Origin of the sequence: Methylobacterium nonmethylotrophicum (assembly GCF_004745635.1) — a bacterium.
Classification (GTDB): Bacteria; Pseudomonadota; Alphaproteobacteria; order Rhizobiales; family Beijerinckiaceae; genus Methylobacterium; species Methylobacterium nonmethylotrophicum.
The window spans coordinates 57,672-114,537 of sequence record NZ_SRLB01000012.1 but is presented as its reverse complement, the minus strand read 5'-3'; the positions used below and the strand labels follow the sequence as shown (position 1 = coordinate 114,537).

The window sequence follows — 56,866 nt, the reverse complement described above, 5'->3', positions numbered from 1 at the left end:
TCGACCGCAACCGCGACGGCCGACCCGATGCGGTCACGCTCGACGCGAAGGCGGTTCTCGTCGATCGGCCACCTGGAGCGGGCCGCTTCCAGATCCTCACCCCCCACGCCGTCGCCTCCGTCAGGGGCACGATCTGGGCCGTCGATGTCTCCGCCGACCAGACGTCCGTCTTCGTCGAGCAGGGCCGCGTCGCGGTGAGCCGGCCTCGCGGCCGTCCGGTGGTGCTCGGGGCGGGGGACGGCGTCGACGTCAGGCCAGGAACCGATCCGCTCACGGTCACCCGCTGGGGCGCGGCCCGCGTGGCGGCGCTTCTCGGCCGCCTCGGCCGCTGAGATGAAGGCGCGGTGGCCCATCACGAGGGTCGTCCATGCCGTCCTCCTCCTGGTCCTCGCAACGCTCTGGTCCGGCCTGCTCGCCGCCTGGCACCTGGAGGGGCGCGAGACGCTGCTCGACCGCCTCGAGTTCCAGCTGCTCGACCTGCGCCATCTCGCGATCGGACCACGGCCCGCACCCGACGCCGTGGTCATCGTCGCCATCGACGAGGCGGCGATCCGTGAGGCCGGCGCCTATCCGCTGCCCCGTGCCGCGCTCGCCCGGCTCGTGCACGGCATCGCGGACCGGCAGGCGCGCGCGATCGGCCTCGACATGCTCCTGCTCGACCGGACTCAGGAGGATGCGGATGCCAGCCTGGAGGCCGCCCTCGGCCGGGCGCGGGCCGTTCTGGCCGGTGCGGCCGTGTTCGCGCCGTCGCACGGCGCGCAGATCCACGATGGGGCGGGTCTTCCTGTCGCGGAGCACGTGCTGCGGCCGCTCCAACGCTTCCGCGCCGGAACCGGCCTCGGCCTCGTCAACGTGTCGAGCGACCGCAACGGGACGCCCCGCCACCTGCCGCTGCTGATCGCCGAGGCGTCCGGTGTCCTGCCCGCCTTCTCGCTGCGCGTGGCGGCCGCCGCGGCGGCCGCGGACCCTGTGCTCGACGCCGACAGCCTGACCCTGGGACCGGTGTCATCCCGGCTCGATCTCGGCTTCAGCCTTCCCCTGCGCTTCTACGGGCCGAAAGGGACGGTGCGGACGCTCAGCGCCGCCGCGGTCCTGCGCAACGAGGGCGTCGCCGCCCTGCTGCGCGACCGCATCGTCCTGATCGGTGCCGCAGCCCTCGGCATCGCCGACACGTTCGCCACGCCCTACGATCCGGTGCTGCCCGGCGTCGAGGTGCTCGCGACCGGCGTGGCGCATCTCGTCGCCGGCGACGCCCTGGTACGGGACCGGACCGTGCGGCGCCTCGATGCGGGTGCCGCGGTCGGCCTCGCCGTGCTGGCTGCGGGGCTCCTCGTGGTCGCGCCGTCCGGTCTCGCGGCCGGGCTGATCGTGCTGGCGGTCCTCGGATGGCTGGCCGCCACGACGCTCGGCTTTGCGAGCCAGGTCTGGCTCAACGCCGTCCTGCCGCTCGCCGCGCTGGCGCCGGTGGTCGCCTTCGGCCTCGGCGGGCGCCTCGTCCTCGACCGGAGCGATGCACGGCGCGTCGCCGCCGCCGAGCAGGCCCTGCGCGCCTTCCACCCCCCGCGGCTTGCCGCGCGCATCGCGCAGGACCCGGGCTTCCTGGCCGAACCCTCGGCGCAGGCCGCGGCGATCCTGTTCCTCGACCTGTCCGGGTTCACCGGGGTCAGCGAGCGGCTCGGCCCACAGGCGACGCGAGGGTTGCTCAAGGGCTTCCACACCCTCGTCGAGGAGCATGTGAGCCGCCATGGCGGGATCGTCGTCAGCTTCATGGGCGACGGCGCGATGTGCGTGTTCGGCCTGGCGGAGCCCGACCCGGGCGACGCCCGCCGGGCGCTCGGCGCCGCGCTCGAACTCGTCCCGGCCATCCGCGCCTGGCTCGCCGGCACCGGCGCGTTCGACGGAGCAGGCGATGTGCGCATCGGCATCCATCACGGCGAGGTCGTCGTCTCGCGGCTCGGCTCGGCGGAGCATCAGCACATCGCGGCGACCGGCGACAGCGTCAACCTCACCAGCCGCCTGATGGAGGTCGGCAAGACCCTCGGCTTTGCCCTGGTGGCGAGCGAGAGCCTCCTGACCGCCGCCGGTGAAGCGGCCGCGGCGCAGGCCGCCTTCGAGGGCCGATGCACCGTGGCGATCCGCGGCCGCGCGCAGCCGCTCGCGGTCGCGTATCGCTGGGCGCGCGAGGAGGTGGCCGACGGTTAGCAGGCGGGGACGCGGCGGAAGCCGATGCGGTTGCCGTCCTCGTCGAAGACCGGGCTGTTGCGGAAGCCGCACCCGCCCTCGTCGCTGCGGACCTGGCGGAAGCCGGGCTCGTCGCCGCCGCGGGAGCGCTCGGCGTTCTCCTGAGCCCGGGCGCTGGCCGCCCCGGCGATGGCGCCGACCGCCGTGCCGAGGATGCCGATCGCGATGACCTTGCCGAGGCCGCCGGCCTGGGCCTGCGAGGTCGGAGCGAGGGTGGCGCTCGAGAGGGTGAGGGCGGCGACGGCGATGGTGAGGGTCTTCTTGAGCATGGCACGATCTCCTGTCGGGGTCTGAGGAGGCGGTGCTTTCGCGCGCCACGCCGTCCGGTTGGCCGGCCCGCTCTCTCGCCGGCCGATGACCAAGGCGTATCGCCACCTGATCAGGAGAACTGTGAAGTGGATCACACGCGCCTGGACGGCAAGCCGCGCATGGCTCGTGCCGCACACACACCGAAGATCACACCGAATGACGGCAGCCGTGCGGGCGATCAGGGCGGGACTCGCTCGGGACCACGGGCCGCGCTGTCGGGCAGAGCCTGCTTGACTGCGGAGACCTGTCCTTGTGTCGCTGGCAGGCCTGCATGAGCCCGTGGCACTTGGCGATGCGGATGGGTTCCGGCCCCCTCCGCGGCACGATCGAGCAGCCCGCCCGCCGCTTGCGTGTCGTGAACATGGGGTGGGGACCGCATCAAGAGCCGTACTGCCTCGGCCGCGCGTGGTTCCCCGTTGGCGCATGCCGCCGGAGACCGGCTGCGCCGCAGCTTCAAGGCCGCGGCTCGTCGCAGGTGCGCTGCGACGACAGCCGTGACGCCGCGCGCACGCGACGATGACGGGTTGCCTACCGTGGGAGATCCGGGAGTCGATGCGGGGTGCGCCACCGCGGCGCTGACCGCCCTCCCCGTTATCAGCCGTCGACGCGCCCCGGGCTCCGGGTCGGGGCGCTGTTCCGGATCTGCCCTCGCCCTCTGGCCACGGCACATCCTGCTCCACGACCAAGCCCAGGCTTCCGGGTCCCGCCTCGGCCAAGGCTCGGGCTCCCTCTTCCACCCTTCCTCAGCGGTGAGGCGGGCGCAGCGCGGCCTCACCCTCGGCCCGGGCGTCGCCCATGGTCGGCGGCGCGATCTCCCGGCCTCTTCCGTGACGGCGATCGGGCTCGCGCTGCGAGACCATGCACCCGGACGTCGCTGCGCGGGAAAATGTGGGTGCTTCGGTGAACCCCGGCGCGCCGATTCGCGCTTCGTTCCCGCTGCCCGCACCCTGACCGTCGCTGGGACCAGGGTAAAAAGTCTTTGTTTTCAAAGGCTTTAATGGTCGGAGCGAGAGGATTCGAACCTCCGACCCCTAGTCCCCCAGACTAGTGCGCTAACCGGGCTGCGCTACGCTCCGACGCCCCTCGAGGCCCGTGCGATCTAGCTTTTCGGCCCCGGCCACGCAACCCCCTTTTTCGCGCCCGGCGCAACGGGTGGCGAACAGGCGCGGCCTTCCGAGCGGCGACTCCCAGGGACGTCCCGATGGGCCCGGTCCCTGTCGTTCCCCGCGGTTGGCGCCGATCAGATGGTGCGGATCATGCGGCGCGCGCAGGTGGCTCGAAGCTTGCCGGAGCGCCCCTGGGTCCCTCCCCCGCCCGAGCCGGGTTCCGGACGATGGGCGAGACGGGAACGCGTGCGGGCGTCCTGCCGGCCCTGCGCGACGTCGGGTGCGCGCGTCCGGTCAGCCCGCCACCTCCGCCACGAGGCCGGGATCGAAGGTGCGGCCCTCGACGGGGTTGGCCAGGCAGCGGGTGGCGTGGAGCACGAGGTCGTGGCCGGCGTGGAAGTGGCCCGAGATCCAGAGGTGCGGCCGGTGGGCGGCCGGCAGGTCGGCGAGCAGCGTGGTGGCGTAGAAGGCCGGCACCCACCAGGGCACGCCGGGGGCGTCGCGATAGCGGTCGGCGGTCTCCGGGATCGGCGGGTGGTGGGTGACCGCGACGGTCGGGCCCGGATGCGGGCGGGCGAGCGCGGCCATCATGCTCGCCCGGTCGGCGGCGTGGGCCGCCATGGCGGCCTGCGGCGTCCAGGGCGTGCCGTCGCCGAGGCGGATCGCCCGGTACTCCCGCGAGCCGGTCGCCGGGTCGGTCATGCGGGCGGCGGCATGGGCGACCGGGTCCGCGGGCCGGTCCGGCGCATCGGCGGAGAGCCAGCGCCCGGCGAGCCGCCAGTCGCTCCAGAGGGTGGCGCCGACGAAGCGCACGCCGCCGATCACGCAGGCTCCGCCCCCTTCGAGCAGCACCACCCGCTGGCGGCCGGCCGCGCGGTTGACCGCCGCCACCCCGGCCGCCAGCGCCGCCAGCAGCGCCGGGGCGGTGCGGGGATCGCCCGCCGGCGCGTAGCGCTCGTGGTTGCCCGGCACCAGCACCACCGGCCGGTCGCCGGCGAGCTGCAGGAGTGCGGCGAGGCCCCGCTCCGGCTCGCCCTCCCAGACGTCGCCGGCGCAGACCAGGAGGTCGAAGGCGCGCGTCGGCACCGGCAAAGCCGCCAGCGGCCGGCGCTCGAGGTGCAGGTCGGAGAGGGGGAAGATCCGCATGAAGGCTCAGGCGCCGAACAGCGACAGCACCACCGGCCGCCGGTCGAGGTTGTAGACCTGCGCCTCCCGGGCGGCCCGGGCGGCGCGCTCGGCGGCGTCCGCCAGGGCGGCGAGGCGGGCCGGCGGCTCGCCCTGGCGGCGCTCGATCTCGGCGGCCAGCCGCCGCTGCACCGTGTCGAGGGCGGCGGCGTAGAGCCCGTCGGCGTCGCGGCCGGCGAGGCGCTCGGCGAGCCGCAGGGCCCGGCGCCAGTCCGGCCGGTCGCCCTGCGCCAGCAGCGCCTCGACCTCGTCGACCACCCCGAGGGTGTCGGGATCGAGGAGGTCGAGGGCGCGGGCGACCGAGCCCTCGCTCAGGGCCGCCGCCCGCGCGATCAGATCCGGCGGGTGCGGAGCCTCGAGGCCGCGCAGCACGCGGGCCACCTCCCCGGCCGGGAGCGGCTTGAGGGCAAGGCGCCGGCAGCGCGAGCGGATCGTCGGCAGGAGGCGGCCGGGGGCGTGGCTGACGATCAGGAACAGCGAGCGCGGCGGCGGCTCCTCGATCACCTTCAGGAGCGCGTTGGCGCTGGCGAGGTTGAGCTCGTCGGCGCAGTCGACGATGCAGATCCGGTAGCCCGCATCGGCCGCGGTCGACCCGAACAGGTGCATCGCGCGCCGGGCGGCGTCGACGCCGATCTGGGTCGGCACCGTCTTGGCGCCGGGCGCCTTCTGGCGGCGCAGCAGGACCAGGTTGGGATGGGCGAGGCCCGCGACCTGGCGCGCCACCGGGTGGCCGGGGGGCAGCGCCAGGCTGTCGGGCACGCCATGCCCATCGCCGCGGGCCAGCAGGTGGCGGGCGACCCGGAAGGCGAGGGTCGCCTTGCCGATGCCCTTCGGCCCGCCGAGGAGCCAGGCATGGTGCAGCCGCCCGGCGCCGATCGCCTCGCGGAACGCCCGCTCGGCCGCCTCCTGGCCGAACAGGTCCGGCCGCTCCCGCGGGCGCGGCACCCCCGGGATCTCGCCGGGCTCGACCTCGTCCTCGCCCCGCTCAGGCGGCATCGGGTTTCCCCTCGGCGAGATGCGGCAGGCGGGCCGCCACGGCGGCGCGGATCGCCTGCGCGACGGCCTCCGGCGCCCCTTGCGCGTCGATGACGGCGCAGCGCGCCGGCTCGGCCTCGGCGATCGCCCGGTAGGCCGCCCGCAGGCGCTCGTGGAACCCCAAGGCCTCGGCCTCGAACCGGTCGGGGCCGCGGGCGGCGGCGCGGTCGCGCTGGCGGGCGCGGGCAAGCCCGATCTCCGGCGGCAGGTCGAGGATCAGGGTCAGGTCCGGCCGGGTCGGGCCGACCACCACCCGCTCGAGGGCCGCGAGCGTCCCGGGCTCCACCCCGCCGGCCGCACCCTGATAGGCCCGCGTCGAATCGCTGAAGCGGTCGCACAGCACGACGGCGCCGCGGGCGAGGCTCGGGCGGATCAGGGTCGCGAGGTGGTCGAGGCGGGCGGCGGCGAAGAGCAGGGCCTCGGCGAAGGGGCCGTAGGGCTTGGCGACGCCCGCCAGCACCGCGGCGCGGATCCGCTCGGCCCGGGGCGAGCCGCCGGGCTCGCGGGTGGTCACCACCTCGCGGGGGGCGGGCACACCCTCGGTGCCGGCGCGCAGCCAGGCGGCCAGGCGGGCGATCTGCGTCGACTTGCCGGCGCCCTCGCCGCCCTCGAAGGTGATGAAGCAGCCGGGAGGCCGGGACCCGGCCGCCTCCGCTGGCGATGCGCCGGTCACGACTTGCTGGTGATCCGGCTGAGGGCCTGGCGGAACCAGCCGGTGCCGACCTCGAGCGCCGCGTCGAGGGCGCGCTGGGTCATGCTGCCGGCGGGCACGGCCTCGGCGGTGTAGAGCGGCATGTCGAGCACCACCTGCTCGCCGCGGGTGACCTTGAGCCGGCCGACCTCGCGCCCGCTCTGCACCGGCGCGGTCAGCGGGCCCTGGTAGGTGGCGCGCGCCACCAGGCGGTCGCTGTTGCCCCGCGGCAGCAGCAGCCGCACCGGCTTCTTCGTCACCAGCGGCACCCGGCCCTTCTCGCCCCCGAAGGTCTCGGCCTCCGCCACGGTCTCGCCGGCGTTGAAGACCTGGCGCGCCTCGAAGGCGCGAAAGCCCCAGTCGAGGAGCTTGCGCGCTTCCGCGGCGCGGTCGCGGGCGGTCTTGAGGCCGCTCACCACCAGGACCAGGCGCTGGCCGTTCTGCACCGCCGAGCCGGTCAGGCCGTAGCCGGATTCCTCGAGGTAGCCGGTCTTCAGCCCGTCGGCGCCGACCTCGAGGGTCAGCAGCGGGTTGCGGTTCTGCTGGCGGATCTTGTTCCAGGTGAACTCGCGCTCGGCGAACAGCTTGTATTGTTCCGGATAGGCCTCGATCAGGTGAATGGCGAGCTTGGCGAGATCGCGGGCCGTCACCTTCTGGTCCGGCGCCGAGTAGCCGGTGGCGTTGCGGAAGGTCGAGCGCTCGAGCCCGATCTCACGCGCGTGCCGGTTCATGATCTGGGAAAAATTGTCCTCGGTGCCGGCGACGCCCTCGGCCGCCGCGATCGCCGCGTCGTTGCCGGACTGCACGATGATGCCGCGCAGGAGGTCGGGCAGCTTCACCTTGCTGTTGAGCTGGGCGAACATCGAGGAGCCGCCGCCCCCGGCGCCGCCGCGGCGCCAGGCATTCTCGCTGATCGTGAACTCGGTGTCGGGGGTGAGCTTGCCCTTGCGCATCTCGTCGAAGAGCACCTCGACGGTCATCAGCTTGGCCATGCTGGCGGGCGAGAACGGCTCGTCGGCGCCCTTCTCGAACAGGACCGCGCCGGTATCGGCGTCGATCAGGATCGCGTGCGGCGCGAGCGTCTGGAAGGCTTGCGCGCGCACCTCCTGGATGCCGAGGAAGGCCGCCAGGGCCAGGCCGAGGCCCACGCCCGGGGCCACGCCCCGGCCAAACCGCGCGGCGCGGCGCGCGAGCGCCCTGCCGGCTCCGGTGGTCGCTCTCACACGCATACCCCTGCCACTCGAATCCCCGGTCGTCCGGAGAACTGCCGCACTCTGCCGCCACACTCCGGCCCGCGCAACCGCGCCTGTGCCGCAGTGCGGGATGAGGAACCTTTGCCGGGGCGGACGATCCGCCGGCGACCACGGTTTATCCCGCCCGCCGCTCGGGATCAGGCCGCGGGCGGGCGAGCGCGACGCCCGCGATCCCGGCCGAGGCGCCGGGCGGCCCTCAATACATCCCTGCCACCTTGGATCGCGGCGGCTGGCCGGGCCTGTGGCCCTGCTCCTTCGCGTCGTCCCTGGCCCTCTGGGCGCTGGCGAGGCGCAGCGGCGGGGCGATCGGCAGCGGACCGCTCCTCGTTCCGTCCTTGGCCCCGCCCCTGGCGCCGGCGGGCTGCGCGGCGGCCTGCATCACCTGGGCCAGGGAGGCGCGGTCCGGCGCCTGCGGGCGATGGGCCGCGAAGGCGAGGGCCTGGCTCGGCGGGGCCGGCCGGTGGGCCGCGGCGGGGGCCGGCGCGGGCCTGGCGGCGCGCGGCGCGGCGAGCGCCGGGTTGAGGCCCTCGATTGCGGCCATGCGGGTCGGGGCCTGAGCCTGCAGGCGGGCCGGCGCGCGGGGCGCCTCGGCCAGGCGGGCTTGCATGCGTGCCGGCGCGGGAGCGACGTCCCGGCGCAGGACCTCCGGCTCGACCTCGGCGATCCGCACCGGGGCGGCCACCCGCGGCCGCTCGACGATCGGGCGGACCGGCTCCGGCTCGGGCCGGCGGAACGCGAAGGCCCTGGGCTCCTCCCTCGCCTCCTCGCTGGCCTCCGCCACCATGATGTTGGCGCCGGCGGGCGAGCCCGCCGGGGTGCCGTCGGTGCGTAAGGTGGCCATCAGCTTGCGGTCGTCGCTGCCGCCGACCGAGGCCTTGCCGACATATTCGACGCGGACCCGGGTGGTGCCGCGGCGGCGGAAATCCAGCGCCTCGGCCACCGCCTGCGACACGTCCATCAGCCGGTCGGCATGGTACGGGCCGCGGTCGTTGACGCGCACCACCATCGAGTGGCCGTTCGCCAGGTTGGTGACCCGGGCGTAGCTCGGCAGCGGCAGGGTCGGGTGCGCGGCTGCGACCGAGAAGCGGTCGAACACCTCGCCGTTGGCGGTCTGGCGGCCGTGGAAGGCGGTGCCGTACCAGGAGGCCAGGCCCTCGCGCACGTACCCCCGGGCGTCCTGGCGCGGCACGTAGGTGCGGCCTGCGACCACGTAGGGCTTGCCGGTCATCTGCCGGCCGCCGCCCTTCGGGATCTTGTCGTTCTCGCCGTAGAGCCGCGGGCTCGCGGCGACGCCGTATTTCGGGTCGATCTCGCGGACGGTGCTCCGCACCGCCAGCTGCTTCGGCGTCGGTCCGGCGCAATTGGCCGCCGCCAGCGCGATCCCCGCCACCGCCGCCCACCGTACGACCGGCATCGGCCGGAGGGCCCCCCGCTCCGTCTCCGGACGCGAGGAACCGCTCTTCCAAGATCCCGCCATCGACCCCTCGGATCCCGCGCCGCCCGCGGCCGCCGTCTCCCCGCCCGTGGGCTCGAGGAGGGTCGGAAAGCCGGGGCCGCCCAGGGTTACGCTGCCTATGGGAGGACCCTGCCGGCCCGGCGTAAATGAAAGCTCAACGGGAGTACCGGCGCGAGTCCCCTCCACCGCCGTCCACAGGCCGGAGCGGCGCCCTACTCCGCCGGCTGCGGCGCGGGCTCCGGCTCCTGCGCGCCCTTGCGCCCGGGCCGCGCCGCCAGGCGCTCGGCCGCGACGTAGAAGACCGGGGTGACGAACAGGGTGAGCAAAGTCGCGACGAGGAGGCCCCCGATCACCACCGTCCCCATCGAGATCCGGGCATTGGCGCTGGCCCCCGTGGCGACGGCGAGCGGCACCGAGCCGAGGATGAAGGCGAAGGAGGTCATCAGGATCGGCCGCAGGCGCAGCCGCACCGCGCCTTTCGCAGCTGTCACGGCGTCCTCGCCTTTCTCCCGCAGGTCGCGCGCGAAGGAGACGAGCAGGATCGCGTTCTTGGCGGCGAGGCCCACGAGGAGGAGCAGGCCGATCTGCCCGAAGATGTCGAGGGGCAGGTCGCGCAGGGCGAGCGCCCCGACGGCGCCGAAGAGCGCGAGCGGGGTCACCAGGATCACCACGAAGGGCAGCCTCAGGCTCTCGTACTGGCCGGCGAGCAGCAGCACGATCGTCACCACGCCCAGCCCGAAGATCAGCGGCGCCCAGCCGCCGGCGATCTTCTCCTGGTAGGCGACCTCGGTCCATTCCACCGCGTAGTCGCCCGGCAAAGCCGTGCCGGCCAGGCGCTCGACGGCGGCGATCGCCGCGCCCGAGCTCGCGCTCTCGGCGGTGTCGAGGGAGATCTCGATCGCCGGGTAGGTGTTGTAGGACAGGACCGCGGTCGGACCGCTGACGAAGCGGGGCGTGACGAGCGCGCCGATCTGCACCGGCTCGCCGCGGTTGTTCGGCACCGTGAGGCGCGACAGGTCCTCGAACGTGCGCCGCCCCTGCGACTCGCTCTGGACGTAGACCTGGTAGACGAAGCCGAACTTGTTGAACAGGTTGACGAAGGACGAGCCGACATAGGTGCCGAGCGCGTCGAACAGCGATGGCAGGCTCACCCCGAGCTGCTCGGCCTTGGCCCGGTCGATGTCGAGGCGCAGTTGCGGCACGCCGTAGCTCGTGGTGGCGGTGGCGCCGCCGATCTCGGGCAGCGTCTTGAGTTCCGCGATGAAGCTCTCGGCGGTCCGGGCGAGCGTGAGCCCGCCCTCGCCGCTGCGGTCCTGCAATTCCAGCGTCAGGCCGCCGCGGGAGCCGAGGCCCGGCAGCGGCGAGGGATCGACGATGCGCAGGACCCCGTCCGGGTGGTTCCTGAACTGCCGGCGCAATTTTCCGATCACGTCGTTGACCGTCTCGGTGCGCTGGTCCCAGGGCTTGAGGGTCGGGATCTGGAAGCCGTAGAACGGCGCCGTGACGTCGGCCAGGATGCCGCGCCCGGCGACCCCGATCGTGCCGGCGGCCGAAGGCTCCGCCAGGACGGCTCGGCCTACCTCCGCCACCATCGCGGCGGTGCGGCTGACCGCGGCGCCCTTCGGCATCGCGATGTCGGCGAAGAAGTAGCCCTGGTCCTCCTGCGGCACGAAGGCGCTCGGGCGGCTCATGACCATCCAGGCGGTGAGCCCCCCGAAGGCGAGGAAGACGAGCCCCGTGGCGACGAGGTGGCGCGAGAGGCGGCCCGCCGAGCCGACCGCGAACCCGGTCGCCCGGTCGAGGGCGGCGTTGAACCAGCGCAGGGGGGCCCGCCAGCGGCTCGTCTGCGCCGCCTCGCCGTGGGGCTTGAGCAGCAGGGCGCAGAGCGCCGGCGTGAGGGTGAGCGACACGACCGCCGAGATCAGCACCGAGATCGCGATGGTCAGCGCGAACTGGTTGTAGAGCTGGCCGGTGAGCCCCGGGATGAAGGCGACCGGCACGAACAGGGCGGCGAGCACCAGGGTGGTGGCGATGACCGGGCCCGCCACCTCGTTCACCGCCGCGCGGGCGGCCTCGCGGGGGTCCTGCCCCTCCTCCATCAGCCGCTCGGTGTTCTCGACCACGATGATCGCGTCGTCGACGACCAGCCCCACCGCCAGCACCAGGCCGAGCAGGCTCAGGGTGTTGAACGAGAAGCCGAGCAGCGCCATCGGCCCGAAGGTGCCGATCAGCGCCACCGGCACGGCAATGGCCGGGATCAGGGTCGCGCGCCAGGATTGCAGGAACAGGTAGGTGATGACGACGACCAGGACGATCGCCTCGATCAGGGTCTTGATCACCTCGTGGATCGAGGCGTTGACGAACTCGGTGCGGTCGAGGGCGATCCTGTACTGCAGGCCCGGCGGGAAGCGCTTGGCCAGATCCTTCATCGTGGCGCGGACGCCCTTCATCACCTCGACGGCGTTGGCCTCCGGGTTCTGGTACAGGCCGAGCGAGGCGGCGGGCTTGTTGTCGTAGGTCGAGCGGCTGCCGTACTGCTCCGAGCCCAGCTCGACCCGGCCGACGTCGCGGATGCGCACCACCGAGCCGTCGGGATTGGCCCGGATCACGATGTCGGCGAATTCCCTGACTTCCGTCAGGCGGCCCTTGGTGACGATCTGCAGCTCGAAGGCGGGCGCGTCGCGCACCGGCTCCTTGCCCAGCGAGCCGACGGTGATCTGGGCGTTCTGCTGCTCGACCGCCTGGACGATCTGGCTCGGACCGATTCCGAGCGACTCCATCCGGGCCGGGTCGAGCCAGACCCGCATCGCGTAGCGCTGGTTGGAGAAGTTGACGATGCGGCCCATGCCGGCGACCCGGCGCAGGGGCTTGATCACCTGGGTCTCGGCCCAGTTCGACAGGAAGAGCTCGTCGTAGCGGTTGTCGTCGCTGTAGAGCACGACGTTGCCGAGGCGCTGGCGCGACGACTTGACGATCTCGAGGCCCTGGTCGCGCACCGCCTGCGGCAGGCGCGACTCGGCGCGCTGGGCCCGGGTCAGCACGTCGGCGGCGGCGGCGTTGAGGTCGGAGCCGACCTCGAAGGTCGCGTCCATGGTGACGCTGCCGTCGGCGTTGCTGGTCGAGCTGATGTAGATCAGGTTCTGCGCGCCGTTGACCTCCTGCTCGAGGGGGATCGCGATCGCCTCGTAGGCCTGCTGCGCGGTGGCGCCCGGATAGGTCGCCTGGATGTTGATGATCGGCGGCGCGATCTCGGGGAACTGGGCGATCGGCAGGGAGACGCCCGCCACGGCCCCGATCAGGGTGATGAGCACCGAGATCACGCCCGCCAGGACGGGCCGGTCGACGAAGGTGGCGAACATCCCGCGTCCCGATGGGCCGCCGGACGGCACTGCCGGGACGTCCGCCGCGAGCCGAAGGCCCGGGTGCGGGCCGCGGGGCCTGCGACGGTAGGGTGAAAGCTCCTGTGCAACGCAATCGCGCCCGAGAGAGTTCCCCCTGGGAGTTCCCCCGCGGGAGGCCGGTGCCTCCGCTCAAGCCGGACCCCGCCCGCCGCGGGTCTTCCGGGACGAGCCGCGGGTCCGTCCCCGATCTTGCGTCATCGTCGAGGAGATCATCATCGTGCGCGCAGGGTTTCGCTACGGCCTCATCGGCCTCGCCGCCGTCGCGGCCGGGACCGGCCTGTGGTGGGGTCTCGGCCACCCGCTCCCCGAAGGCGCCGCCGGCGCCCTGCCCGGCCCGGTGGCGCAGCTCCTGGCGCCGCAAGCACCGCCGAAGACCCGCGCGAAGACCCGCGCGCCCGAGGCGCCCGACTTCGACGTCGCGGTGGCGCGGGCCGCCCCCGAGACCGTGCCGGTCGCCTTCGCGTATACCGGCACGGTGATCTCGCCGAAGGACGCCGCGCTCCAGCCCCGGGTCACCGGGGTCGTGGTGGAGCGCCCGTTCGAGCCGGGCGGCCACGTCAAGCAGGGCCAGGTGCTGTTCCGCATCGACCCGCGGCCGTTCGAGGTGGCCCTGCGGACCGCCGAGGCGCAGCGCGAGCAGGCAGTGGCGCAACTGGCCTTCGCGGATGCCGAGGTCGATCGCACCCAGCCGCTGGCCGACAAGGGCTACGCCTCCGAGCAGCGCTTCCAGCAGCTCGAGAGCAACCGCCAGGTCGCCCGCAGCCGGGTGCAGGAGGCCGAGGCCGCGATCGCGCGCCAGAGGCTCAACCTCGACTACGCGGTGATCCGCGCGCCCTTCGACGGGCGCTCCAGCCTCTCCGACGTCAATGTCGGCGACCACGTCAACGAGAACGCGACCCAGCTCGTCAGCGTGGTCCAGGTCGACCCGATCGAGATCCAGGTCGCGCTCTCGGCCGAGGATTCGGAGGCCGTGCGCGCGGCGCTGAAGGAGAACCGCGCCTTCCTCCAGGCGCTCGACGTCCAGGGCAAGCCGGAGCGCAAGGCGACGATCTATAAGCTCGACAATCGCTTCGACCCCCGCACCGCCCGCCGCCTGGTCCGGGCCTGGCTGCCCAACGCCGACGAGCGCTACCTGCCGGGCGAGTTCGTGCGCACGCAGGTGCAGGTAGGGACCGAGGAGCGCCTGCTGGTGCCGACGGTCGCCCTCTCGGCCCAGCTCGACCAGCGCATCGTCTGGCGCGTGGGCGAGGACGGCACGGTGGCGATGGCCCCGGTCGAGACCGGCGAGGAGTTCGGCGACCGCACGGCGATCCTCAAGGGCCTGAAGGCCGGCGACCGGATCGCCACCGACCACCTCCAGCTCCTGCGCCAGGGCCAGAGGGTCGGGATCAGGCAGGACGGCAAGGACGCCCGGCAGGCCGCGAACGAGCCCGGCGAGGCCGTGCGCTGAGACCGGGATCGGGCCGCCGCCTAAGCGGACGACGTGTCGGCGTGCCGAGCTTCATCCGCTCAGGCTGTTGTTTCGTCGCTGATTTTCGCCGCGAAACCGGCAACCGCTCTCGCGGGATCCGCTCAGGGCGCATCGGCCCCTGCATGCCGGGCCAGATCCAGGGCGAGGCCCCGCGGCAGGGTGTCGAGGAGCGGCGTGACCGGGAGGCCCGCGGCGTTCAGGAGCCCGGCGCTCCAGTGGTTGCAGACGGTGAGCAGGCTGAACCGCCCCTCCGCCGCGTAGAACAGGCTCGGGCCGTAGAGGCCGGGGCCCGCCTCGACCGGGTGGCCGTCCCGCAGGGCGAAGGAGCGCCCGAGCGCGGCGGCGAGGCGCCGGAACCCCTCGGGCGACAGCCTGAGCCTCACGATCCTGGCCCCCGGAAACGCGGCCTCCGGCTCGGCCGCGACCCCGACGACGTGCAGCACCGCCGGGCGGCCGCCGGGGGTGAACAGGGCCCGGAGGGCCAGGCGCCAGTCGAGGGCATCCAGGGTGGGTACGGAGCGGTAGAAGCCGGCATCGCCCCAGCCGATCTCGAGGGCCGGATAGGCGCCGAAGCGCTCGGTCACCGCGATGAGCGCCCCGGCCCCGGCCTCGGCTGCCGCCCGGGCGAGATCGTCCCGGGGCAGGAGCAGGCCGGAATGCCAGGCATTCGCCACGAGCCGCACCGTGACCGTCGCGGTGCCGGGAGCCGGCGGGTAGAGGGCCGGGTCGCCCGGCCGGGCGGTGAGCCAGCCCGCCAGAAGAATGCTGGCGGCCAGTGAGAGGAGGAGCGCCGCGGCAAGCCGGGCGAGGCGCAGGCCGCGGCGCAAGGGTTCAGGCTACCCCGGCGAGCCGCCGCAGGTCCTGGTCGGCGGCCAGGTTCTCCGAGGAAGCCCCGAGGATCTCCATCGCCGCGACGGCGCCGGCGGCATCGTACGCGACGACGATCCCGGGCCGGATCGCCCGGCTCTCCACCACCTCGGCGTCGGTGAAGCGGACCGACAGCACGTCGGTCTCGGTGTCGTATCGGCCCTGAACGGGCCGAGGCAGCGCGGGACGAGGCTTCGGGCTCATGCCTGTTCGGGTATCCGGGCAACGGTTGATGAATCGCCCCTCGCATGCGGGCCGCCCGATTACCCCGAATCGGACGGCGCACGGGCGCCTCTCTCCCCGAAATGCTTGGTCTTGGTCCCGCGGTCCGGTGCGGGCGGCATCGCCCGCACCGGATCCGGCCTCAGCCCTGCAGCCGCGCCAGCGCCTCGCGCACCTTCTCGCGCCGCGCGACCGCCGCCTCGCGGCGCTCGCGCTGCTCCTCCACCACCTCCTCGGGGGCGCGGGCCAGGAAGTCGGCATTGCCGAGCTTGGCGTCGATCTTGGCCACCTCGCCGCCGAGCTTGCCGTCCTCCTTGGTCAGCCGCGCCACCTCGGCGGCAAGGTCGACCACGCCCTCGAGCGGCAGCGCCGCGACCTCGCCGCGCACGATCAGCTGCACGGCGTTGCGCGGGCTGCCTTCCGCGATCTCGATCGCGGCGATGCGGCCGAGCCGCCGCACGGTGTCGCCCCAGCGCGCGACGCGCGCGCGCACCGCCTCGCTGGGAGAGACCAGCACAAGCGGGATCTGGGCGCCGGCCGGCACGTTCGTCTCCGAGCGGGCCGAGCGGATCTCCGAGACGAGGTCGACGACCCAGCCGATCTCGGCCTCGGCCTCGGGATCCGCGAGCGTCCCGAGATCCGGCCAGGACGCGAGCGCCAGGAGCCCGCGGGTGATCCCGGCCTCGCGCGCCGTCGTGGCCCACAATTCCTCGGTGAGGAACGGCATGAACGGGTGCAGCAGCACGCAGATCTGGTCGATCAGGGTGGCGATCGTCCGGCGGGTCTCCTCCTTGGCCGGGCCGTCCTCGCCCTGGAGCACGGGCTTGGCCAGCTCCAGGTACCAGTCGCAGAAGACGTTCCAGACGAAGCGGTAGGCGGCGCTGGCGGCGTCGTTGAAGCGGTAGGCCTCGATCGCCCCCGTCACCTCGGCGACCGCGCGGGCGGCTTCCCCGAGCGCCCACGCGTTGAGGGTTTGGGTCACGCTCTCGGGCGCGAAGGCCGGATCGAGCCGGCAGCCATTCATCTCGGCGAAGCGGGCGGCGTTCCAGAGCTTCGTGGCGAAGTTCCTATAGCCTTCAACGCGTTGCACCGAGAGCTTGATGTCGCGTCCCTGCGCCGCCATGGCCGCGAGGGTGAAGCGCAGGGCGTCGGCGCCGTAGCGGTCGACGAGGTCGAGGGGGTCGACCACGTTGCCCTTCGACTTCGACATCTTCGCCCCCTTCTCGTCGCGGACGAGAGCGTGGATGTAGACGGTCCGGAACGGCACCTCGTCCAACGCGTGAAGGCCCAGCATCATCATCCTGGCAACCCAGAAGAAAATGATGTCGAAGCCCGTCACCAGGGCGCTGGTCGGGTAGTAGCGGGCGAGCTCCGGCGTGGCTTCCGGCCAGCCGAGGGTCGAGAACGGCCACAGGCCCGAGGAGAACCAGGTGTCGAGCACGTCCTCGTCGCGCCGCAGGGTCACGGGGCGGCCGTGCTGCGCGGCCGCCTTCGCCAGGGCCTCCTCCTCGCTCTGGGCGACGAAGCAGGTGCCGTCCGGGTCGTACCAGGCCGGGATCTGGTGGCCCCACCACAGCTGGCGCGAGATGCACCACGGCTCGATGTTCTCGAGCCACTGGAAGTAGGTCTTCTCGTAGGTCTCGGGCACGAAGCGGGTGCGGCCGTCGCGCACCGCCTGCAGGGCCCGCTCGGCCAGGGGCTTGACGTTCACGTACCACTGGTCGGTGAGGTAGGGCTCGATCACCACGCCCGAGCGGTCGCCATGCGGCACCGCGTGGGTGTTGGGCTCGATCGCGACGAGCCGGCCGCGCTCCTCCATCAGGGCGACGACCCTGGCGCGGGCCTCGAACCGGTCGAGGCCGTGCAGCGCGAGCGCCTCGGGCTCCGGGTTTGCCCCTTCGAGGAAATCGGCGTTGCCGTCGAGGCTTATGCGGGCTTCCTCATCCAAGATATTGATCTGGGCAAGCCCGTGCCGGCGCCCGACCTCGAAGTCGTTGAAGTCGTGCGCCGGGGTGATCTTGACCGCGCCGGTGCCCTTCTCGGGATCGGAATATTCGTCTGCCACGACCGGGATCAGGCGGCCGACGAGGGGCAGGCGCAGGCGCTGGCCGACCAGCGCCCGGTAGCGCCCGTCCTCCGGGTGCACCGCGACCGCGGTGTCGCCCAGCATGGTCTCGGGCCGGGTCGTCGCGACCGTGATCGTCTCGCCCGTCTCGGTCCCGGCCTCGTCGACGACCGGGTAGGCGAAGTGCCAGAGATGGCCCTTCACCTCGACCTGCTGCACCTCGAGGTCGGAGATCGCGGTCTGGAACTTCGGGTCCCAGTTCACCAGGCGCTTGTCGCGGTAGATCAGGCCCTGCGCGTGGAGGTCGACGAAGACCTTCAGGACGGCCTTCGACAGGCCCTCGTCCATGGTGAAGCGCTCCCGCGACCAGTCGCAGGAGGCGCCCAGGCGCTTGAGCTGGTTGACGATGGTGCCGCCCGATTCCGCCTTCCACTCCCAGACCCGGCGGACGAACTCGGCCCGGCCGAGGCTGCGCCGGTCGGGCTGCTGCTGCTCGGCGAGGCGGCGCTCCACCACCATCTGGGTGGCGATGCCGGCATGGTCGGTGCCGGGCTGCCACAGCACGTCCTTGCCGCGCAGGCGCTCGAAGCGGGCGAGCACGTCCTGCAGCGTGTTGTTGAGGGCGTGGCCCATATGCAGCGAGCCCGTCACGTTCGGCGGCGGGATCATGATGCTGTAGGGCTCGGCCCCGGCCCGGTCCGGGCGCCCGGCCCGGAAGGCCTGCGCCTCCTCCCACTCGGCGGCGATGCGCGCCTCGACGGCGGCGGGGTCGAAGGTCTTGTCCATCATCGCGGAAAACAGCCACTCGCACGGCGCCGCCCGGGGCGCGTCCCGCCGGCGGATCGGGCTCCCGGGGCGCCGGAACCGGAAACGAAAAAGGCCGGCCGCGCGAGCGGCCGGCCCCCGAGACCGCTTTCAAGCGGACCCGCGCCGTTCCGTCAACTGCAAGGAGCCCGGATCCCGGCTCCCTGCGCCGTCAGCGTCCTCGGGCGACGCGCTCGATCTCGGCCCGGACCAGCCGCTCGACCAGGACCGGGAGGTTGTCGTCGAGCCAAGCCTTCAGCATCGGGCGCAGCATGTCCTGCACCAGGTCCTCGATGGTGCGGGCGTTGCGGGTCAGCACCGTGCTGGCGAGCAGGTCGAAGGCCTGGCTGACGCTGGCATCGGTGGTCTGCGACAGGAGCCGGTCGTCGGCCGCCGGGCGGGGCTCCGGAGGCGGCGCCGCGGCCTTCGGGGGCTCCGGCGGGGGCGGCGGCGGGGCGGGCTCCGGCTCGATCTCGATCGCGTCGAAATCCATCGGCTCGTCCCGGAACGCGATCTCCGACATCGGGTCGAACGGCGTGTCGAACACGGGCTCGGGCGCCGGGGGCTTCGGCGGGGGCGCCTTGGCCGCCGGCTCGGGCTTCGGGGCGGGGGCCGGCTTGGGGGCGGGGGACGGCTTGGGGGCGGGTGCCGCCACCATCGCGAGGTCGAGGACGTCGTCCTCCTCCGGCTCGGGATCCGGCACCGCGACGGGGCGCGAGCCCGCGGCGGGCGGCTCGGCCGGCTTCTGGTCGTCGGCGATGATGCGCCGGATGGAGGCCAGGATCTCCTCCATCGAGGGTTCCTGCGTCTTGTCCTGCGTCTTGGGGCTCGCGGCGCTCATCCGGCTCAACGCTTGAGTGCAGAGATGGAAGGATCAGGTGACGGATACGCAGTATTCCACAGTGACGGCGCCGCACAAGCACGGCGTCCCGCGACCACAGGACGATGCGGGCAAAAAAGGTCCGGAGCGGGCGCGGCCGCCACGGTCAGCGGCCGTCCGGCGTGCGCACGCCGTACCAGAGGTCCTTGACCTGGTCGTAGTGCTGCTTGGCGCTGTACTGCGCCACCGGCACCGCGATGAAGCGGGTGGTGAGGCGGCCGATGGTCTGCACCACCTGGTAGGAGCTGACCACCCGGTCGCGCTGGGCCGAGATCAGGTTGACGCGGGCGCTCAGGAGCTCCTGCTGGGCGTTCAGCACGTCGAGGGTGGTGCGCTGGCCGACCCGGGCCTCCTCGCGCACGCCGTTGAGCGCCACCTCGTTGGCCTGGACCTGGGCCTGCGAGGCGATCACCCGGGCCTTGGACGCCTCGAGGCCGCCCCAAGCGGTGACGATGGCGGCGCGGACCTGGTCGCGGGTGAGCTCGGCCTGGAGCCGGGCCTGGCCGACCTGCTCCTTGGACTGGCGGATCTGGGCGTACTCGGCGCCGCCCTGGTAGAGCGGGACGTTGATCTGGCCGATGATCGAGCCCTGGAAGTACCGGGTGCCGGCGACCTGCTGGTCCAGGGTCTGTGCGGCGCTGCCGCTCACGCTGACCGTCGGGTAGAGGGCGCCCTCGTTGATCTTCACCTGCGCTTCCGCGGCGTCGACGGCGTGGAGGGCGGAGAGGATCGCCGGGTGCTCGGCAAGGCCGATATCGACCGCCGCCGTCAGGGTGGCGGGCACGTAGCGGTCGATCGGCCGGCCGGGGGCGAGCTGGCGCGGCTCGACGCCGATCACCTGCCGGAAGGTCGCGATGCTGGTACGCAGGTTCGACTCGGCCACGCTGACCTGCGCCCGGGCGCCGGCGAGGCGCGCCTCCGCCTGGGCGACGTCGGTGCGGGTGACCTCGCCGACGTTGAAGCGGTCGCGGGTCTGGCGGAGCTGCTCCTCCAGCACCTCGACGTTGTTGCGGTTGAGCTCGAGCGTGGCGGTATCCGCCAGCACGTTCATGTAGGCCTGCGCCGCCGAGAACAGCGTCTGCATCTCGATGTTGCGCAGGGATTCGCGGCCGCCGAGCACCTGCGATTCGGCCTGGCGGGTGCGGTTGTCGGTCCGGAAGCCGTTGAACAGGGTCTGGGTGACGCTGAGGCCGGCGGAGCGCGGATACAGCGTCTCCTCTCCGCCGCCGCCGCCCGCGGCCGCCGCGGAGCTGCCGAGCTTGCCCGAGAGGTAGGTGACGCCCGCGCTCAGGGAGCCGCTGACCTGCGGGCGGTAGCCCGCCAGCGCCTGCGGCACGCTCTCGTCGGTGGCGCGCTGGCCGGCCCGCTGCGCGTTGAGCGTCGGGTTGCCGGCATAGGCCCGCGCGAGGGCGCTCTCCAGGGATTCCGCGGCCGCGGCCTGGGCCGCCATGGCGAGCGCCACGGCGGCGAACCCGCCCAGCCGAAGCCCGCGGAACGCCCGAGTTCCTGTGTCAGTCACGCCTGTCTACCCTGTGCGGCTAGCCCACAATCGACCGGCTCTGCGCCGCGGGCGGCGGAACCGGTTCGTCATATCGCTGTGCCCACCTCGAGCGTGACCTTAGCCGAGGGCGCGTCCCGGGGCACGGCCCCTGCGCGGTGGATGACGGTGTTTGGCCATCAGTGCCGCAAAAAAGCGACAGGTCCCTGGCGGGCGGCGAGGAGGTGCGATCCGGCCTGCGGGCGCGATTCGCGCCCGCCCCGGCGTCCGGCCGCGGTGGAGTGCCGGGACCCTGCAACGTCCTGGTAAACGAAGTCTTTCCGGGGGTGTGGCGCGGCCCGGGCCCGCGGCCGCCGCGCTGGTCGGTCCCGGACCGAAGCCGGCGCCGGCCCGGCCGCCGGGGACGGCCGGCCAAGCGAATTCCGCCCGCCGGCCGCGGGCCGGGTGCGCTGCCGCACCCGGCCGGTCAGAACGCGAAGCCGGCCTCGACCGCGAAGGCGCGCAGGGGCGGCAGGGTGGCGTCGAAGAGCGGGCGCGACCCGAAGGCGTCGCCGGAGCGCACCCAGAGGGTCGCCTTGGCGGGGCGGCCCTGCCCCTGGACGCAGGCCAGCCGCCCGCCATCCGCGAGCTGCGCGAGGAGGGCTTGCGGGCGCTGCTCGACCTGGCCGTTGACCAGGATCGCGTCGTAGGGGCCGTGGCCGGCCGCGCCCTTCTCCAGCGGGCCGGCCTCGACGGTGACGCCGGCACCCAGCCGTGCGCGCGCGGCGGCCGCGAGGCCGGGAAGCGATTCGAGGGCGACGACCTCGACGCCGAGGCGGCGCAGGATCGCGGCGCCGTAGCCGAGGCCGGCGGCCACCTCGAGGACGCGGTTGCCGGGCTTGAGCGCCAGGGCCTGGATCAGGCGCGCCAGCACCATCGGGGCCGGCATGTACCGGGTCTCGCCGTCCTCGCTCCCGACCGCCTGGGACTGGTCGATATAGGCGAAGGCCTGCCGGTCCTCCGGGAGGAACCGCTCGCGCGGGACGGCGTCGAACGCGTCGAGGAGCGCGATGTCGGTCACGTCGAAGGTCCGGAGCTGGCAATCGACCATGAGGCGGCGCGCTTGCGCGTAGTCGAGCATGAACGTCTCTGGAGAGCTTGAGCGACGGCCAAGCCGCGACGGCCAAGCCGCCGGGCGACGCGGTTGTGGTGGATCGCCGGCCAAAAGGCAAGGATCCGGGCAGGACCGGGTTGCGGCCCGAACGCCGGGCTGCTGCGCGGTCGCGACGTCGACGAGCCGAGCGACCTCGCCTGTTCTTGTCGATCGCGCCCGATCAACCGCGCACGCGGCGGAAAAACCTGCCCGGCCGGTGCCCGAACGGCCTCCGGGACGGTCGCGCCGGCCGGCCCCGGCGATCCCGCCCGCCGGAAAGCCGGCGCGCGCTCCCCCGAAGGCCCGGCCGCGCCGGCGGCGCCTCCGGTGACCGCCCAGGCGAACGCCCTCTCCCGGCGCGAGACGCCGCGCGGGGCTGCGGTGCCTCGCCCCGGCGGCGCTTGCGCGAGGGCTCACGTATCCATACGAACCGGTTGGCAGAGACGAGCCTGTCTTGTGTTCGTGCCGGAGTGCGTGCAGTGGATCGCGACGATTTCATCCCTGAATTGCACACCGGCAAGGACTACAAAGACGTCCTGGGCGAACTCTCGCGACTGGTCAGTTGCAGAAGATATCTTGAGATCGGAGTGTCGGGAGGAGACAATTTCCAGGCCATCACCTGCCTGGAAGGCATAGGGGTTGACCCCTATTTTGCCCTATCGTGCAATGTCGCTGCCGGCAAGCGCAGGATTTATCTGTATCAGACGTCGAGCGATAAGTTTTTCGCGAAAAATAAATTCAAGTTGATGTTTTCAAGGATCGATCTCGCGTTTCTCGACGGCATGCATCTGTACGAATTTCTACTTCGCGATTTCATGAATACGGAAGCCGTTTGCCGGAAGGACTCGATCATCGCGATGCATGATTGCCTCCCGCTGAACGACATCATGATCTCTCGCGACATGCAGCAGGCCGCCGTCGAGAGCGAGGCGCTTCCATTCCGCCATTGGTGGACCGGCGATGTCTGGAAGCTGATCCCCATCCTGAAGAAGTATCGCCCGGATCTGGAGCTGGACTTCCTGAACTGCTACCCCACGGGCCTCGTCGTCGTGCGCGGATTGAATCCGCGGTCGAGGATCCTCAGGCGGAACTACACATCCATCATCAGCGAGTTCGATGCCGTTCCGAACGATCTGGACAGCATACGCACGCTATACCGGGATATGAAGCTCGGCGACGCGGCCGATTTCCTGGAGGCGATCCGCGGAGCGAGGCCGAACCGTCGCTGACGGGGCGCAGTCCTGCGCCGCCGGGCTGCTCGCGACGACCGGCCGCGCCACGGATCGACGGGATGGCGGGCCGGATCGGCGCCACCGCCCGGCCCTGACCGGGCACGGACACGGCTCTGAGGCGGATCCGCTCGGTCGCTCGGAGAAGGAGATGGAGGCCTCGCCCGGAATCGAACCGGGGTGCAAGGATTTGCAGTCCTCTGCGTAACCACTCCGCCACGAGGCCATCCGGGCCGGCCATGCGGGCCGACGATCGGGCGGGCCGGGCTCGAAGGGCCGGCCGCGCCGTCTCCCCGGCATCGGGCGGACAACCCGGGGACGACGGCTCATTAGCAGAGCCCGCCCCGGCTCCGCAACAGGGATCCGGCCGCAAAAGCGGGCGACGTGCGACGCTGATGAGCCGGCTCGCGAAAAACCCGGGCGTGCCCAAAAACCCCTTGCGCCCCCTGCCTGCCTTGGGTAGAGGTCCCGCCGCGATCCCCGATAGCTCAGTTGGTAGAGCAGGCGACTGTTAATCGCCTTGTCGCAGGTTCGAGTCCTGCTCGGGGAGCCAACCCTCCCGCCCATCGCCGCCCGCTGCCGCCGCTCGCCACGGCCGCGTTGCCCTGTGCGCCGCCCGGCCGCCATGCAGCACGGATGGTTGCCGCGTTTCATCCGAAAAAATCGTCGGAACCTGTCGGCCTGTCCGGCTGTTTCTCGTTCAACTTGCTGCAACGCTTCTCTGCACGTCGCCGCGAAGCAATCCAGCAGCCTTCGATACGGGAGTCTCCAATGATCGGCTGGGCTATCACCTTCCTCGTCGTCGCCCTCGTCGCTGCTCTGCTGGGTTTCGGCGGCATCGCCGGCACCGCCATGGAGGCGGCCAAGATCGTGTTCTTCGTGGCGATCGTGCTGTTCGCCGTCTCGGCGATCTTCGGCCTGATGCGCGGCCGCTCGCCCCGGATCTGACGCGCGCCGTTCGGCGGGCCCGGCCCGCCCCGGTGCAGGGCGGCCCAATCAGGGCCGCCCTTTTCGTATGGGACGCCCTCAGGCCTCGGCCGCGCGCCGCATCCCGTCGGCCGGCGCGAAGGCGGGCCTCGGCCGTGCCCGGCGCGGCACCAGCCGGTGCACGGTCGCCGATCGCGGAGCGTCCTGTGCCGCGCGGGCGGCCCGCAGGTCGGCGCAGAGGATCGCCGCGGCGAGGTAGCCGATGGACGAGACCTCGATCCTGTCGGGACGGATCGGCCACTCGAAGCGAGCCGTGGGCTTCATCGCAATCCTCCCTGTCACGCGCGTGGGGCCGAGGCGGCAGCGGGGCGACGTCCGGAGGCGCGCGACGGTATCGCCGCGCGGATCCTCGCTTCGGTGCATCGCCGGGGACGGGCGGGCCAGGCAGCCCTCGGAGTCTTACTGCCTGGCCCGTCGACCACGCCCGGCCGTGCAAGGGAGAGTGGACACGGCGGGTGCAGTGCGGCGAGCCTCGCAAGGGGTGTGCCAGATGCGGCGCGGGGTCGGCGCGGGTCGTGGAATACGCGGCGGAGCATCTGTCCGGCCTCTCGCGGGGTGGCGACGCTCCTTTCTAGGCGGGCGCAGCCGCCCCCTCGTTATCATGCGTTAGGATGGCCGGTCCCGGCCGGGCCGGCGACGATGGTCGCTGCCTGCGGGACGCTGCTTTCGCGCCCGGCAGGGTGGCGGCGGCGCCCGGAAATCGGGCAGAATGCACCGGATGGGCCCCGGATCCCCTTTCCCGACGGCCCCTTCCTCGGAGACAGACAGGCATGTCGATCGGCCCCTTCGTCACGGCGGACTGGCTCGCAGAGCGGCTCGCGGCCCCCGACATCGTCGTGCTCGACGGCTCCTGGTACCTGCCGGCCATGGGCCGCGATGCCGAGGCCGAGTTCCTGGCCGGCCACATCCCGGGGGCCGTCCGCTTCGACATCGACGCGGTGCGCGACGAGGGAAGCGCCCTGCCCCACATGCTGCCCTCAGCCCAAGCCTTCGCCTCGCGGATGCGCCAGATGGGCATCGGCGACGGCATGACGGTGGTGGTCTATGACGGGATGGGCCTCTTCTCCGCCCCCCGCGTGCGCTGGACACTGAAGGCGTTCGGCGCCCGCGACGTCGCGGTGCTCGAGGGCGGCTTCCCGGCCTGGGTCGCGGGCGGGCACCCGGTCGAGGAGGGCGAGGCGCGCCCGCGCGACCGGCGCCACTTCACCGCCCGGCTCGACCACTCGGCGGTCGCCAACCTGGGCGACGTGCAGCGGGCGCTCTCCGGCCAGGCCCAGGTGGTCGATGCCCGCTCGCCCGCCCGCTTCGCCGGCGAGGAGCCCGAGCCCCGGCCCGGCGTGCGCCCCGGCCACATGCCGGGGGCCCTGAACCTGCACTATGCGGCGCTCCAGGAGAACGGCCGGCTGAAGGACGAGGCGGCCTTGCGGGAGGCGGTGGCCCGGGCCGGCATCGACCTCGACCGGCCGGTGGTCACCACCTGCGGCTCCGGCGTCACCGCGGCGATCGTCGGCATCGCCCTCGAGACCCTCGGCCGCCCGCCGCGGGCCCTCTACGACGGCTCATGGTCGGAATGGGGCGCGCGGGAGGATTTGCCGGTCGCGACCGGGCGGTCGTAGCGCCGTCTTCACCCCCCTCCCACCTGGGAGAGGGGATCCCGCATCCTATTCTGACGAGTGCGGGGAATCGCCGACCCCAACGCCAGCGCCCCGCCCTCACCCTCAATGCAGGATCTGGCTCAGGAACAGCCGCGTCCGCTCGTGCTGGGGCGAGCGGAAGAACGTCTCGGGGGTGTTCGACTCGACGATCTGGCCCTCGTCCATGAAGATCACCCGGTCGGCGACCTGGCGGGCGAAGCCCATCTCGTGGGTGACGCAGAGCATGGTCATGCCCTCGTCGGCCAGCCCCACCATCGTGTCGAGCACCTCCTTGACCATCTCGGGGTCGAGGGCCGAGGTCGGCTCGTCGAACAGCATGATCTTGGGCGCCATGCACAGCGAGCGGGCGATCGCCACGCGCTGCTGCTGGCCGCCGGAGAGCTGGCCCGGATACTTGTGCGCCTGGTTCGGGATCTTCACCCGGGTCAGGTACTGCATGGCGATCGCCTCGGCCTCGGCCTTCGGCATCTTCTTCACCCAGATCGGCGCCAGCGTGCAGTTCTCGAGCACGGTCAGGTGCGGAAACAGGTTGAAGTGCTGGAACACCATGCCGACCTCGCGGCGGATCTCGTCGATCCGCTTGAGGTCGTTGGTGAGTTCGATCCCGTCGACGACGATGCGGCCGGCCTGGTGCTCCTCCAGGCGGTTGATGCAGCGGATCAGCGTCGACTTGCCGGAGCCCGAGGGGCCGCAGATCACGATCCGCTCGCCCTTGCGCACGCTGAGGTCGACGTCGCGCAGGACGTGGAAGGCGCCGTACCACTTGTTGACCCGCTCCAGCGACACGGCGGTCGGCGCGCTGGCGAGCCGGGCCGCCGAGGTGTTGCGGGGCGCGAGGTCCGGATCGGCCTCCGGCAGCGGCGAGGGGGAGGCGGTCATGGGAGAGGCGGTCATGGGGATCACCGTGTCTGGCCCGCCGCGAGCCGGTGCTCGACGAAGCGGGCATAGCGCGACATGCCGAAGCAGAAGACGAAGTAGAACAGGGCCGCGAAGGCGTAGCCGGTCATCACCACGGTCGGCGCCGCCCAGGCGGGATCGACCCGGGCCGACTCGATCGTGCGGATGAAGTCGAAGATGCCGACGATCGACACGAGGCTCGTGTCCTTGAACAGCGCGATGAAGCTGTTGACGATGCCCGGGATCACGATGCGCAGGGCCTGCGGCAGGATGATCAGGCGCATCCGGTGCCAGGGGCTGAGGCCCAGCGACATCGCCCCTTCCGTCTGGCCGCGGGGGATCGCCTGCAGGCCGCCGCGCACCGTCTCGGCCATGTAGGCGGCGGAGAACAGCGCGATGCCGACGAGCGGCCGCACCAGCCGGTCGACCGTGACGTCGCCGGGCAGGAACAGCGGCAGCATCACGTTGGCCATGAACAGCACGGTGATGAGCGGCACCCCGCGCCAGAACTCGATGAAGATGACGCAGAACAGCCGCACGATCGGCAGCCGCGAGCGCCGCCCGAGCGCCAGCAGGATGCCGAGCGGCAGCGACGCCACGATGCCGACCAGCGACACGATCAGGGTCACCAGCATCCCGCCCCAGAGCGCGGTCGGCACGTAGGGCAGGCCGAGCGCCGGCACCCCGGAGAGCAGCAGGTAGGAGGCGACCGGGAAGACCACGAAGAAGTAGAGCGCGCCGAGTGCGCGCTTGGGCGCGTCGAGCCACAGCATCCACCCGACCCCGATCGCCATCAGGGCGAAGACGACGTTCGGCCGCCAGCGCTCCTCGATCGGGTACGAGCCGTAGATGAAGTAGTTGATCTTAGCTCCCACGAAGGCCCAGCAGGCACCGACCGGGCGGCCGACCACCTCGGGCCGGCAGGCATCGCGGTTCTCGCCGGTGAACACCGCGTCGAGCACCAGGAAGCGCAGGAGCGGCGGCACCACCAGCGCGATGACCGCGAGCGCCGCCAGCGTCATCACGGCGTTGGCGGGGCTGGAGAAGAGGTTCTGGCGCAGCCAGGCGAGCGGCCCGCTGACCAGGGCCGGGGCCGGGGCGGCGGGCACCGCCTCGCGGCGGACGAAGGAGAGCGGCAGGGGCTGGGAGCCGGCAGTCATCTCGGGCCTCACCGCTCGATCAGCGCGACGCGCCGGTTGTAGAGGTTCATCGCGAAGGCCGTGACGAGGCTGATGGTCAGGTAGACCGCCATGGTGATCGCCACCACCTCGACCGCCTGGCCGGTCTGGTTCAGCACCGTGCCCATGAAGACCTGGACCAGGTCCGGGTAGCCGATGGCCACGGCGAGCGACGAGTTCTTGGTCAGGTTGAGGTACTGGCTGGTCAGCGGCGGCACGATCACCCGCATCGCCTGCGGGATCACCACCAGCCGCATCGTCGGGCCGGGCTGCAGGCCGAGCGCCCGGGCCGCCTCGGTCTGGCCCTTGTTGACCGCCTGGATGCCGGCCCGCACCACCTCGGCGATGAAGGCGGCGGTGTAGACGGTGAGCCCGACCACCAGCGCGACGAATTCCGGATAGAGCTGCATCCCGCCGCGCAGGTTGAACGTGCCCTTGACGGGGAAGTCGAGCGCGACCGGGGCGATGCCGATGAGCGCCAGCACCCCGTAGGCGAGGAGCGGCAGGCCGAGGATGAGGGCGAGACCGACGGCGAGAACCGGCAGGCGCCGGCCGGTCCTGGCCTGCTCGCGCCTGGCGTGGGCGCGGAACGCGAGGGTCCCGACGATGCCGATGACGAGGGCGAGCGGCAGCGCCCAGGCATCCGCCGCGAGGAGGGGCTTCGGCAGGTACAGGCCGCGCTGGTTGAGGAAGACGGAGGTGCCGAGCGCGTAGGAATCGCGCGCCGCCGGCAGGCTCGCCAGCACCGCCACGTACCAGAACAGCAATTGCAGCAGCAGCGGGATGTTGCGCAGCACCTCGACGTAGACGGTGGCGAGGGTGCGCACGATCCAGTTCGGCGACAGCCGCGCCACGCCGACCGTGAAGCCCAGGATCGTCGCCAGCACGATGCCGATCACCGCGACCATCAGGGTGTTGGTGAGCCCGACCAGAAAGGCGGTGCCGTAGGTCGAGGTCGCGGCGGCGAAGGGGATCACCGTCTGGTTGACGTCGAAGCCTGCGGTGTTGCCGAGGAAGCCGAAGCCCGAGGCGACGCGGGCGTTGCGCAGGTTCTCGGCGGCGTTGCCGATCGCGATCCAGGCCACCACCCCCACCGCCAGCAGCAGCAGGATCTGGTAGGCCGCCCCGCGGATGCGGGGATCGTAGAGGGGCGAGACCCGGGGCGGGCCGGAGGGCGCGTCGGCCGGAAGCTGCGTCGGCAAGGGGGGCTGCTCGCGTCTGTGGTGGAGGGACGGCGCCCGGGGCATCCCCGGGCGCCGCGTCGTCAGGAGATCAGCGGATCGGTGGGCCGTATTGCAGGCCGCCCTTCGACCACAGGGCGTTGACGCCGCGCTGGATCTTCAGCGGCGAGCCCTGGCCGACGTTCCTCTCGAACACCTCGGCGTAGTTGCCCACGAGCTTGATGATCCGGTACGCCCAGTCGTTGGTCAGGCCGAGATCGGCGCCGTACTTGCCCTCGGTGCCGAGGATGCGCTTGACGTCAGGGTTGTCGGACGACTTCACCATCTGGTCGACATTGGCCTGCGTGATGCCGGCCTCCTCGGCGTTGAGCATCGCGTAGTGGGTCCAGCGGACGATGTCCGCCCATTGGGCGTCGCCCTGGCGGACCGCCGGGCCGAGCGGCTCCTTCGAGATGATCTCGGGGAGCACGATGTTGTCGTCCGGCGCCGAGGCGCGCAGGCGCTCGGCATAGAGGCCTGAGGCATCGGTGGTGAAGGCGTCGCAGCGGCCGGAATCGTAGGCCTTGAAGGTCTCGTCGGCGCTGGCGAAGGCCACGACCTCGTACTTGAGCTTGTTGGCCCGGAAGTAGTCGGCCAGGTTCAGCTCGGTCGTGGTGCCCTGCTGGGTGCAGACCGAGGCGCCGTCGAGCTGCTTGGCCGAGGTGACGCCGAGCTTCTTCTTCACCATGAAGCCCTGGCCGTCGTAGAAGTTGACGGCCGGGAAGTCGAGGCCGAGCGTGGTGTCGCGCGACATCGACCAGGTGGTGTTGCGCGACAGGATGTCGACCTCGCCCGACTGGAGCGCCGTGAAGCGGTCCTTGGCCGAAAGCGGGATGAAGCGGACCTTGGTGACGTCGTTGAAGATCGCCGCGGCCAGCGCCCGGCAGAAATCGACGTCGAGACCGGTCCAGCGTCCCTGCGCGTCCGGCACGCCGAAGCCGGCCAGGCCCGGATTCGAGCCGCAGGAGAGGTAGCCCTTCTGCTTGATGCTGTTCAGCGTCCCTTGCGCCTGGGCGGCGCCCGCCAGCAGGGTGGCACCGAGCCCGAAGGCCAGGGCCGCGACGATCGTCTTCATGCGGTATGCGTCTCCCGTTCCGGTTGCGGCCCTCGGCCGCTGCCCGTTTGTCCAAGCACAGATGCTGCCTAAGCAAGAGGCATTCCAAGCGAAGCGGATTGCCCGGTCAAGGGGTTGGCTCTGTAGACGAACAGCGTAGGCGGGGCAGCGCCGGGGTTGTGGCCGATGCAACGGTGTCGCGGCTTGAGGCTTGACGGCGCCGGGCGGGCCGGGATGTGGTCGCCCCGGCATCCTTCACGATCCTGGCACGCCAGAGGCCCGATGAGCATCACCCCGCCCCGCGACAAGAGCCGCCTCGGCACCCGCACCCGCCTGGTCCATGCCGGCCGCGACCCGTCGCAGCAGCACGGCTTCGTCAACACCCCGATCTATCGCGGCTCGACCGTGCTGTTCGAGAGCTACGACGCGCTCCAGAACCGGCGGGCGGAATACACCTACGGCACCGCCGGCACGCCGACGATCCGCGCCCTCGAGAGCGCCTGGACCGAGCTGGCGGGGGCTGCCGGCACGGTGCTGACCCCGTCCGGCCTCGCCGCCGTCACGGTCGGGCTGCTCTCCTGCCTCAAGGCCGGTGACCACCTGCTGGTGACCGATTCCGCCTACCGCCCGACCCGGGTCTTCTGCGACGGATTCCTCAAGCGCTTCGGGGTCGAGACCACCTATTACGAGCCCACCATCGGCGCCGGCATCGCGGAGCTGATGCGCGACAACACGACCGCGGTGCTCACCGAGGCGCCGGGCTCGCAGAGCTTCGAGATGCAGGACATCCCGGCCATCGCCGAGGTCGCCCACGCCCGCGGCGCCTGCGTGCTGATGGACAATACCTGGGCGACGCCGCTCCTCTTCCCGCCCCACGCGCGCGGCGTCGACATCGCCATCGAGGCCGGCACCAAGTACCTGTCGGGCGGCTCCGACCTGCTGCTCGGCCTGACCTCGGCCAATGCCAAATACTGGCCGGCCCTGCGGCGGACCTTCGACCAGTTCGCGATGTGTGCCGGCGCCGAGGACGTCTTCCTGGCGCTGCGCGGCCTGCGCACCCTGCCCTTGCGCCTGCGCGAGCACGGCGAGCAGGCGCTCACGCTCGCCCGCTGGTTCCAGGGCCGGCCGGAGGTCGCCCGGGTGCTCCACCCGGCCCTGCCGGAGGATCCCGGCCACGCGATCTGGGCCCGCGACTTCCTGGGATCCTCGGGCCTGTTCTCGATCATCCTCAAGCCCTGCCCCGAACCCGCGGTGGCGGCGATGCTCGACGGGCTGGAGCTGTTCGGGATGGGCTTCTCCTGGGGCGGCTTCGAGAGCCTGGTGATCCCGTTCAACTGCGCGCCCTACCGCACCGCCACCCCCTGGGCCCCGGGCGGGCCGGGCCTGCGGTTCCAGGTCGGGCTGGAGGATCTCGACGACCTGACGCGGGACCTCGAGGCGGGGTTCGCGCGGCTGCGGGCGGCGAGCTGAGGTATCTTGATTGATCCGTGAACAGTAAAGCGCGCCTCCCCTCTCCCATATGGGAGAGGGGTCGTGGCGATCGAAGATCCCGCACGGGCCTGCGGCCCGCGTGAGGGTGACACGCTTCAGTCTAAAGCGTTGAGCTTGGTGCTGGCAGCGGAACGGTCTGAGCTCCATCCGGCACCGTCTCCGGCACAGGCGCAGATGCAGACCCTGCCGATCCAGGAAAGCTCCTGGAGCTGAAGATCCGCGAGATGGACGCGCAGAGCCGCCAGACCCTGGCCGCGCGCTGGAACGGCTCGGCCGCCAACGTGCTGCCGGCGTTGCCGAACTGGCTCGTCGTGCCGGAGCGCCGGCCGGCGTTGAGGCCGCGACGCGTGGCGGGCGAGCGCGTCAAGGGGCCAGCCACGTCGCTGAGGCCCCCGCCCCGTCCCAGGTGAACGAGGCCCGCCGGTGACCCTGGCGGGCGAGATACAGGAACTCGAGCCGGGCCGCCGTCAGGACGACGACGCGAAACTCCGAGAAGCCCGCCTCCGCCGCCGCCTCGTCCTGCGGCAGCGCGTAGGCGCCGCCGGCCGGCAGGGGCGTGCCGGGACCGGGGATGGTGCCGTAGCAGATCCGGCTCATCGGCCGCGACGCGGTCCAGGCGGCGCGGGCCACCGCGTCCTGGCCGTGCAGGCGGGCCGCGCCCTCGATCCGGACCTGGAGCTTGGCCTTCGCGTCGTAGGCGTGGAGCGCCACCCGGGGATCGGCGGCGATCTCGGCCGCCTTGTCGGAGCGGGCGTCGCAATGGACCCGCAGGGTGCGGGCGGCCCGGTCGACCCCGCGCAGCACCACCGTGCGCAGGCGCGGGGCGCCGTCGCGGCCGATCGTGGCCAGCGCCGGGGCGTGGAAGCCGCTCTGGTGGGCGGCGCCCTCCTCCAGCCGGCGCCAGGCCTCGGCGAGGCAGCCCTCGAGGTCGTCGTAGAACGCAGGCAGCTCGGTCATGGGCGGTCCGCCGGTCCGGAGGCCGCGCGGCCTCCGGTTCGTTCACCAATCTAGGTCAGGATGCGGGGAACCGGGATGCCCCGGCAAAGCTTGTCAGTGTGACGATCCGCCCCGAGGTTCTGCCCCCATGACGCTCCGCCTCCTGCCGGCCTGGCTGCCCGTGCTGGCTGCCCTCGCCGCCGCGCCGGCCGTGGCCGCCGACATGCCGCCAGGCATCGCGGTGCGCGGCGGGGCCGGCGTCTCGGCCGGCTGGGCACCGCCGCCTCCCCCGCCGCCGGCCGTCGCGCTCGAGGCGGAGGTGATCCTGGCCGGGCCCCCGCCCCGCCCGCTCCTCGGCTTCGGCTACGCGCCGGTGCTGCCCTATTACGGCGTCTCGACCGGCCCCTACGGCTACCCGCCGCGGCGCGAGCCCGGGATCGGCGCCGGGCTGTTCTGACCGATTTGCCGGCCTACTTGCCGGCCGCGCGCCGCTCGCGGAACACGAGGGCGAGGTTGCGCAGGTAGATCACCGTGCCGAGGCTCTGGCCGAGGATGAAGACCGGGTCGCGCCGGTAGAGCGCGTAGCCGAGCAGCACCGCCGAGCCGCCGAGGGACAGGAACCAGAACGAGAGCGGGATCACGCTGCGCCCCGCCTTCTCGCTGGCGATCCACTGCACGAGGAAGCGGGCGGTGAACAGCCCCTGGCCGACGAGGCCGACCAGCAGCACGAGGTCGAGCGGGCCGGTGAACAGCGACCAGAAATAGGCGCCGAGCCCGTGCATGATGTCCGCGACCATCGGGCTACTCCGTCTCCGCCGTCACGACCTCCGGGACCCGGCGCCGGCGGCGGATCAGCCACCACACCCCGGCGAGGTCGAGGATGCCGACCCAGAGCCGGTCGAACAGGCCGTAATTCGACCGGCCGGTGAGCCGCGGCCGGTCGATCACGTCGGCGTGGACGACGGAAAAGCCCTCGCGGGCGACGAGGGCCGGCATGAAGCGGTGGAGCGCGTCGAAATAGGGCAGGCGCAGGTACACCGCCCGGCGAAACACCTTGAGGCCGCAGCCGGTGTCCCGGGTGGCGTCCTTGAGGATGCGCCCGCGCACCCCGTTGGCGATGCGCGACTGGATCATCTTCCGCCGCCCGTCCTTGCGGCCGACCCGCTGGCCCTGCGCCAGCCCCGCCCCCGGCCCCGCCGCCGCGAGGGCCGCCGCCAGCGCCGGGATGAAGGCCGGGTCGTTCTGGCCGTCGCCGTCGAGGGTGGCGACCAGCTCGCCGCGCGCCGCCAGAACGCCGGTGCGCACCGCCGCGCTCTGGCCGCAGCTCTGGCGGTGGCGCAGCACCCGCAATTCCGGGTGCCGGGCCCGCGCGGCCGCGAGCGCCGCCGGGGTGGCGTCGGTCGAGCCGTCGTCGACGTAGAGAATCTCGAACGGGCGCAGGGGCGCGCAGGCCGCCGCGATCTCGGCGACGAGGGGGGCGATGTTGCCGGCCTCGTTCTTCACCGGCACCACGACGCTGAGGCGGACCGCCCCGGATTCCGCCCTGGTCTCGTCCGGCATGGCGTGGGCGTTCTCGTGCGGATCTCGAATCACGGCGTCACCGCGTAAGCCGACAGGCCGACCGGCTTGCCGCCGTTGATGTTGAAGCCCGTCACCCGGCCGGCGGGCCGTGGCGCCGCGCCGGCGGCCGTCGCGCCGGCGGCCGTCGCCGCCGCGAAGGCCGGGGCGTAGCGGTCCTCGACATAGACGAGGCGGCAGCCGCCCCGGCCGAGGAAGGAGGCGGCCTCCTCGGCGGAATCGAGCATCGCGAGGTCGGTGCCGATCAGGAAGACCAGGCTCGGCTCGCGGTAGCCGAGGGTCGCGACCTTCGGCCCCGGGCAGGGCAGCGCGTCGCGCAAGGCCGCAAGCCGCGGCGAGACCTTGAGGGCGGCGAGCGCCGGCTGGGTGAGCCCGAACACCGCGGGCCCCAGCAGCGCGCCGGAGAGCACCGCGACCGCGAGCGCCCGCTCCGGCAAGCCGTCCACGAAGGCGCGCCAGGCCAGGACCGCCACCGCGGTGGCGGCGAGGAGCAGCGGCAGCCCCGCCCACGGGATCACCCCGTCGAGCCGCCAGGCGGCGACGCAGAGGCCGACGGTGAGGCCGGCCGGGATGAACGGCACCAGGAGCGCCACGAGCCGCGCCCCCGGCCGGTCGCGGTGGACCGCCCCGCGGGCGACCGCCGTGACGGCGAGGATCGCCAGGGCCGGGCAGAGCGGCAGCACGTAATGCGGCAGCTTGGTCGGCACCGCCTCGAAGACCAGCCAGGACGGCAGCACCCAGGCGATCAGGAAGGCGATCCCGTCCTCCCGGCGCCGGGCCCAGGCGAATGGGACCGCCATCGCCGCGAAGGCCGCCGCGGGCCAGAAGGTGGCGAAGATCACCAGCAGGTAGGTGCCGGGCGGCGCCCAGTGCTGGGTCTGGGCGGTGCCGACCTTGCCGAGCATGTCGTGGCCGACCGCCTCGCCGTAGAAGGCGCCGCCGCTCTTGAGGGTGATGGCGACGAACCAGGGCGCCACCAGCATCAGCACCAGGACGAGGCCGAGGCCCGGCCGCAGGGCCTTCAGCCAGGCGCCGGAGCGCGCGAGGACCGAGAGGCAGAGGGCCGCGAGCCCGGCGAAGAGCGGGACCATCGGCCCCTTGACCAGGATGCCGGCCGCGACCGCGAGCCAGAAGGTCAGGACCGTGGCATTCGGCAGCCGGGCCGCGCCCGCCCGCCCCAGCCACGCGCGGGCGAGCGCCCCCATGGCGGCGACCGCGCAGGCGGTGAGCAGCGCGTCGGTCTTGGCGAGCCGCGCCTCGGCCGACAGCATGACGGAGGCGCCGACGAGGGCGGCGGCGAGGAAAGCCTGGCGCCGCGGCAGGAAGGCGAGCGCCGCCCAGTAGCCGAGCAGCACCGTGGCGACCGCGCCGGCGAGGGACGGAAGCCGGTAGAGCCAGATCGCCGTGCGGGCGCCCGGAACGCCCAGCGCCTCGCCGGCGGCGACGACCGCGCTCTGGGCCCAGTAGATCCCGACCGGCTTCTTGTGCCGGGCCTCGCCCTGGAAGCGGATGTCGACGAGGTCGCCGGTCTCGAGCATCTGCTTCGAGGCCTGGGCGAAGCGCGGCTCGTCCCGGTCCATCGGCTGGAGCGAGGAAAAGCCCGGCAGGAAGCAGACGAGAGCGAGGACGACGAGCAGCGCGCAGGCCGCCCCGTGGCTGCGCGCCCCGAGATCGAGGAGGCGCTCCGCGAGACGACCCACTCGGGCGCCCATGGAGGCGGCGCGGCCGGGGCGGCGCCCGGCGGCAAGGCTCGTCAATGCACTGCTCCGAACCGGGGATTCCGACGCCCGCGGCGCCGGCCCACCCGACCGGCACCGGTCGCGGCGGGCGCCCGTGTCGGTGATCCGGGTCGGAAAGTCAATTTTCGCGGGGGGCGTGGAGGCGTGCGCGGCCAGATCTCGGTGCCGGTCCCGGCAAGGTGCACCGGCGGTCCCGCGAGCAGCCGGCTTCCGGTTGCGTTGGAGAATTCCCTCGGAGGGGGCGGCGGGCTTGCCGGGCACCTCGGACGCGGTTCACCCCGCCTCCCGGCGGAGTCAACGGTCTTTGCGGCATCCCGGGTTCCGCTCCGCGGCCCCGCGACGACACACAGGGTGTCGGATCCGGCGCGCGGGCCCGGCCATTGGCGTTAACCCTGATCAGACTCACGCCATCTCGAACAGGAACCCGTCCACCGCCGGGATCGGCACCGAGAGGCTGACCCCGCGCGAGGCCCGCGACAGGCGCCAGGGGCGCTCGCGGCCGGCGCGGACCGCCTCGGAGGGGCGCAGGCGGCGGGTGGCGCCGTCCTCGCCGACCTCGTCGATGGTGAGGAAGCCGTAGACGAGCAGGCGCGAGGCGATGAGCTTGGTCTCGCGGTCGCCCGCCGCCACCGGCAGGGTGCCGGCCTCGTAGACCGTGTCCATCAGGCTGCGCTGGTCGCGCCGCGCGGCGGCGACCCGCGGGCTCGGCGCGAGCTCGTGCTCCACCGGCGCGGGCCGCTCCCGGCGCCGGAACGCCACCACGGTCCCGCCCGCGGCGGTTCTCCCCTTGGTGGCGCCTGCTTGGTTGATGGCGTCCTCTTGGCCCGACAGGTTACGCATACGCCACACATCCCCGCGACACGCCGCCGGCGGCCGATTGAGGCCGCGGCGATGCGCGAGGATTCGACGAATCCGCTTAACGCCCGATTGACCGTCCGGCGAGGCGCGCCGTGCCGGATCGGCGCAAGGCCCTGCGGGCCGGCCCTCGCCCGGCGTGGCCGGCCCGTGTATGAGCGCGACGCTCCGACCCGCGAGGATCCCCGCATGACCGATCCGGCCCCGTCCCGCCCGGCCCCCGCGCTCGCGGTGGAGGACGTGGCCTGCCGCTTCGGCCGGGTGCAGGCCCTCGACGGGGTCTCGCTCAGCGTCCGCCCCGGCGAGGTGATGGCGCTGCTGGGCGATTCCGGCTGCGGCAAGAGCACGCTCCTGCGGGTGGTGGCCGGGCTCGAGACGCCGGATGCCGGCACCGTGCGGCTCGACGGGCGCCTCGTCGCCGGCGCCGGTGCGGACGTGCCGCCCGAGGCCCGCGGCGTCGGCCTGATGTTCCAGGACTACGCCCTCTTTCCCCACCTCACGGTGGCGGAGAACATCCGCTTCGGCCTGAAGGGCCAGCCGCCCGCGGCCCGCGAGGCGGCCTCCGAGCTCCTCGCGCAGGTCGGCCTCTCGGCCCATGCCGCGAGCTACCCCCAGACCCTGTCGGGCGGCGAGCAGCAGCGCGTGGCGCTGGTGCGGGCGCTCGCGCCGGGGCCGCGGCTCCTGCTCCTCGACGAGCCGTTCTCCAACCTCGACCGGCGCATGCGCGACCGGGTGCGGGAGGACACGGTGGCGCTCCTGCGCCGCACCGGCACCACCGCCCTGATGGTGACCCACGACCCCGAGGAGGCGCTGGCGGTCGCGACCCGCATCGCCCTGATGCACCGCGGCCGCATCGTCCAGGTCGCCACCGGCGAGGCGCTCTACCGCCGCCCCGGGAGCCTGTTCGCCGCCCGCTTCCTGGCGGATGCGGCCGAGATCCCGGCCCGCGTCGCGGGGGGCCGGGCCGGGACGCCCCTCGGGCCGGTCCCCGCCCCTCACCTGCCCGAGGGCGCGGCGGTGCGGGTCTGCCTGCGGCCCGAGGCCCTGCGGGTCGGCGAGCCGGGCGACGGTACGGCCGCGCAGGTGACGCGCCGCACCTTCCTGGGCGCGGCGAGCCTGCTCCACCTCGCGGTGCCGGGCGTCTCCGTGCCGCTGCGGGCCCGCCTCCCCGGGCCGGGCCCTTACGGGCCGGGGGACGCCGTCGGTCTGACGCTGGTGCCGGACGCGGTCCTGGTCCTGCCCGACGAGGAGGCGGCGTAGTCGGCAGACTTGCGCCGTCTTACATTGAAACAACTAAAATCTAACGCGCTTGCTTTTGTTTCAGGTTTGCTTCTCAAGGGGGCGCCACAATCGGGAGGCGCCCTCTTGTCCCTGTCACGCACCGTGCTCAGCGTCATCGCCCTGACCGCCCTCGCGGCCCCCGCCCGGGCTCAAGGCGCTCTTGCACAAGGGGCTCTTGCACAAGGCGCCCCGGAGGGCGCCCGCGAGGTGAATCTCTACACCACCCGCGAGCCCGGCCTGATCCGCCCGCTCCTCGACGCCTTCACCACCGCGAGCGGCGTCAAGGTCAACACGGTGTTCGTCGACAAGGGCCTGGCCGAGCGCGTCGCCGCCGAGGGCGCCCGCTCCGCCGCCGACGTCGTGATGACGGTCGATATCGGCAACCTGATCGAGCTCGTCGACCGCGACCTCGCCCAGCCTGTGCGCTCGGAGACGCTCGAGGCGGCGATCCCCGCGAACTTGCGCGACCCGGAGGGCCGCTGGTTCGCCCTCTCGACCCGCGCCCGGGTGGCCTATGCCGATCCGGACCTGCGCGACGTGAGCGGGCTGACCTACGAGGACCTCGCCGACCCGAAATGGAAGGGCAAGGTCTGCCTGCGGGCCGGCCAGCACCCCTACAACACCGCCCTGATCGCGGCCTTCCTGGTCAAGCACGGCGAGGCGAAGACCGAGGCCTGGCTGCGCGGGCTCAAGGACAACCTCGCCCGCAAGGCCGCCGGCGGCGACCGCGACGTCGCCCGCGACATCGTCGCCGACCTCTGCGACCTCGGCCTCGGCAATTCCTACTATGTCGGCCTGATGCGCAGCGGCCGCGGCGGGCCCGAGCAGAAGAAGTGGGGCGACGGCATCCAGGTGGTGCTGCCGACCTTCCAGGGTGGCGGCACCCACGTCAACGTCTCGGGCGCGGTGGTGGCCAAGTCGGCGCCCAACCGCGACAACGCCGTCAAGCTGCTCGAATACCTCGCCTCCGACGACGCGCAGGCGCTCTACGCCAAGGCCGATTACGAGTACCCGGTGAAGCCCGGCGTTACGGTCGACCCGCTCCTCGCCGCCCTCGGGCCGCTGAAGGTCGACGGCACCGCGCTGGTCGAGATCGCCCGCAACCGCAAGGCGGCAAGCCTGCTCGTCGACAAGGTCGGGTTCGACCGGTAGGGCTTCCGGCCCCCGCGGGGGCCGTCGTCGCGTGGCGTCACGACCGGAGCAGGCGAGCACCGTGGAGGGAGGAGCATTCGTGCCGGCGGGGCCGGCGACCCGGTCGCGGGGTCCTTGGCTGCGCGGTCCTTGGCTGCCGGCTTGGCGCCGGACCTCCCGGCCCGGTCCGGCCGCCCGGTCGCGGGGCCCGTGGCTGCGGGCCTGGAGCCTCGCCGCCGGCCTGACCGCCCTCCTGGTCCTGGCCCCGGTCGCGGCGCTCGGGCTCGAGGCGCTGCAGGGCTCCGGCGGGCTGTGGCCCCACCTCCTCGCCCATGTCCTGCCCCCGGCGCTCCGGGAGACCGGCCTGCTCCTCGCCGGGGTCGGGCTCGTCGTGGTGCTCGTCGGCACCGGGGCGGCCTGGCTCGTCGCGGCCTACGAGTTCCCGGGACGGCGCCTGCTCGACTGGGCGCTGCTGCTGCCGCTGGCCGTGCCGACCTACATCGCGGCCTACGCCTATCTCGACCTGCTGCACCCGGTCGGCCCGGTGCAGAGCGCGCTGCGCGCCGCCCTCGGCTATGCCCGCCCGCGCGACCTGATGCTGCCGGACCTGCGCTCGCTGCCGGGCTGCATCCTGCTCCTCGGCTTCGTGCTCTATCCCTACGTCTACCTGCCGACCCGGGCGCTGTTCCTGATGCAGTCGGCGACCCTGGTCGAGGCCGGGCGCAGCCTCGGGGCGGGGCCTTCGGCGGTGTTTTTTCGGGTAGCCCTGCCGCTCGCCCGCCCCGCCATCGCGCTGGGCGCCAGCCTGGCGCTGCTGGAAGCCCTCAACGACATCGGGGCGGCGGAATTCCTGGGGGTCCGCACCCTCACGGTCTCGATCTACGACACCTGGGTCAACCGCTCGGACCTGCCGGGGGCCGCCGGCCTGGCGCTCGTCATGCTCGGGGCCTGCCTCGGGCTGATCGCGGTCGAGCGCGCCGCCCGGCGCGGGCGCGGCTACGCGGCGGCGGCGCAGCGCCCGCGGCGGATGAGCCGTACGGTCCTCGCCGGACCGGCGGCGCTGGCCGCGCCCGCCCTCGGCCTCGTGCCGGTCGCGCTGGGCTTCCTGGCGCCGGCGAGCTACCTCGCGGTCGAGGCGGGGCGGCGCCTGCACTTCGCCGGCCTGTCCGGGGCGATCCTGGCGGAGGGGCTCAACACCCTCCTGTATGCCGGCCTCGCGACCCTCGTGGCGACCGCCCTCGGCCTCGTGGTGGCGGCCGGCCCGCGGCTGCTCGGCGGGCGCTGGCGCGGGTTCCTGCTGCGCTGCGCCACCTTCGGCTACGCGGTGCCGGGCGCGATCCTGGCGATCGGCCTCCTGCCGCCGCTCGCCGCCCTCGACGGCCTGCTCGACGGGGCGAGCCGGGCGCTCACAGGCTTTCCGCTCGCCGCGATGGGCCTCGGCACCGGGGCGGCGCTGGTCTACGCCTACGTGGTGCGCTTCCTCGCCGTCACCGCGGGCAGCAGCGAGGCCGGCCTCGCCCGGGTGCCGCGCTCGCTCGGCGACGCCGCCCGGATCCTCGGCCGCGGCCCGGCCGGCGCCCTGGCGCAGGTCCACCTGCCGCTGACCTGGCCGGCGGTGCTGGGCGGCGCCCTCCTGGTCTTCGTCGACTGCGTCAAGGAGCTGCCCGCGACCCTGATCCTGCGGCCGCTCAACGTCGAGACCCTGGCGACCCACCTCTACGGCGAGGCCGCCCGCGGCACCTACGAGGACGGCGCCGTCGCCGCCCTGCTGATCGTCGCGGTCGGCCTCCTGCCGGTGGCCCTGCTCCTGCGGGTCTCGACCCCGAAGGCGCGCTGAGCCTCATACCCTCGTGCCTTCGCATCGACATGTCGATGCGAAGATGTCCGGCGCATCAGCGCCTGGCGCCTGCGGCGCGGACCCGTTCGGGCTTGCCTTGCGCCTTCGAACGAATCCGTTCGAAGGCGCGGCGGTATCACCCCAGCATCTCGCGCACCAGCGGCGCCACCTTGGTGCCGTAGAGTGCGATCGAGCGCATCAGGCGGTCGTGCGGCAGCGGGCCGGCGCTGTACTTGAGCTGGAAGCGCCCCAGGCTGAGCCCCTTCACCGTCGCGGCGATCTTCCGCGCCACCGTCTCCGGGCTGCCGATGTAGAGCGAGCCGTGATCGGCCTCGCGGTCGAATTCCTGGCGCGTCATCGGCGGCCAGCCGCGCTCGGCGCCGATGCGGTCGCGCATGCGCTTGTAATCGGCGAAGAACTCTTCGCGGGCGCCGGCGTCGGTCTCGCCGACATAGCCCGGGGAATGCACGCCGATCGGCCGCACGGTGCGGCCGAGCTGGGCGCAGGCCCGGTGGTAGAGGTCGACGTAGGGGCGGAACCGCTGCGGCTCGCCCCCGATGATGGCGAGCATCAGGGGCAGGTCGTAATGGACCGCCCGCACCACCGAGTTCGGGCTGCCGCCGACCCCGATCCAGGTGGTGAGCGGCGTCTCCGGCGTCGGGAAGACGCTCTGGTTTGCGAGCGGCGCCCGGGTGGTGCCCTGCCAGGTCACCGGCCCGCCGGCGATCAGGGCCGCGAACAGGTCGAGCTTCTCCTCGAACAGGGTCTCGTACTGGTCCAGCGCGTAGCCGAAGAGCGGGAACGACTCGGTGAACGAGCCGCGGCCGAGGATCACCTCGGCGCGGCCGTTCGAGAGGCCCTGCAGGGTCGAGAAGCGCTGGAAGACCCGGACCGGATCGTCGGAGCTCAGCACCGTCACGGCCGAGCCGAGGCGGATGCGCTCCGTGCGCGCGGCGATCGCCGCCAGCACCATCTCGGGCGAGGAGACGGAAAAATCCTCGCGGTGGTGCTCGCCGATGCCGAAGAAGTCGAGCCCGACCTCCTCGGCCAGGATCCCCTCCGCGACCACGTCGCGGATGACCTGGCCGTGGGCCACGGGCTCGCCGTTCCGGGCGGTGACATCCCCGAACGTGTCGAGGCCGAATTGCAGGGCGTGTGTCATGCCGGCCAAGATGGAGGCGGAGGGTCGCGTTTGAAATGCGCAGCGGTGCAAGGGTGGGCTTGCATCCTTGCACGAACCCCGCGCCCGGCGGGCCGGCGGCGTCACCGTCCCGCGAGCGCCCCCATCTCCTCCGCCAGTTCCTCCACCCCGACCCACAGGTTCCAGGCCGGCGCCAGGCTCCAGCCGGCCAGGCCGATATGCGCCTGGGGCAGCCGGTAATGCAGCACCGGGCGGGGGCTCACCTTCTCGTCCGGCGGCAGCGCCGCCCGCACGCCGGCCTCGTCGCGGTGGGCGAGGATCGGCAGCAGGTCGAGGCCGCGGTGGCGGGTCGGGTTGGCGGCGAGGTAGTCGCGGGCGAGGCCGTCGAGGTCGGGCCGGTAGCCGGGGTCGAGCACCTGGGCGACGTAAGCTGCGGGAAACGGCGGCGGCAGCCCGCGGGCGGCCAGGAAGCCTCCCGCGGCGGTCGCCTTGCGCAGGGCCGGCTCGGACCGGAGATAGGCCTGCAGCAGGCCTGTGAGCGTCGCGGCCTCACAATCCGGCGGCTCGACGTTGAAGTGCAGGCCGAGCGAGCCGAGCAGCACCGCCCCGCGTCCCCGCCCGCCGGCGCCCTGCAGCAGGGCGGCCAGCCGGTCGACCTCCGGCAGCTGCGCGAGGGGAAGCGGGCCGGTGATCACCTCGCGCGGCACCACCGGGCTCAGGAGCGCGGCCAGGGAGCGGCCGGCGGCGCGGACCGGCAGGCCGGGCACCACGCCGGGGACCTGCGCCCGGCGCTGCGGATGGGCGGCGCGCAGGTCGAGCTCGACCCGGATGTCGCCGAGCGCCGTGCCCTCGAGCCGGAAGGCGTGCGGGTCCTCCTCGGCGAGGCGCCCGCCGAGGCCGGCGGCGAGCGCCGTCGCGGCGAGCCGGGCCGAGGGGCCGATGAACTCGATCTCGACGCCGACCCGGCGCGGCCTCCCGTCGGCCTGCAGGGGCCGGGGCGGGAGGCGGAATTCGGGCGAGGGGGATTTGGGCAAAGGAGACTCGGACACGGAGGACTCGGGCATACGGAACTCGCTCGTGCGGAGGTCGGTCACGACGCGACCGCCGTCAGGGGGTCGAGGCCGAACAGGTCCGGGCAATCCTCCTCGCCCGGGCGGCGCGGCAGCCGTCGGGCCGGCGGCGCCGCGGGGCCGAGGAGCCGCAGGACGCGCTTCGAGACCGCGACCGGCAGGTTCTCGCGCTTGGCCCGGGCCTCGATCCGGGCGAGCGCGTTCATGGCGGGTCCCAGCACCGTGAACTCGGCCCGGGCCCCGTCGTCGAGCACCCCGACCAGCACCTCGCCGGCATGCAGGGAGGCGGTGAGCGCGAGGGGCGGCAGCCCCTCCCGCCGGCGGGTCTCGTTCATCTGCTCCATCCGCTCCGCGATCTCCCGCACGCAGGCGAGCGCCGCCGCCGCCTGCTCGGCCGGCGCCCCGTCGACGAACTGCGCCAGCACCCCGTCGCCGACATACTTGTCGACGAGGCCGCCGTGCTCGGTCACGGCGGCGTGCACGAGCGCCCGCACCGCCAGGAGCCAGCCCACCACCCGGTCCTCGCCCCAGCGCCGGGTCAGGGCCGAGAAGCCGCGGATGTCGAGGGCGAGCAGGCAGGCGTGGCGGGGCTGGAGCGCCGTCGGCCCGTCGCGGTGCACGAGGTCGATGCCCGCCGGCACGAAGCGCGCGAGGCTCGCCCGCTCGTGCTCCAGGCGCAGCATCGCGGCGACGCCCCGGTGCAGGCGCGTCACCCCCTCGATCACGAAGGCGCTCGCCACCAGGAAGGACAGGAGCCCGAAGAGCTGCGGCCCCGCCGGCGGCAGGCCGAGGCCGGGGTCCAGCAGGCCGAGGCCGAGCGCCCCGGACCACACCCCCGCGACCACGGCCGCGAACACCGCCGTGTGGCGCGGCCGCAGGGTCAGGCCGGATTCGAGCAGCAGCAGGAAGGCCGGCAGCCGGCTCGCCATCGTGCCGTGCTCGTCGGCGGTGTCGGCCGCCGCCATCATGTATTCGAGCACGATGTAGGCCGCGAGCGCCGCGTCGAGGAGCGTGGCGATCCAGGCGAGCCGCGCGCTGTTGCGCCGCCGCGCCGTGACCGCGAGCCAGAGCGAGGACGCCGCGTAGCCGCCGAGGATGAACCAGTGGCTCCCGGCATGCAGCACGCCGTCGCTCAAGGCGGCCGAGACCAGCAGCACGAGCAGCATCGCCACGCGCATCGCCAGCAGGCGCGCGGCCGTGTCAGCGGCGAGGCCGGCGGCCAGGTCGGGCCTGTCCTCCGAGAGGCGCGGCGCCGCCCTGCCCGGCGGGCTCGGATGTCGTGCGGTCATGATGGGGCAAGCCTTACGCGCGGGACGGGGACGCGTCGAGGCCGGGCGGCCCGGCCGGGGCTCGGGGCTGATTCCGCGCAGGCGGCCCCTTGCGGTGCCGGGCGGGCCTCTCCATCTCTAGACCATCCAACCGGATGGCGACGGGATGGTCAGGAGATGGCAGACAACGTCCACGAGCTGCGGCCGAAGATGCCGGACAGCGAGAAGGTCACGGTCAACCTGGGCTTCGTCGACCTCGGCCGCATCGACCTGATGGTGCGGGACGGCTTCTACGCCAACCGCGCCGACTTCATCCGCACGGCGGTGCGCAACCAGCTCGACCGGCAGGACGAGGCGCTGCGCCAGTCGGTGGCGCGCCGCCAGCTCAGCCTCGGCCTGACGCACATCACCAAGGCGGAGCTCGAGGCGGCGCGGGATGCGGGGCGCCCGCTCAGCATCCAGGTGCTCGGGCTGGCCAGCATCGCCGACGACGTCACGCCGGACCTCGCCCGCGCCGCCATCGCGTCGATCCAGGTGCTCGGCGCCTTCCACGCCAGCGCCGCCGTGAAGGCGGCGCTGGCCGACCGCATCGCCTGACCGGCAATCTCGAACAGGACCCCGATCATGAACGCATTCAATCCCTTCCCCGCGGGCGGCACGGTCGACATGGCCGAGGTGACCCGCCTCACCCGGGCCGGGCGCCTGATGGAGGCTGTGGCGCTGATCCAGGGCCACGCCGCCCCGCCCGAGGCCGCCCGCCCGCCGGGCCCGGCGCCGCACGCGGCCGGGACGATCACCGACCTTGTGGCCCCCACCGAGCCGGGCGGCGCCTGGACGGCGCCCGCGGAGGCTCAGGATCCGCCCGAGGCGGTGCGGGCCTCCGCCCACACCCCCCGGCCGGGGGGCCTGACCGGGCTGTTGCGCGAGGGCGTCCTCGACGGCCTCGGGCTCGACGGCTTCGGGCCGGATCTGGGGAAAGGCCTGAAGACGGGCCTGGGAGCCGGACTGGGGGCAGGCTTGGGGGCGGGTCTCGGCGAAGGGCTCAAGCCCCGCCGGCCGGTGCCGGTGCCGGAGGGCGCCCGGTTCGAGGAGCGGAGCTTTACGGGCGCGGCGGGCCGCCGGACCTACAAGGTCTTCGTGCCGAGCGGCCGGCACGGCCCGTCCCAGGGCCAGCCCCTGCCGGTCGTGGTGATGCTGCACGGCTGCACCCAGGACCCGGACGATTTCGCGCTGGGCACGCGGATGAACGACCTCGCGGAGGCGCAGGGCGCGATCGTGGTCTATCCGCGCCAGGACCGGTCCGCCAACGCGCAGAAGTGCTGGAACTGGTTCCAGGCCGGCGACCAGGGCCGCGGCGCCGGCGAGCCGGCGCTGATCGCCGGCATCGCGGGGGCGGTGGTGGAGGAGTTCGGGGCGGATCCGGCCCGGGTCTACGTCGCCGGGCTCTCGGCCGGGGGCGCTGCCGCGGCGATCCTGGCGTCGACCTACCCGGACGTGTTCGCGGCGGCCGGCATCCATTCGGGCCTGGCCTGCGGCGCGGCCCGGGACCTGCCCTCCGCCTTCGCGGCGATGGGCCAGGGCGGCGCGGGCCCGAAGCGGGAAGGCCCGACCGTGCCGACCATCGTCTTCCACGGCGACGGCGACCGCACGGTCCACCCCCTCAACGGCGAGCGCGTCGTCGCCCAGGCGCTGCCGGGGGCGCCGCTCGCCGAGACCGTGACGCGGGGCGAGGCGCTGGGCGGGATCGCCTATACCCGCACGGTCCACGCCGACGCGGACGGCCGGGGAATCGTCGAGCAATGGGTGCTGCACGGCGCCGGCCACGCCTGGTCCGGCGGCAGTCCCGACGGCTCCTACACCGAGCCGCGCGGCCCCGATGCCAGCGCCGAGATGCTGCGGTTCTTCCTCGGGCACGCCCGCGGGGAGCGTGGTCCGGCGCGCCCGTGAGGCGTGCTTCCGCTTTCTCGCTAGATAGGACTATTTTGTGAAAGAGGAGGCGCGTCTCCCCTCTCCCGTGTGGGAGAGGGGCCGGGGGTGAGGGTGCTACGGTTCTGAGTCATGCTCGAACCGTCGTGCTGGCAGCGTGATGGTCCAGCTACATCCTGAAGCGTGTCACCCTCACGTGCGATCTTCGATCGCCATACCCCTCTCCCACACGGGAGAGGGGATCCCGCGCCTGAGCTTCAATGAATCATTCTTTGTACTTAGGGGACCCCCGCTCTACGCCCCCAGATACGCCGCGATGTTGCGGCGGATGCGGTCGAGCGGCGGCTCGGCCGTGTCCGGCAGGGCGAAGGGCTGGCCCGTGATGGTCTCGAAGGCGCTGACATAGGTGGCGGCGGTCTGCAGCACGACCTCGGGCGGGATCGCCGGCACCGGATCGCGGTAGGGGTCGCAGCGGGCCGCGACCCAGTTGCGGACCACGTCCTTGTCGAAGCTCTCCGGCAGGGTGCCGGCGTCCAGGCGCTCGGGGTAGCTCTGCGCGAACCAGTAGCGGCTGCTGTCGGGGGTGTGGATCTCGTCGGCGAGCACGATCCGCCCCTGGGCGTCCGTGCCGAACTCGTACTTGGTGTCGGCGAGGATCAGGCCGCGCTCGGCCGCCATCGCCTGGCCGCGGGCGAACAGGGCGAGCGCCGCTTCCGACAGCGTCCGCCACTGCTCGTCCGTCAGCAGTTCCCGCTCCAGGATCTCGGCACGCGAGAGCGGCGCGTCGTGGTCGCCGTGGCCGGCCTTGGTGGTGGGGGTGATGATCGGCTGCGGCAGCTTCTCGTGCGGGCGCATCCCGTCCGGCAGGCGGTGGCCGTACATCTCGCGCTGGCCGGCCTTGTAGAGCGTCAGGATCGAGGTCCCGGTGCTGCCGGCGAGGTAGCCGCGCACCACGATCTCGACCGGCAGGATAGTGAGGCGCCGGCCCACCACCACGTTCGGGTCCGGATAGGCCAGCACGTGGTTGTCGCAGATGTCCCGCGTCGCCTCGAACCAGTAGCGGGCGGTCTGGGTCAGGACCTGGCCCTTGAGCGGGATCGCGGCGAGTTCCCGGTCGAAGGCGCTCAAGCGGTCGCTGGTGATCAGGATGCGCCGCCCGTCGGCCAGATCGTAATTGTCCCGCACCTTGCCGCGGTAATGCCCCGGCAGCTCCGGAAGCGTCGCCTCGGGCAGGACGTAGTCGGAAAAGGGCGCGAGCTCGGCCGCCTGCATGATCACCACTCCGCGTTCGCGCCCCGGAACCCTGCGCGCGCTGCGGCCCTGCCTATCGCCGGTGCCGGCCCGCGATCAAGCGGCGGGCGACTATCCCACGTGCCGGTTCGCTCCCACCCACGACCTCATCCTGAGGTGCGACTGCAAGGAGCCTCGAAGGAGGATTCCAGATGTCTCCGTGGTCCCTGGAGCCCTCCTTCGAGGCTGAGCGATCTCCGACCGCGTGCGATCTTCGATCGCCAGCACCTCAGGATGAGGTCGTGAGTGGGATGAGAGATGCGACCTGAGCCAATCTGCCTGTTCCCATAAGCGCTTTCTCAGCGCTCTTGAAAAATATGAGGAATTTTGGAGTTTTAACCTATATCCTATCGGGAGGCTATACCCGATTGCGTCGGGAACTTTGCCGTTTTTCACCCAAATCGGTGAGGAGCCTGTCGGCGCCGAAGCGCCATGACGTCGAACCAATCACTTGAGCGGACGCTTAGGACGCCGTTTTCGTCGAGCCCTATGGTCCCGCGCCTCCTGCGAACCGGTCAGGGCAGCCTCGACGTCGCGGAACCGATACACCTCAACGAAGTGCCCTGGCGGAACCGGAGCATGTTTCAGGCCGAGCTTGTCGATGATGGCGCGCGTCACGATGCGCGATAGATCGTATCGTTCGGCGAGATGGCGAACGGTGCCGTATTCATCACAGAAGCGTTCGAAATCAGCCCTTCGCACCCACCAGCGCTTATTCGTTCGGCCGAGAGCCTGTCGTCCGGGGATCAGTCCGGATCGGACCAACCCGCGGAAACCCCAGTAGTTGACGCCGAACCGCTTCGCGGCTTCCTCCAGCAGCATGCTGTCGGAGCGATGCCCGTGCAGGGCGACGACCTCCCCCACGGATACGAGGATACCCTGCAGTCCCGGGGCGGACGGCAACCTTCCCCTGGGCCTCACGCGGCCGTCGAGGACGGCCGGGAGCAGACGGTCCAATCCGACCCGTCCCTTGAACGATGCCGCCGGCAATCCTGCCAGGTCCCCCACCAGGTCATGGCATTCGGGGACATCGCCGGATAGCCGGCCAAGCAGGTGCTCAAGCTCCTGCGGTGAGTAGGTCCTGTCGCGGCGGCCAGTCACGACCGGATCGTGGGTGGCGACTACGCCGGCATCGACCAAGCGCTGGAAGGCCGGGACGCTGATCCCGAGGAACCTGGCGGCGTGCCGTTGCCCCAATGTTCGTGTTAACAGGTCGCGAACCTTGGAAACCGCCTCCTCGTCGATCACGATCCTGGACCGAAGATCGGTGCCCGAAGGGAGAAGACCAAGTTGCTCGGCGACCGCGACGAGCGTTTTGCGCGTCACCCCCAACTGGTTGGCGGCTTCGGTAAAGGTCACTCCGGACGGAGCGGACCGCCTCGACTTCTCGGCATGGTTGCGGACGGCTGCCCGCAGAGGCTCAAGCGACCCTTCCGGAGACCGGGCCAGCCACATCGAGAGGGCGCCATACGCGGTCCGTGGCGATAGGCTCTGCATGTCGCGTGACGGCACGTCCTCGACCATGGCATCGAGAAGCGCCTCGAACGACAGCGGCCAATCCGCGAGAAGCTCCAATCCGCGCCGGCGCGCCGCCGCCTTGGTGGCGTGGTCGGCCCGGCGCATGTCGAGCGCTCGGCCGTGGTCCGCAATCCAGCCGACGTAAAAGGCCGCCCAGATAGCCGCCTCCAGCGTGACGCCGTCCAGGATACGCGACGGGAGCGGCTCGCATCCGCCGAGACGCCCGACCACGTATCGGTCCAACGAGCACTCGTTCGGCGAACGCGGGATGGCGGCCGCGTTCGTCAGGTCCCCCCCGCACCGGCATCGCCAGGGCCAAGCGCAGTCGGCGTCGATGGGCTCGGCGCACGCGGGACAGGCGCGCAGGAGCTCGCAACAATGGATCGGACAATTGTCGACATGGACCACGTCCCACCAAGCGCGGCGATATGGGCGGAAGGGTCGCGGGCCGTCATTCTCGACCGTTCCCCGCAGGTCGCCTCCCAGGCAGCGCGGGCAATACCGTCGCTTCTTCGGCGCCCAGGACCTCGCCAGGAGCGTCTCACCGTTCAGGACCACCACCTGACGTGGCCCCGAGCTCACGGCGGTGTAGCGGGCGATGTCCGATCCGGCCAGACCCGCGAGGTTCTCGACCGCCTCGACCCTCCGGCCGGCCAGGACCTCCCCGAAATACCGAAGCCCGACCTCGGCGGCGAAGGCGCGGCAGGATGTCTCGCCGTTCCTGGCGGCCAGCCGACCGAACAACGAGTATGCCGGCTCGGGCCGGAAGCGCACGCGCAACGCGCGCGGTTCGAACTCCTCATCCCTCTTGCGTCGGTCGCGAGCGGGCTTCGGCAACTCCTCGGGCAAGCGGCACGTCCGTCGCGGCGGACCCGGGGACCGCGTGGAATGCCGTCTCCACGTCGGCCCGCCGGAAGATGACCTGCCTGCACGCCGGCGGGGCGGCGACAGGGACGACGGAGAGCCGCCCGAGCCGCGAGACGACGGCTTTCGGCGAGGTGCCGAACATGGCAGCTGCCTCGCTTCCGGTCACGTATGCATCACGGAACCGGGCCAGTCCAGCGCGGTCGACCCGCGTCGCCGAACCGCATCGCCGCCCCAGCAGCCCCACGCGCGCAAGATGGCGCGCGGCCTGGTGGTGCAGGCGCAGTTCCGCCGCCGCCTGCTCGATGCTTACATTGCCGTCGGGGCGCCCCGGCTTGAGCGCCTTCGGATCGACGAGGACTTGCGCCAGCGTACGGCCGTCGCCGACCACGCCGGCGGGCGACACGTCACCCGCGAGGATGCGACGGCAGGCGTGGTCGAGCGGGACCCCGGCGGCCTGGCAGGCCGCCGGGAGCGGGAGGATGCCGCCCGGTCGCGCTTCGAGCCGGTTCGCGCCGGCCGCGAGGCGACGAACCAGATCCTCGCACGCCTCCCGGCGGATGCGAGTGGGCTTGGCCTCGAACGGGCCGAGCAGACCGGCCGCGGCGATCCTGCCCGCCTGCGACTTGCCGATGCCGAGCAGGCGGGATGCCTCGTCGATGCCGACGAGCTCGGCTTGCTCCCTCAGGATGGTAGAGACCTCTTGCGAGGAGATCCGGATGCCGACGCCCCGACGCGCACCGCGCGGGACCAAGCCACGTCGGGATGCCTCCCGCTTGACGCGCGCGAAGCCCCACCCCATCGAGCGCGCGGCTCCTGAGATCCCGGGATCGCGCGGCGACGGCGTCGAGAGCAGCGCGCCCTCCCGGTCGGAGATCACCCCGTGCTTGATTGCGTGGCCACGCATCGCCGACCGCACCGCGGACCCGAAAACCGAGGCATGTTCGAGCTTCGCCGCCCAGTGCTCGTAAGCCCAGCCGTACGTCCCCGTCAGTCCGGTCCCGGTCCGTCCACCCCGCGACCGGGTGAGCCCACGGTCGAGCGCCGCCTCGAACTGCGTCGGCCAGGACGCCAGCGCGCGAAACGCGACTTCCCGGATCTCCGCGGCGGCCGCGGTGTCCCGGCGTGGCTTGAGGGCGGATAGAGGCCCCGTGATGACCAGGCCGAGCCGTTCCATCTGAGGAACCGCTTCCTTAAGGTCCATTTCGTCCAAGAGGGGAACGTCGGTAGGCCAACCCGCGAGCCGTGCAGCCGCGTATTCGGAAAAGCCCGCGGTCCCCCGAGGGTCCGGCGGACGGGGTGCCGCCAGGCTGCAGCCACAGATCCTGCACCGACCGGGAGCGCCTCCCCAAGCCGGACGGGCGCCGCAGCGCGGGCAGCCGGCGCCAAATCCGGTCCCGTGCGTCGGGCAGCGCGTCACCGACAGGACATCCCACCAGAGGCGACGATGGACATCGACGGCAGCGTCGCGCCCGGCGGCTCGCGCGAGCAGGGCATCCTCGCGCACGCAATGCGGGCAATATCGGCCGCCGTCCTTGGACCAGTCCGCAAGTCCGACGACGGTGTGGCCGATTCGGACCGACCGCGTGCGAGCATCGACCTTCGGGGAAGACAGCAGCAAGTCGGTTGCGTCCACGCGCGCGAGCATCGCCAGGCGTTCGACCCCTCGGCCGAAACCGAGCTGCCGAAGGCTCAGCCCATGCTCGTGACAGAAGGCGGCCAAGTCCCCGTCCCGATGGCGCGCTGCCAGCCGTCCGAGGAGGCTCGCACCTCCCTCGTACGGCTTCGGACGGACACGTAGCGCGAGAGGCTCGACGGTCTGCCGGCTCACGCGGCGAGCCTCTCCTCGACGTCGTCCCTGACCGGCCGGTAGGCCAATTGCCTCGGACGACGGCGGTTCGCGCGCTCGGACATCGTCGCGTGCTCCCTTGCCATCCGCGCCCAGAGCTTCAGGAACGCGTCCTTGCCGGCGAGGTAGGGATTGCGAGCGGTTCCCCGGGCCAGTTCGCGTGCCGGCATCGGTCGTGCGTCGGGGTCGGCCGACAGTTGCGGCGCGCCGGCGGGCTCGAACCGCTCCCAGACCTGCCCGAGCAAGGCGAGATCGATCCGCCTTGCCTTCCTCTCCAGGGCGACGCTCAGCGCCTCGCTCAGGGTCTTCGAGACGAGGCCCGGATAACCGCCCGTCGCGCAGTACAACCGCTTGGCCGTCTCGTGCTCGAAGAGGAACGACGGCTCGGGCAGGCCGAGCTGAGCCTCGAACAGCCCGAGCATGGCCATGAAGGCGGCGCGCCCCTCGATGGAGGACCAGGAATAGGGATGGAGCACGACCGGCGGCTGCATGCGACGCCGCAGCTGCGGATAGTCCCGCAGGTGGAGGAGGCTCGGCAGGCCGGCCAACACGATCTGCGTGCCGAGCCGGTTGAGCAGGCTCTTGAGGAATTCAGAGACGTCCTCCTCGTTGTCCTGGCTGATGTGCTCGCAGAGGTGGTGCGCCTCGTCGATGAGGATCAGCTCGACCTTGAGCTCGTCGCAGAGCCAGCCGATCTTCGCGATGATCTCGTCGGTGTTCCAGGTGTCCCGCGCCTTCGACCCGAGCGCGCGCATGATGGCCGCGACGAACGATCTCTGCGTCGGGCGCTTCGGGGCCTCGACGAGGATCACGCGTCGGACGTCGCCGTCGGGGCTATCCGTCAGGTGCGGATGGTCCTCGGCGTAACTTTCGAGGATGGTGGATTTCCCCGCCCCAGAGGGTCCGGCGATGACCAGTGCCCGTGCCTTCAGGCGGCGGCGCCTCTCGGGCCTGTACCGGGCCTGCAGCTTCGCGATTTCCGCCTTGCCGTCGAGCAGGGCTTGGTGAGGCACCGTCCGGGTCTCGAAGTCGACGACGACGTCCCCGCCGCCAGCCGCCTCGGGCCCCGGTCCAATCGCTTGCTCCGTCGCCACCTTCACGCCGACCTCCTGGTCCATTGTGCCATCATCGCGAGCATCGCCGCTTGAACGTCCGGGTCGGCGCCGCCTCCGGCCGGCTCCGGGTTACCGGCCCGGTCATTGCCGCCCTCATGACCCTCGGCCTCGCCCCCGACGGGAACCGGCGCGGGATCGTTCGCGGGCGTCGGCTGTCCGACGAGCGGCGTGAAGAAGCAGCCGTTGTCCAGCCCGTACCGTGCCGCCCGTGCGGCGGTGGTCTTAGCCTCGGTGTCATCCAGCGCCACGGCCGCCTCCTCCGCTTCGAGGCGCTGCCCTTCGGCCCGGTGCAGATCGGTCACCGGTCCGCCTTCCGCGAGCCTCCGCGCCCGCTTGTCGTTGGTCCTGGCCTGGTGGAGCGACACCCCGGCCGCGAGTTCGGGTCGGTCGCAAGGCACCACGATCCACCGGCCCGTCTCCTCGTCGAGCACCTCGACCTCCCCTAGGTCGAACGGATCGGCGCGGACTTGGAACCGCTTGGTCGTGCCTCCGCGCCGGCGGCGCAGCTCCTTGAGGTCGTCGTGGTAGTAGACGAGCCCGAAGATCTTGATGCCGACGTTCGTGATCGGCTTCAGGAAGGTGGCGCCCATCAGGCGCCGGATGTCCTCGTAGGAGCGCACGCCCTCGACCCGGTCCACCTCGGCGTGGCGTTGCCACTCCTCAAGGGGGGTTCCCTTAAGCCCGTCATGGAAAGTCACATGGTAATCGTCCACGAAGTATTTGAGCAACTTCTCCTTCACCTCCGGGAGAGTCAGCTTGGCGCTAGCGACTGATTTATATTCACCTCTTTTTGCCGGGTTGCTGAATGTTTTACCTTCCATGAGGTCGAAGACTTGAATTCCTATCCTGCCGAAAATTCGTTCGACCTTACCCTTCAGCCAGGGTTGACGCGGAGGCAAGTTGACGACCGTGAAGCCCATCGACAGCTCGGCGAGCTTCAGGGACCGACTGTGGAATTCCTTGCCGTTGTCACAGAAGACCAGCCGGGGGATGCCCTCGGCAGGCCATGGATTGCTCAGCCCCAACCCGGTGAGGTCCTTGGGCCAGAATGCGTGGGCCAAGCACCGCTGCAGCGAAGCGAAGCTCGGGGGCTCGAAACTCACGTGCACCCCGAGTACCATCCGAGTGCATCTGTCCAAGGCCAAGGTAATCCACGGCCTACCCAGGGGTCTTCCGGACTTCTCGTTGACGACGATGATGTCCAGAAGGCTGTGATCGACCTCGATCTCTTCGAGGGGCTTCGCGGGCGGGCGCTTGCGTTTGAATACGCCGGTTTCGAGGTGCGCTTTACGCCAATTGAAACGCCTCTTAACCTCCTCATGTTCAGAGTAGTTTTTCAAAAGATACGCTTGAAAGCATTTATAGCTTACCTTTAAGCCTTTCGATTTTAGCTCCTTGTTAAGAAGCTTGTGGACTTCGTTCAGCGATGCCCGGCGGTCGTTGAGAAACATCGTTTCGATGTAGATCTTCATCCTCTCAGGGATGAAGGCCCTTTCATCCTTGAACCGCGAGGTTCGGTTCCCGCGCTTCTCGATCAACGGGACCAGGATGCGAATGTCGCGGCTCACCGCCATCCAGGGATGATACCAGCTCTCGATCGTGCTGGGCTTGGGCGCGGCCAGGGGCTTCCGGGGCTTGTTCGGGCTCTTCAGCAACTCGGGGGGCACGCGGCGGCGCTCGGCGCGCGCCGTTTCGCGGACGGCGGCCGCCTCGTCGTCCTCTTTCTGCCACGTCGGTCCTTTCTCGGCGAAAATCTCCGACGCGGCGCGCTCGAAAGCCGCGTTCAGAGGAATGCCTTCCTTGTGCAGTCGGTACGCATGCCAGAGATACTCCGCACGTCGCATCGCCTCGATGCACGACTCCGCCTTGTTGCTCTCGAACGTCCTGTTGAGGAGCTCCTCCTGGTCCGCCGTCAAACCGGCCCGGCCTTGGGGATAGTGCTCGATCTGCTGGCGCATGCGGGTGATGTCACGGTCCGTCACGGTGCGTGTGTCGCCGCCGCCGACCGGTTCCAGGCGCCAGCCCCGGACGACGCGTTTCCGCACGACCCAGAGATGCGGGGTACCGTCCGCCTCCGTGATCCGGAGATGGTCGCCCTCCACGTACCGTTGCGGGCTGCCGCTCATCGTGATGCACCTCCTGCCAGTATCCGCGTGGACGCCCCGAGCGCGAGGTCCAGGTCCAGGCCGACCTCGCCGCGCGCGGCGAGGCGCATGGCCGCCCGAAGGGCACGGACCGGCGGCAGGCCGCCTGCCCAGGCCGCCTCCCCGACCGTCGCGCAGTGCGGCAGCACGGCACGGACGCGCTGCTCCGCCCATGCGTCGCCGACACGGCGCCCCTCGGAGAGGACCGCCCGGGAGTTCGAGAGGCGCGGCTCGCGCTTGATGTCCTTGTCGGTCCAGACCTCGAAATCGGCCCCGAGCGCCGCGCACTCCGCCTCGATGCGCTCCCTCCGACCCCGCAGGGTGGGATCTCGGGCTAGCCGGCGTGCAGGCTTGACCTCCCGAAACGTGCGGCTGAGAGCCGTGACGACGAGGAGATCGGGCGTGTAACGGCGGGCACGGCCGGCATCGCGCCACTGGAAGGTGACCGGTTGGGTCGCGAACTGCACGACTTTCCAGTCCACCTCCAGCAACACGAGGGCGTCGAGTTCGAGCAGGCTCTCGAACGGGACGGACGCCCCCATCTTGCGGCTCGGGTGATAACCGGTCAGGGCCCCCGTCCGGCGGCCGGTGACCACCTTCCTGGCCGGCGGTCGCATGGGCCTCATACGCGGCGCCCCTGAGGCTCGCATGAGACCGCTACCCCCAAGACGGACTTGCCGGACGAATGCATGCCCCTGAGCATGCGGCGTCGCACCGGCGGCTCGCCGCAGCGGTCGACGACGAGCGCGCTCAACCAACGACGGTCGAGAATGGCCGTCTCTTGCGCGCCGCACCCCTCATACCCGGCCTGCCAGCAAGGGACTTGGCAGGGGGACGAAGCGGCTTCCGCATGGCGATGGGCGACCGCCGCAAGCGCGGCAAGCGCCGGCTGGTTCCCGCGAACGGCATCGTCGAGGGCAGCCACGCAGCGCGGCCGTCGGGCGGCCTCGTCCGTTTGCATCGATGCATCATGTGCGACGACAGCGTCGCGCGATTTGCGGGATTGTGGCATGGGCGCGTCCGTTCGCATGACGGGAATTCGGTGGTGGGAGGGACGCCGCGGCGGGCGGCCCTCATTAAGGGGGCCGCGCTTCTCAGGCGCCCACAGGGTCGCCGGGCCTGGGCTCCGCCACGGCCTTGTCCGACTTCGTACCGACAGCCGGCTTCTTGAGAGGAGCGGGCCGTCGAGGCGCGCGGTGGACGGGTAGGACGATGCCGACGACGCTGAAAAGGGTGCGGTCGGCCGGTCGGGGGGTGTCCTCGCACATGGAAAAATCTCCCACGGCCCGGCGGCAAGTGCCGGAGCCTGCTCGTTGTGGTGAGGGGGTGCGGGACCCACGACCCGTTGCGGGGTCGTGGGTCCCATGCTAGGAAAAGGCGTCCGGTAGAACGTCAGCTCTCCGAGGCGCCGAACGACTTGGCCGAGAAGTGGACTTCGTCCGTCGGCTGGTAATCGAAGTCCGCGTCGAGCAGGCCGACTGCATCGGCCAGCCCCATGTCTGGTGCGTCGTCGAGCGCCTTGATGTCGTCGTCGATCAACTGCAGTCCTCCTCGCTGTGGAAAACCACGGCGCGGCCCGCAGAAATCCGCCCTCCCCGCTTGCGATGGGCGCGTGGAGCGGGCATAAAGAGGATTCCTCGTCGGGTTTTTGACCCTGCGAGTCCGGCCGGTACGAAGCTCCGTAAAGGGAATGGCCGAGCGGTCGCTTGGCGTGGTTGGACACGCCGAGCGATCAAGGCCTCCCCGGCGCGATGACAACATCGCGCCGGGGAGCTGCCTTGTGGATCGGCCAAGGGAACGCTCCCGATTGCCAGGGCGGGCCGCGTGCCGTTGCCGGCAATGATCTAATCCGCGCGGTGCGCTCCCGCTGGGTGAGCGATAGCTTCATCCAAAGTCCTTTCATGTTTCGTCCGGGAGTCGTTCAAGCATTCTGGTTGCCGTGGTATGACATCAAGAAGTCATTAGCGCTCTCTTAGACATAGTTTTAGCTTACAGTC

General features: G+C 72.1%; 46 protein-coding genes, 3 tRNA genes and 1 pseudogene (1 of these 50 running past the window's edge). 14 read left to right on the top strand and 36 right to left on the bottom strand.

All coding sequences use genetic code 11. The features are described 5' to 3' along the window. Together EU555_RS17510 and EU555_RS17505 are read left to right on the top strand one after the other, a co-directional pair. Positions 1-332 carry the 3' portion of a FecR domain-containing protein gene (locus tag EU555_RS17510; protein WP_135416302.1) on the top strand. 202 nt of this gene lie to the left of the window's left edge, so the window shows 332 of its 534 coding nt (coding positions 203-534); the start codon falls outside the window, past its left edge; it ends in the stop codon at positions 330-332. A 1-nt stretch (position 333) separates the two neighbouring features. Continuing rightward, positions 334-2,202, top strand: coding sequence for a CHASE2 domain-containing protein (locus tag EU555_RS17505; RefSeq protein ID WP_135416300.1), 1,869 nt, complete (start codon positions 334-336; stop codon positions 2,200-2,202). Here the strand turns inward: EU555_RS17505 and EU555_RS17500 are convergent. From EU555_RS17500 to EU555_RS17465, 8 genes are all read right to left on the bottom strand, one after another. After that, positions 2,199-2,510, bottom strand: coding sequence for a hypothetical protein (locus EU555_RS17500; protein WP_135416298.1), 312 nt, complete (start codon positions 2,508-2,510; stop codon positions 2,199-2,201). The two genes, EU555_RS17505 and EU555_RS17500, sit on opposite strands and share 4 nt — an antisense overlap. A 1,038-nt stretch (positions 2,511-3,548) precedes the next feature. Beyond that, positions 3,549-3,626: transfer RNA gene (locus EU555_RS17495), tRNA-Pro, on the bottom strand. Between the two features lie 324 nt (positions 3,627-3,950). After that, positions 3,951-4,802, bottom strand: coding sequence for a metallophosphoesterase (locus EU555_RS17490; RefSeq protein WP_135416296.1), 852 nt, complete (start codon positions 4,800-4,802; stop codon positions 3,951-3,953). Positions 4,803-4,808: 6 nt separating this feature from the next. Then, the gene (locus EU555_RS17485; protein ID WP_135416294.1) at positions 4,809-5,837 is read right to left on the bottom strand and encodes a DNA polymerase III subunit delta'; all 1,029 of its coding nucleotides are present in this window, start codon (positions 5,835-5,837) and stop codon (positions 4,809-4,811) included. Then, a complete protein-coding gene (gene tmk, locus EU555_RS17480) occupies positions 5,827-6,549 on the bottom strand; it encodes a dTMP kinase (protein WP_135416292.1) in 723 nt (240 codons plus the stop codon). Before tmk ends, EU555_RS17485 begins: the two co-directional genes overlap by 11 nt. Then, entirely contained in the window at positions 6,546-7,796 is a 1,251-nt protein-coding gene (locus tag EU555_RS17475) for a D-alanyl-D-alanine carboxypeptidase family protein (protein WP_135416290.1), read from the bottom strand. Before EU555_RS17475 ends, tmk begins: the two co-directional genes overlap by 4 nt. 220 nt (positions 7,797-8,016) lie before the next feature. Then, a complete protein-coding gene (locus EU555_RS17470; protein ID WP_425375127.1) occupies positions 8,017-9,297 on the bottom strand; it encodes a septal ring lytic transglycosylase RlpA family protein in 1,281 nt (426 codons plus the stop codon). 191 nt (positions 9,298-9,488) lie between these two features. Then, the gene (locus tag EU555_RS17465) at positions 9,489-12,635 is read right to left on the bottom strand and encodes an efflux RND transporter permease subunit (protein ID WP_135416287.1); all 3,147 of its coding nucleotides are present in this window, start codon (positions 12,633-12,635) and stop codon (positions 9,489-9,491) included. A 259-nt stretch (positions 12,636-12,894) separates the two neighbouring features. Here EU555_RS17465 and EU555_RS17460 point away from each other — a divergent pair, with 259 nt between their 5' ends. Next, positions 12,895-14,127, top strand: coding sequence for an efflux RND transporter periplasmic adaptor subunit (locus EU555_RS17460; protein ID WP_135416285.1), 1,233 nt, complete (start codon positions 12,895-12,897; stop codon positions 14,125-14,127). 122 nt (positions 14,128-14,249) lie between these two features. Here EU555_RS17460 and EU555_RS17455 read toward each other — a convergent pair whose 3' ends face one another. The 6 genes from EU555_RS17455 to EU555_RS17430 form a co-directional block, all read right to left on the bottom strand. After that, on the bottom strand, positions 14,250-14,975 hold the full coding sequence (locus EU555_RS17455) for a DUF2459 domain-containing protein (protein ID WP_135416283.1): 726 nt from the start codon (positions 14,973-14,975) through the stop codon (positions 14,250-14,252). 4 nt (positions 14,976-14,979) lie between these two features. Beyond that, positions 14,980-15,219: a DUF2283 domain-containing protein gene (locus EU555_RS17450; RefSeq protein ID WP_135416281.1), complete on the bottom strand. Its 240-nt coding sequence runs from the start codon at positions 15,217-15,219 to the stop codon at positions 14,980-14,982. Positions 15,220-15,379: 160 nt separating this feature from the next. Further along, on the bottom strand, positions 15,380-18,091 hold the full coding sequence (locus EU555_RS17445; protein WP_135416279.1) for a valine--tRNA ligase: 2,712 nt from the start codon (positions 18,089-18,091) through the stop codon (positions 15,380-15,382). 187 nt (positions 18,092-18,278) lie between these two features. Continuing rightward, positions 18,279-18,599, bottom strand: a complete 321-nt coding sequence (locus EU555_RS37730; RefSeq protein ID WP_425375128.1) for a PopZ family protein — start codon at positions 18,597-18,599, stop codon at positions 18,279-18,281. Positions 18,600-19,092: 493 nt separating this feature from the next. Then, complete coding sequence (locus EU555_RS17435; RefSeq protein ID WP_135416277.1) at positions 19,093-20,505, bottom strand: TolC family outer membrane protein; 1,413 nt, start codon at positions 20,503-20,505, stop codon at positions 19,093-19,095. Positions 20,506-20,950: 445 nt separating this feature from the next. After that, positions 20,951-21,604 carry a protein-L-isoaspartate O-methyltransferase family protein gene (locus EU555_RS17430; RefSeq protein ID WP_135416275.1) on the bottom strand — a complete coding sequence of 218 codons (654 nt, stop codon included), beginning with the start codon at positions 21,602-21,604 and terminating at the stop codon, positions 20,951-20,953. A gap of 17 nt (positions 21,605-21,621) precedes the next feature. On the opposite strand from EU555_RS17430, the gene EU555_RS17425 reads away from it, so the two are divergent. Beyond that, the gene (locus EU555_RS17425; protein WP_135416273.1) at positions 21,622-22,845 is read left to right on the top strand and encodes a class I SAM-dependent methyltransferase; all 1,224 of its coding nucleotides are present in this window, start codon (positions 21,622-21,624) and stop codon (positions 22,843-22,845) included. Between the two features lie 152 nt (positions 22,846-22,997). Here the strand turns inward: EU555_RS17425 and EU555_RS17420 are convergent. Then, a tRNA-Cys gene (locus tag EU555_RS17420) sits at positions 22,998-23,071 on the bottom strand. A 251-nt stretch (positions 23,072-23,322) separates the two neighbouring features. On the opposite strand from EU555_RS17420, the gene EU555_RS17415 reads away from it, so the two are divergent. Continuing rightward, positions 23,323-23,398, top strand: a tRNA-Asn gene (locus tag EU555_RS17415). Between the two features lie 218 nt (positions 23,399-23,616). After that, on the top strand, positions 23,617-23,793 hold the full coding sequence (locus tag EU555_RS36225; RefSeq protein WP_048431004.1) for a DUF1328 domain-containing protein: 177 nt from the start codon (positions 23,617-23,619) through the stop codon (positions 23,791-23,793). Between the two features lie 78 nt (positions 23,794-23,871). On the opposite strand, the gene EU555_RS17405 is transcribed toward EU555_RS36225, so the two are convergent. Next, a complete protein-coding gene (locus EU555_RS17405) occupies positions 23,872-24,096 on the bottom strand; it encodes a hypothetical protein (protein WP_135416269.1) in 225 nt (74 codons plus the stop codon). 506 nt (positions 24,097-24,602) lie between these two features. Here EU555_RS17405 and sseA point away from each other — a divergent pair. Continuing rightward, positions 24,603-25,448: a 3-mercaptopyruvate sulfurtransferase gene (sseA, locus tag EU555_RS17400; protein ID WP_135416267.1), complete on the top strand. Its 846-nt coding sequence runs from the start codon at positions 24,603-24,605 to the stop codon at positions 25,446-25,448. Between the two features lie 102 nt (positions 25,449-25,550). On the opposite strand, the gene EU555_RS17395 is transcribed toward sseA, so the two are convergent. The 4 genes from EU555_RS17395 to EU555_RS17380 all read right to left on the bottom strand — a co-directional run bounded on the left by EU555_RS17395 (position 25,551) and on the right by EU555_RS17380 (position 29,857). Next, complete coding sequence (locus tag EU555_RS17395) at positions 25,551-26,366, bottom strand: amino acid ABC transporter ATP-binding protein (protein ID WP_135416556.1); 816 nt, start codon at positions 26,364-26,366, stop codon at positions 25,551-25,553. A 20-nt stretch (positions 26,367-26,386) separates the two neighbouring features. Further along, positions 26,387-27,544 (bottom strand): amino acid ABC transporter permease, encoded by a 1,158-nt coding sequence (locus EU555_RS17390; protein ID WP_135416266.1) that lies wholly within the window; start codon positions 27,542-27,544, stop codon positions 26,387-26,389. Between the two features lie 8 nt (positions 27,545-27,552). Continuing rightward, the gene (locus EU555_RS17385) at positions 27,553-28,764 is read right to left on the bottom strand and encodes an amino acid ABC transporter permease (RefSeq protein WP_245524343.1); all 1,212 of its coding nucleotides are present in this window, start codon (positions 28,762-28,764) and stop codon (positions 27,553-27,555) included. A gap of 70 nt (positions 28,765-28,834) precedes the next feature. Further along, positions 28,835-29,857 carry an amino acid ABC transporter substrate-binding protein gene (locus EU555_RS17380; RefSeq protein ID WP_135416262.1) on the bottom strand — a complete coding sequence of 341 codons (1,023 nt, stop codon included), beginning with the start codon at positions 29,855-29,857 and terminating at the stop codon, positions 28,835-28,837. A gap of 261 nt (positions 29,858-30,118) precedes the next feature. Here EU555_RS17380 and metC point away from each other — a divergent pair, with 261 nt between their 5' ends. Next, positions 30,119-31,306, top strand: a complete 1,188-nt coding sequence (metC, locus tag EU555_RS17375; protein WP_135416260.1) for a cystathionine beta-lyase — start codon at positions 30,119-30,121, stop codon at positions 31,304-31,306. A 384-nt stretch (positions 31,307-31,690) separates the two neighbouring features. Here metC and EU555_RS17370 read toward each other — a convergent pair whose 3' ends face one another. Further along, positions 31,691-32,284, bottom strand: a complete 594-nt coding sequence (locus EU555_RS17370; protein ID WP_135416258.1) for a pyridoxamine 5'-phosphate oxidase family protein — start codon at positions 32,282-32,284, stop codon at positions 31,691-31,693. A 127-nt stretch (positions 32,285-32,411) separates the two neighbouring features. Here EU555_RS17370 and EU555_RS17365 point away from each other — a divergent pair, with 127 nt between their 5' ends. Next, complete coding sequence (locus tag EU555_RS17365; RefSeq protein WP_135416256.1) at positions 32,412-32,720, top strand: hypothetical protein; 309 nt, start codon at positions 32,412-32,414, stop codon at positions 32,718-32,720. A 13-nt stretch (positions 32,721-32,733) separates the two neighbouring features. Here the strand turns inward: EU555_RS17365 and EU555_RS17360 are convergent, their stop codons facing one another. The 4 genes from EU555_RS17360 to EU555_RS37050 form a co-directional block, all read right to left on the bottom strand. Further along, complete coding sequence (locus tag EU555_RS17360; protein WP_135416254.1) at positions 32,734-33,060, bottom strand: lipid-A-disaccharide synthase N-terminal domain-containing protein; 327 nt, start codon at positions 33,058-33,060, stop codon at positions 32,734-32,736. A 4-nt stretch (positions 33,061-33,064) separates the two neighbouring features. Then, the gene (locus EU555_RS17355) at positions 33,065-33,823 is read right to left on the bottom strand and encodes a glycosyltransferase (protein WP_135416554.1); all 759 of its coding nucleotides are present in this window, start codon (positions 33,821-33,823) and stop codon (positions 33,065-33,067) included. A gap of 29 nt (positions 33,824-33,852) precedes the next feature. Next, positions 33,853-35,553: an ArnT family glycosyltransferase gene (locus EU555_RS17350; protein WP_205820951.1), complete on the bottom strand. Its 1,701-nt coding sequence runs from the start codon at positions 35,551-35,553 to the stop codon at positions 33,853-33,855. A gap of 429 nt (positions 35,554-35,982) precedes the next feature. Further along, on the bottom strand, positions 35,983-36,420 hold the full coding sequence (locus EU555_RS37050) for a hypothetical protein (RefSeq protein WP_245524342.1): 438 nt from the start codon (positions 36,418-36,420) through the stop codon (positions 35,983-35,985). 204 nt (positions 36,421-36,624) lie between these two features. On the opposite strand from EU555_RS37050, the gene EU555_RS17340 reads away from it, so the two are divergent. From EU555_RS17340 to EU555_RS17330, 3 genes are all read left to right on the top strand, one after another. Next, positions 36,625-37,695, top strand: coding sequence for an ABC transporter ATP-binding protein (locus EU555_RS17340; RefSeq protein ID WP_135416250.1), 1,071 nt, complete (start codon positions 36,625-36,627; stop codon positions 37,693-37,695). Positions 37,696-37,806: 111 nt separating this feature from the next. Beyond that, positions 37,807-38,868 carry an extracellular solute-binding protein gene (locus EU555_RS17335; protein WP_205820950.1) on the top strand — a complete coding sequence of 354 codons (1,062 nt, stop codon included), beginning with the start codon at positions 37,807-37,809 and terminating at the stop codon, positions 38,866-38,868. Between the two features lie 193 nt (positions 38,869-39,061). After that, positions 39,062-40,684, top strand: a complete 1,623-nt coding sequence (locus tag EU555_RS17330; protein ID WP_245524354.1) for an ABC transporter permease — start codon at positions 39,062-39,064, stop codon at positions 40,682-40,684. 136 nt (positions 40,685-40,820) lie between these two features. Here the strand turns inward: EU555_RS17330 and EU555_RS17325 are convergent, their stop codons facing one another. The 3 genes from EU555_RS17325 to EU555_RS17315 all read right to left on the bottom strand — a co-directional run bounded on the left by EU555_RS17325 (position 40,821) and on the right by EU555_RS17315 (position 44,184). After that, on the bottom strand, positions 40,821-41,846 hold the full coding sequence (locus EU555_RS17325; RefSeq protein ID WP_135416246.1) for an LLM class flavin-dependent oxidoreductase: 1,026 nt from the start codon (positions 41,844-41,846) through the stop codon (positions 40,821-40,823). 101 nt (positions 41,847-41,947) lie between these two features. Beyond that, positions 41,948-42,859, bottom strand: a complete 912-nt coding sequence (locus tag EU555_RS17320) for an amidoligase family protein (protein ID WP_245524341.1) — start codon at positions 42,857-42,859, stop codon at positions 41,948-41,950. Between the two features lie 56 nt (positions 42,860-42,915). Continuing rightward, on the bottom strand, positions 42,916-44,184 hold the full coding sequence (locus tag EU555_RS17315; protein ID WP_135416243.1) for an adenylate/guanylate cyclase domain-containing protein: 1,269 nt from the start codon (positions 44,182-44,184) through the stop codon (positions 42,916-42,918). A gap of 156 nt (positions 44,185-44,340) precedes the next feature. On the opposite strand from EU555_RS17315, the gene EU555_RS17310 reads away from it, so the two are divergent. Next, positions 44,341-44,760: a CopG family transcriptional regulator gene (locus EU555_RS17310; RefSeq protein WP_135416241.1), complete on the top strand. Its 420-nt coding sequence runs from the start codon at positions 44,341-44,343 to the stop codon at positions 44,758-44,760. A 27-nt stretch (positions 44,761-44,787) separates the two neighbouring features. After that, the gene (locus EU555_RS17305; protein ID WP_135416239.1) at positions 44,788-46,110 is read left to right on the top strand and encodes an extracellular catalytic domain type 1 short-chain-length polyhydroxyalkanoate depolymerase; all 1,323 of its coding nucleotides are present in this window, start codon (positions 44,788-44,790) and stop codon (positions 46,108-46,110) included. Positions 46,111-46,383: 273 nt separating this feature from the next. On the opposite strand, the gene EU555_RS17300 is transcribed toward EU555_RS17305, so the two are convergent. The 8 genes and pseudogenes from EU555_RS17300 to EU555_RS36220 form a co-directional block, all read right to left on the bottom strand. Beyond that, positions 46,384-47,361, bottom strand: coding sequence for a phosphoribosylaminoimidazolesuccinocarboxamide synthase (locus EU555_RS17300; protein WP_135416237.1), 978 nt, complete (start codon positions 47,359-47,361; stop codon positions 46,384-46,386). A 465-nt stretch (positions 47,362-47,826) separates the two neighbouring features. Further along, positions 47,827-49,746, bottom strand: coding sequence for a TniQ family protein (locus EU555_RS17295; protein ID WP_167858581.1), 1,920 nt, complete (start codon positions 49,744-49,746; stop codon positions 47,827-47,829). Then, positions 49,697-50,938, bottom strand: coding sequence for a hypothetical protein (locus tag EU555_RS17290; RefSeq protein ID WP_238191794.1), 1,242 nt, complete (start codon positions 50,936-50,938; stop codon positions 49,697-49,699). Before EU555_RS17290 ends, EU555_RS17295 begins: the two co-directional genes overlap by 50 nt. 276 nt (positions 50,939-51,214) lie before the next feature. After that, positions 51,215-51,592 (bottom strand): annotated as a pseudogene (locus EU555_RS37725) (TniQ family protein); the annotation flags it as partial. After that, a complete protein-coding gene (locus EU555_RS17285) occupies positions 51,589-52,728 on the bottom strand; it encodes a TniB family NTP-binding protein (protein ID WP_135416234.1) in 1,140 nt (379 codons plus the stop codon). The pseudogene EU555_RS37725 and the gene EU555_RS17285, both read right to left, overlap by 4 nt. After that, complete coding sequence (locus tag EU555_RS17280; RefSeq protein ID WP_167858579.1) at positions 52,707-54,851, bottom strand: Mu transposase C-terminal domain-containing protein; 2,145 nt, start codon at positions 54,849-54,851, stop codon at positions 52,707-52,709. Before EU555_RS17280 ends, EU555_RS17285 begins: the two co-directional genes overlap by 22 nt. Continuing rightward, entirely contained in the window at positions 54,848-55,486 is a 639-nt protein-coding gene (locus EU555_RS17275; protein WP_167858578.1) for a TnsA endonuclease N-terminal domain-containing protein, read from the bottom strand. Before EU555_RS17275 ends, EU555_RS17280 begins: the two co-directional genes overlap by 4 nt. Positions 55,487-56,261: 775 nt before the next feature. Beyond that, positions 56,262-56,408 carry a hypothetical protein gene (locus EU555_RS36220; protein ID WP_167858577.1) on the bottom strand — a complete coding sequence of 49 codons (147 nt, stop codon included), beginning with the start codon at positions 56,406-56,408 and terminating at the stop codon, positions 56,262-56,264. Positions 56,409-56,866: the final 458 nt, after the last annotated feature.

Coding starts and splice junctions, on each gene's coding strand:
- EU555_RS17505 (WP_135416300.1), top strand. CDS start 334: ATGAAGGCGCGGTGGCCCATCACGAGGGTCGTCCATGCCGTCCTCCTC.
- EU555_RS17500 (WP_135416298.1), bottom strand. CDS start 2,510: ATGCTCAAGAAGACCCTCACCATCGCCGTCGCCGCCCTCACCCTCTCG.
- EU555_RS17490 (WP_135416296.1), bottom strand. CDS start 4,802: ATGCGGATCTTCCCCCTCTCCGACCTGCACCTCGAGCGCCGGCCGCTG.
- EU555_RS17485 (WP_135416294.1), bottom strand. CDS start 5,837: ATGCCGCCTGAGCGGGGCGAGGACGAGGTCGAGCCCGGCGAGATCCCG.
- EU555_RS17475 (WP_135416290.1), bottom strand. CDS start 7,796: ATGCGTGTGAGAGCGACCACCGGAGCCGGCAGGGCGCTCGCGCGCCGC.
- EU555_RS17470 (WP_425375127.1), bottom strand. CDS start 9,297: ATGGCGGGATCTTGGAAGAGCGGTTCCTCGCGTCCGGAGACGGAGCGG.
- EU555_RS17465 (WP_135416287.1), bottom strand. CDS start 12,635: ATGTTCGCCACCTTCGTCGACCGGCCCGTCCTGGCGGGCGTGATCTCG.
- EU555_RS17450 (WP_135416281.1), bottom strand. CDS start 15,219: ATGAGCCCGAAGCCTCGTCCCGCGCTGCCTCGGCCCGTTCAGGGCCGA.
- EU555_RS17445 (WP_135416279.1), bottom strand. CDS start 18,091: ATGATGGACAAGACCTTCGACCCCGCCGCCGTCGAGGCGCGCATCGCC.
- EU555_RS37730 (WP_425375128.1), bottom strand. CDS start 18,599: ATGGATTTCGACGCGATCGAGATCGAGCCGGAGCCCGCCCCGCCGCCG.
- EU555_RS17430 (WP_135416275.1), bottom strand. CDS start 21,604: ATGCTCGACTACGCGCAAGCGCGCCGCCTCATGGTCGATTGCCAGCTC.
- EU555_RS36225 (WP_048431004.1), top strand. CDS start 23,617: ATGATCGGCTGGGCTATCACCTTCCTCGTCGTCGCCCTCGTCGCTGCT.
- EU555_RS17405 (WP_135416269.1), bottom strand. CDS start 24,096: ATGAAGCCCACGGCTCGCTTCGAGTGGCCGATCCGTCCCGACAGGATC.
- sseA (WP_135416267.1), top strand. CDS start 24,603: ATGTCGATCGGCCCCTTCGTCACGGCGGACTGGCTCGCAGAGCGGCTC.
- EU555_RS17395 (WP_135416556.1), bottom strand. CDS start 26,366: ATGACCGCCTCCCCCTCGCCGCTGCCGGAGGCCGATCCGGACCTCGCG.
- EU555_RS17390 (WP_135416266.1), bottom strand. CDS start 27,544: ATGACTGCCGGCTCCCAGCCCCTGCCGCTCTCCTTCGTCCGCCGCGAG.
- EU555_RS17380 (WP_135416262.1), bottom strand. CDS start 29,857: ATGAAGACGATCGTCGCGGCCCTGGCCTTCGGGCTCGGTGCCACCCTG.
- metC (WP_135416260.1), top strand. CDS start 30,119: ATGAGCATCACCCCGCCCCGCGACAAGAGCCGCCTCGGCACCCGCACC.
- EU555_RS17370 (WP_135416258.1), bottom strand. CDS start 32,284: ATGACCGAGCTGCCTGCGTTCTACGACGACCTCGAGGGCTGCCTCGCC.
- EU555_RS17365 (WP_135416256.1), top strand. CDS start 32,412: ATGACGCTCCGCCTCCTGCCGGCCTGGCTGCCCGTGCTGGCTGCCCTC.
- EU555_RS17360 (WP_135416254.1), bottom strand. CDS start 33,060: ATGGTCGCGGACATCATGCACGGGCTCGGCGCCTATTTCTGGTCGCTG.
- EU555_RS17355 (WP_135416554.1), bottom strand. CDS start 33,823: ATGCCGGACGAGACCAGGGCGGAATCCGGGGCGGTCCGCCTCAGCGTC.
- EU555_RS17350 (WP_205820951.1), bottom strand. CDS start 35,553: ATGGGCGCCCGAGTGGGTCGTCTCGCGGAGCGCCTCCTCGATCTCGGG.
- EU555_RS37050 (WP_245524342.1), bottom strand. CDS start 36,420: ATGCGTAACCTGTCGGGCCAAGAGGACGCCATCAACCAAGCAGGCGCC.
- EU555_RS17340 (WP_135416250.1), top strand. CDS start 36,625: ATGACCGATCCGGCCCCGTCCCGCCCGGCCCCCGCGCTCGCGGTGGAG.
- EU555_RS17325 (WP_135416246.1), bottom strand. CDS start 41,846: ATGACACACGCCCTGCAATTCGGCCTCGACACGTTCGGGGATGTCACC.
- EU555_RS17315 (WP_135416243.1), bottom strand. CDS start 44,184: ATGACCGCACGACATCCGAGCCCGCCGGGCAGGGCGGCGCCGCGCCTC.
- EU555_RS17310 (WP_135416241.1), top strand. CDS start 44,341: ATGGCAGACAACGTCCACGAGCTGCGGCCGAAGATGCCGGACAGCGAG.
- EU555_RS17305 (WP_135416239.1), top strand. CDS start 44,788: ATGAACGCATTCAATCCCTTCCCCGCGGGCGGCACGGTCGACATGGCC.
- EU555_RS17300 (WP_135416237.1), bottom strand. CDS start 47,361: ATGCAGGCGGCCGAGCTCGCGCCCTTTTCCGACTACGTCCTGCCCGAG.
- EU555_RS17290 (WP_238191794.1), bottom strand. CDS start 50,938: ATGGAACGGCTCGGCCTGGTCATCACGGGGCCTCTATCCGCCCTCAAG.
- EU555_RS17285 (WP_135416234.1), bottom strand. CDS start 52,728: ATGGACCAGGAGGTCGGCGTGAAGGTGGCGACGGAGCAAGCGATTGGA.
- EU555_RS17280 (WP_167858579.1), bottom strand. CDS start 54,851: ATGAGCGGCAGCCCGCAACGGTACGTGGAGGGCGACCATCTCCGGATC.
- EU555_RS17275 (WP_167858578.1), bottom strand. CDS start 55,486: ATGCGACCGCCGGCCAGGAAGGTGGTCACCGGCCGCCGGACGGGGGCC.